This is a genomic window from Bradyrhizobium sp. AUGA SZCCT0431, assembly GCF_018131065.1.
Lineage (GTDB): Bacteria > Pseudomonadota > Alphaproteobacteria > Rhizobiales > Xanthobacteraceae > Bradyrhizobium.
Genome location: NZ_JAFCLR010000005.1, coordinates 227,996 through 270,000, shown reverse-complemented (window position 1 = coordinate 270,000; position 42,005 = coordinate 227,996). Strand labels below are relative to the sequence as shown.

General features: G+C 63.1%; 35 protein-coding genes (1 of these 35 cut by a window edge). 21 read left to right on the top strand and 14 right to left on the bottom strand.

The window, feature by feature from the left end; genetic code table 11:
• Window positions 1-508 precede the first annotated feature (508 nt).
• Window positions 509-1,522 (bottom strand): formamidase, encoded by a 1,014-nt coding sequence (locus JQ567_RS06990; RefSeq protein WP_212438124.1) that lies wholly within the window; start codon window positions 1,520-1,522, stop codon window positions 509-511.
• A gap of 173 nt (window positions 1,523-1,695) precedes the next feature.
• Between JQ567_RS06990 and JQ567_RS06985 the strand changes: the two genes are divergently transcribed.
• Entirely contained in the window at window positions 1,696-2,406 is a 711-nt protein-coding gene (locus JQ567_RS06985; protein WP_212438123.1) for a cysteine hydrolase family protein, read from the top strand.
• On the opposite strand, the gene JQ567_RS06980 is transcribed toward JQ567_RS06985, so the two are convergent.
• The 3 genes from JQ567_RS06980 to JQ567_RS06970 are packed head-to-tail and all read right to left on the bottom strand — an operon-like array spanning window position 2,393 to window position 5,471.
• Window positions 2,393-3,217, bottom strand: a complete 825-nt coding sequence (locus JQ567_RS06980; RefSeq protein ID WP_212438122.1) for a carbohydrate ABC transporter permease — start codon at window positions 3,215-3,217, stop codon at window positions 2,393-2,395. The genes JQ567_RS06985 and JQ567_RS06980 overlap by 14 nt on opposite strands.
• Window positions 3,214-4,137, bottom strand: a complete 924-nt coding sequence (locus JQ567_RS06975) for a carbohydrate ABC transporter permease (RefSeq protein WP_409363303.1) — start codon at window positions 4,135-4,137, stop codon at window positions 3,214-3,216. Before JQ567_RS06975 ends, JQ567_RS06980 begins: the two co-directional genes overlap by 4 nt.
• Before the next feature lie 5 nt (window positions 4,138-4,142).
• A complete protein-coding gene (locus JQ567_RS06970) occupies window positions 4,143-5,471 on the bottom strand; it encodes a sugar ABC transporter substrate-binding protein (protein ID WP_212438121.1) in 1,329 nt (442 codons plus the stop codon).
• Between the two features lie 297 nt (window positions 5,472-5,768).
• Here JQ567_RS06970 and JQ567_RS06965 point away from each other — a divergent pair, with 297 nt between their 5' ends.
• Window positions 5,769-6,788 (top strand): alpha/beta fold hydrolase, encoded by a 1,020-nt coding sequence (locus JQ567_RS06965; RefSeq protein ID WP_212438120.1) that lies wholly within the window; start codon window positions 5,769-5,771, stop codon window positions 6,786-6,788.
• Window positions 6,789-6,822: 34 nt separating this feature from the next.
• Window positions 6,823-7,791, top strand: a complete 969-nt coding sequence (locus JQ567_RS06960) for a fatty acid desaturase (protein ID WP_212438119.1) — start codon at window positions 6,823-6,825, stop codon at window positions 7,789-7,791.
• Here the strand turns inward: JQ567_RS06960 and JQ567_RS06955 are convergent.
• On the bottom strand, window positions 7,778-8,389 hold the full coding sequence (locus tag JQ567_RS06955) for a TetR/AcrR family transcriptional regulator C-terminal ligand-binding domain-containing protein (protein WP_212438118.1): 612 nt from the start codon (window positions 8,387-8,389) through the stop codon (window positions 7,778-7,780). The genes JQ567_RS06960 and JQ567_RS06955 overlap by 14 nt on opposite strands.
• 39 nt (window positions 8,390-8,428) lie before the next feature.
• A complete protein-coding gene (locus tag JQ567_RS06950; protein WP_212438117.1) occupies window positions 8,429-9,283 on the bottom strand; it encodes a VOC family protein in 855 nt (284 codons plus the stop codon).
• Window positions 9,284-9,356: 73 nt separating this feature from the next.
• Between JQ567_RS06950 and JQ567_RS06945 the strand changes: the two genes are divergently transcribed.
• Window positions 9,357-10,724 (top strand): FAD-binding oxidoreductase, encoded by a 1,368-nt coding sequence (locus JQ567_RS06945; RefSeq protein WP_212438134.1) that lies wholly within the window; start codon window positions 9,357-9,359, stop codon window positions 10,722-10,724.
• A gap of 19 nt (window positions 10,725-10,743) precedes the next feature.
• Here the strand turns inward: JQ567_RS06945 and JQ567_RS06940 are convergent, their stop codons facing one another.
• Genes JQ567_RS06940 through JQ567_RS06925 form a run of 4 tightly spaced genes read right to left on the bottom strand, consistent with a single transcriptional unit; the run spans window position 10,744 to window position 15,831 of the window.
• Window positions 10,744-12,381 carry an ABC transporter ATP-binding protein gene (locus tag JQ567_RS06940; RefSeq protein WP_212438116.1) on the bottom strand — a complete coding sequence of 546 codons (1,638 nt, stop codon included), beginning with the start codon at window positions 12,379-12,381 and terminating at the stop codon, window positions 10,744-10,746.
• Window positions 12,378-13,208: an ABC transporter permease gene (locus JQ567_RS06935; RefSeq protein WP_212413000.1), complete on the bottom strand. Its 831-nt coding sequence runs from the start codon at window positions 13,206-13,208 to the stop codon at window positions 12,378-12,380. Before JQ567_RS06935 ends, JQ567_RS06940 begins: the two co-directional genes overlap by 4 nt.
• Window positions 13,209-13,212: 4 nt before the next feature.
• Window positions 13,213-14,190, bottom strand: coding sequence for an ABC transporter permease (locus JQ567_RS06930; RefSeq protein ID WP_212438115.1), 978 nt, complete (start codon window positions 14,188-14,190; stop codon window positions 13,213-13,215).
• Between the two features lie 24 nt (window positions 14,191-14,214).
• Window positions 14,215-15,831 (bottom strand): ABC transporter substrate-binding protein, encoded by a 1,617-nt coding sequence (locus tag JQ567_RS06925; protein ID WP_212438114.1) that lies wholly within the window; start codon window positions 15,829-15,831, stop codon window positions 14,215-14,217.
• 429 nt (window positions 15,832-16,260) lie between these two features.
• On the opposite strand from JQ567_RS06925, the gene JQ567_RS06920 reads away from it, so the two are divergent.
• Entirely contained in the window at window positions 16,261-16,560 is a 300-nt protein-coding gene (locus tag JQ567_RS06920; RefSeq protein ID WP_192734913.1) for an HU family DNA-binding protein, read from the top strand.
• A 138-nt stretch (window positions 16,561-16,698) separates the two neighbouring features.
• On the opposite strand, the gene JQ567_RS06915 is transcribed toward JQ567_RS06920, so the two are convergent.
• The gene (locus JQ567_RS06915) at window positions 16,699-17,478 is read right to left on the bottom strand and encodes an SDR family oxidoreductase (protein WP_212438113.1); all 780 of its coding nucleotides are present in this window, start codon (window positions 17,476-17,478) and stop codon (window positions 16,699-16,701) included.
• A gap of 283 nt (window positions 17,479-17,761) precedes the next feature.
• Between JQ567_RS06915 and JQ567_RS06910 the strand changes: the two genes are divergently transcribed.
• The 6 genes from JQ567_RS06910 to JQ567_RS06885 all read left to right on the top strand — a co-directional run bounded on the left by JQ567_RS06910 (window position 17,762) and on the right by JQ567_RS06885 (window position 26,427).
• A complete protein-coding gene (locus tag JQ567_RS06910) occupies window positions 17,762-18,607 on the top strand; it encodes a CmcJ/NvfI family oxidoreductase (protein ID WP_212438112.1) in 846 nt (281 codons plus the stop codon).
• Between the two features lie 126 nt (window positions 18,608-18,733).
• Window positions 18,734-19,969, top strand: a complete 1,236-nt coding sequence (locus tag JQ567_RS06905) for an MFS transporter (RefSeq protein ID WP_212438111.1) — start codon at window positions 18,734-18,736, stop codon at window positions 19,967-19,969.
• A 72-nt stretch (window positions 19,970-20,041) separates the two neighbouring features.
• Entirely contained in the window at window positions 20,042-21,358 is a 1,317-nt protein-coding gene (locus JQ567_RS06900; RefSeq protein ID WP_212438110.1) for an aspartate aminotransferase family protein, read from the top strand.
• A gap of 28 nt (window positions 21,359-21,386) precedes the next feature.
• The gene (locus JQ567_RS06895) at window positions 21,387-23,051 is read left to right on the top strand and encodes a hydantoinase B/oxoprolinase family protein (protein WP_212438109.1); all 1,665 of its coding nucleotides are present in this window, start codon (window positions 21,387-21,389) and stop codon (window positions 23,049-23,051) included.
• Window positions 23,052-23,053: 2 nt separating this feature from the next.
• Window positions 23,054-25,096: a hydantoinase/oxoprolinase family protein gene (locus tag JQ567_RS06890; protein ID WP_212438108.1), complete on the top strand. Its 2,043-nt coding sequence runs from the start codon at window positions 23,054-23,056 to the stop codon at window positions 25,094-25,096.
• Window positions 25,097-25,191: 95 nt separating this feature from the next.
• Window positions 25,192-26,427 carry an ABC transporter substrate-binding protein gene (locus JQ567_RS06885; protein ID WP_212438107.1) on the top strand — a complete coding sequence of 412 codons (1,236 nt, stop codon included), beginning with the start codon at window positions 25,192-25,194 and terminating at the stop codon, window positions 26,425-26,427.
• 167 nt (window positions 26,428-26,594) lie between these two features.
• On the opposite strand, the gene JQ567_RS06880 is transcribed toward JQ567_RS06885, so the two are convergent.
• Both JQ567_RS06880 and JQ567_RS06875 read right to left on the bottom strand, forming a co-directional pair.
• On the bottom strand, window positions 26,595-27,809 hold the full coding sequence (locus tag JQ567_RS06880; RefSeq protein WP_212438106.1) for a mandelate racemase/muconate lactonizing enzyme family protein: 1,215 nt from the start codon (window positions 27,807-27,809) through the stop codon (window positions 26,595-26,597).
• A 95-nt stretch (window positions 27,810-27,904) separates the two neighbouring features.
• A complete protein-coding gene (locus JQ567_RS06875; RefSeq protein ID WP_212438105.1) occupies window positions 27,905-29,146 on the bottom strand; it encodes an amidohydrolase family protein in 1,242 nt (413 codons plus the stop codon).
• 167 nt (window positions 29,147-29,313) lie between these two features.
• Here JQ567_RS06875 and JQ567_RS06870 point away from each other — a divergent pair, with 167 nt between their 5' ends.
• Complete coding sequence (locus tag JQ567_RS06870) at window positions 29,314-29,748, top strand: nuclear transport factor 2 family protein (protein ID WP_212438104.1); 435 nt, start codon at window positions 29,314-29,316, stop codon at window positions 29,746-29,748.
• Window positions 29,749-29,848: 100 nt separating this feature from the next.
• Here the strand turns inward: JQ567_RS06870 and JQ567_RS06865 are convergent, their stop codons facing one another.
• Window positions 29,849-30,607 (bottom strand): GntR family transcriptional regulator, encoded by a 759-nt coding sequence (locus JQ567_RS06865; RefSeq protein ID WP_212438103.1) that lies wholly within the window; start codon window positions 30,605-30,607, stop codon window positions 29,849-29,851.
• Window positions 30,608-30,800: 193 nt separating this feature from the next.
• On the opposite strand from JQ567_RS06865, the gene JQ567_RS06860 reads away from it, so the two are divergent.
• The 9 genes from JQ567_RS06860 to JQ567_RS06820 form a co-directional block, all read left to right on the top strand.
• Complete coding sequence (locus JQ567_RS06860) at window positions 30,801-31,667, top strand: ABC transporter ATP-binding protein (protein WP_409363579.1); 867 nt, start codon at window positions 30,801-30,803, stop codon at window positions 31,665-31,667.
• On the top strand, window positions 31,664-32,440 hold the full coding sequence (locus tag JQ567_RS06855) for an ABC transporter permease (protein WP_212438101.1): 777 nt from the start codon (window positions 31,664-31,666) through the stop codon (window positions 32,438-32,440). The genes JQ567_RS06860 and JQ567_RS06855 overlap by 4 nt, the downstream gene beginning before the upstream one ends.
• 43 nt (window positions 32,441-32,483) lie before the next feature.
• Entirely contained in the window at window positions 32,484-33,509 is a 1,026-nt protein-coding gene (locus JQ567_RS06850; protein ID WP_212438100.1) for an ABC transporter substrate-binding protein, read from the top strand.
• A 100-nt stretch (window positions 33,510-33,609) separates the two neighbouring features.
• Complete coding sequence (locus JQ567_RS06845; protein WP_212438099.1) at window positions 33,610-35,052, top strand: amidohydrolase family protein; 1,443 nt, start codon at window positions 33,610-33,612, stop codon at window positions 35,050-35,052.
• A gap of 140 nt (window positions 35,053-35,192) precedes the next feature.
• Entirely contained in the window at window positions 35,193-37,637 is a 2,445-nt protein-coding gene (locus JQ567_RS06840) for a CaiB/BaiF CoA-transferase family protein (protein ID WP_212438098.1), read from the top strand.
• A complete protein-coding gene (locus tag JQ567_RS06835) occupies window positions 37,637-38,716 on the top strand; it encodes an ABC transporter ATP-binding protein (protein WP_212438097.1) in 1,080 nt (359 codons plus the stop codon). The genes JQ567_RS06840 and JQ567_RS06835 overlap by 1 nt, the downstream gene beginning before the upstream one ends.
• Window positions 38,713-39,708 carry an ABC transporter ATP-binding protein gene (locus JQ567_RS06830; protein WP_212438096.1) on the top strand — a complete coding sequence of 332 codons (996 nt, stop codon included), beginning with the start codon at window positions 38,713-38,715 and terminating at the stop codon, window positions 39,706-39,708. Before JQ567_RS06835 ends, JQ567_RS06830 begins: the two co-directional genes overlap by 4 nt.
• A 24-nt stretch (window positions 39,709-39,732) precedes the next feature.
• Window positions 39,733-41,280, top strand: a complete 1,548-nt coding sequence (locus JQ567_RS06825; RefSeq protein WP_212438095.1) for an ABC transporter substrate-binding protein — start codon at window positions 39,733-39,735, stop codon at window positions 41,278-41,280.
• Between the two features lie 4 nt (window positions 41,281-41,284).
• Window positions 41,285-42,005, top strand: partial view of an ABC transporter permease gene (locus tag JQ567_RS06820; RefSeq protein ID WP_212438094.1) — the 5' portion only. It continues 236 nt past the right edge of the window; the window shows 721 of its 957 coding nt (coding positions 1-721); it begins with the start codon at window positions 41,285-41,287; its stop codon lies beyond the right edge, outside the window.

Below are 42,005 nucleotides of genomic sequence, written 5' to 3'. Positions count from 1 at the left end.
CAGAGGCGTACGGCGAAGGCGCGTGGTCCTGACACCCCGTTGCTGGTGTCAAGTTCCTGAGAAGCCAAAAGCTGATCGGGAGCGACGGTGGCAAGAAAGCCCGTTCACCGGGGAGATCGCGTTATAAGCCGTAAAGCCATTGCGCAGGGAAGGCCGGGTGTTCTCCGCTGCCCTGTATGCTCGTGTGCACTTTGTTTTGTGCAAACCGCACGCGAGACCGCGGGTGCAGCGCGCACCCGGTCTTCCCTGCGCCCTCTCATTGGAGGGCGGGAAGTTTCTGGCAAAGCTCGGACGCAATGCGTCGCGAGATCGCGAAAGTGCGTTTAGTGCACGGTGCAACAACAAACACGCTGTCGTCCCGGCCTTGAGCCGGGACCCATACTCCGCGTCCCCTATTGTTGAAAAAGAAAGATAACGACTGCAGTGCAAAGCAATTGCCGCCGGTGGCTATGGGTCCCGGCTCAAGGCCGGGACGACGATAGTAACGCCGGGACGACGTGGTGGGCAATCACTCGGCCGCCTTCGCCGTCTTGCCGAACATCCGTGTCGGCGCCGGAAAGCCGCACGACGTGCCGTCCGTCACCTTGACCTGATCTTCCCATGGCAGCCGGAACGTGCCCGCCACCATGTCCTGCATGAACGTATACGGGCAATCCATCGCGCCGCCCTTCACCGCGACATAGCCGCGGTGCCAGAGCTGGTAGATGTTGTTCTCGACGCCCCAGTGGATCCGCGCCTCGCGCACCAGGTCAGGGCGCACTTCGGCGGTGATGATCTCATCAGTGCGGCCGGTGGTGCCGTGGGCGATGATGCTGCCGTCGAAATTCACGATCATGCCTTCGCCCATGGAATCGAACGAGCCGTCGGAGCCGCACATGCAGACGTTGGCGGTCACCATCAAATTCTGGAACGAATTGGCCTGATTGGTAAAACGCCAGCTTTCGCGGATCGGCGCGGTGTAGCCGGCGGTGCGGATCATGATCTCCGCGCCCTTGTAGGCGCATTCGCGCGCCATCTCCGGGAACATGCCGTCGTGGCAGATGATCAATGCGATCCTGGCGCCCTTCGGTCCCTCGACCACGGGAATGCCGATATCGCCGGGCTCCCACGGCTCGACCGGAATCCAGGGATGGAATTTCCGGTAGTACAGCTTGATCTCGCCATGGTCGTCGATAACAAGACCCGAATTATAGGGATTGCCGTTCGGGTTGAACTCCATGATGGAGAAGCAGCCCCAGATCTTGTTGTCGATACAGGCATGCTTGAAGGCGGCGACTTCCGGGCCGTCGAGCCGGCACATGATCTCGGGATTGGTATCCATCGACAGGCCGTGCAGCGAATATTCGGGAAATACGACGAGATCCATGGTGCCGAGATTGCGCCGCGCCTTGCCGACCATGTAGACGATGCGCTCGGTCTGCCGCGCGAGGTCGGTCCTGGTCACGACAACAGGCAATTGCAGTTGAACCAGCCCGATCACGACGCCTTCGGGCGATTTGTTGAGGCCTCCAAGTCCGTTCATGTGTTCCTCCCGAATTTGTGGCGCTGCGGCAGGCCGCCCGCGTTTCGACGTTGCGATACCGCGATATTTTGCAACAAGCGTGCCAACTCGTTCCCGGCTTGCGCAAGAATTGTACAATGGCATGCGCCTTGCTTAATCTCACCGGAAATTACTCTCGGTCGGGCGCTTGCATCATGACGAACTCAAAGGGGCCATCCATCGGCAAGGTCGCCGCGGAGCCGGAGCCGATCGCGCTCGAGTGGGCGGCGACCGCGCTTCTGATCATCGACATGCAGCGCGACTTCATGGAACCCGGCGGCTTCGGCGAGACGCTGGGCAATGACGTGTCGCAGCTGGCGCGCGCGGTGAAGCCGATCGCTTCGGTGCTGGCAGCGGCGCGCGAAACCGGCATGCTGGTCATCCACACCCGCGAGGGACATCTGCCCGATCTGTCCGACGCGCCGCCGGCCAAGGTCGAACGCGGCGCGCCGTCATTGCGGATCGGCGATCCCGGACCGATGGGGCGGATCCTGATCCGCGGCGAGGCCGGCCACGACATCATTCCCGAACTCTATCCGCTTGACTCAGAGATCGTGATCGACAAGCCGGGCAAAGGCGCGTTCTACGCCACCGAGCTTGGCGACATCCTGGAGAAATACGGCATCGAGAATCTGCTGGTGTGCGGCGTCACCACCGAAGTCTGCGTCAACACGACCGTGCGCGAGGCCAACGACCGCGGCTATCGCTGCGTGGTGCTGGCCGACGGCTGCGCATCCTATTTTCCCGAATTTCACGAGATGGGCCTGAAGATGATCAAGGCCCAGGGCGGGATCTTCGGCTGGGTCACCAACTCAGCCGCGGTACTGGAAGCGCTTGCACCGGAGATTTCGGCTAGCCGCCTTTGACGGCGCCTGCGGTCAGCCCGGCCACGATCTGCCGCTGCGCCAGTACCGTGAGCAACAGAACGGGGAAGGTCACGATGAGCGCGGCGGCCGCAAGCGGCCCCCAGCTCAACTGGTCGAACGAAATCATGCTGTAGACGGCGACGGGCAAAGTGCGCGTCTCCCGACCCGCCAGCACGATGCCGAACACGAAATTATTCCAGGAGAAGATGACCGCGAGGATGAAGGCAACCGCAAGTCCCGGACGCGCGATCGGCAGCGCCACATGAAGGAACACCTGCCAGCGCGTGGCGCCGTCGATCAGAGCGGCTTCCTCGAGCTCCAGCGGCGTGGTCTCGAAATAGCCGATCATGATCCAGATCACGATCGGCACCGTAACCACGAGGTGGATGATGATCTGCGGCACCAGCGTGCCGAGCAATCCGAGCCACTGGAACAGAAGAAACAGCGGGATGAGATAAGACAATCCCGGCGTGATGCGCGCGATCAGGATCACGATTGCGGATTTATGCGCCGCCATCCGCGCGATGCCATAGCCGGCGGGGACGCCGACCAGCATGGCGAGGCCGGTCGCGGTGCCGGTTACCACGAGGCTGTTGATGAAATAGGTCAGGAAGCGGTTGGAGGCGAGCACGTCGGCATAATTCTTCCAGGCAAAGCGCTCGGGGAAAAACACCGGCGGGTAGGCGGCGTTGTCGACCTCGAACTTGACTGACAGCGAGGCCATCCAGAGAAAGAACAGGATCGCGGGTGATACGACCACGAAGATCGCAAACCACAGCCCGATCTTGCCGAGGATCTGACGGAGATTCATGCGCCGCTCCCGATCTCGGTCCACATCGTGCGCTGGCGCAGATGCAGCATCAGCGCCGCCATGGCGACGATCAGCAGGAAGAAGATCACCGCGATCGCCGACCCATAGCCGAGATCGTAATAGATGAAGGCGACGCTGTAGAGATAGAGGTTGATGGTCTCCGACGCCGAGCCGGGCCCGCCTTGGGTGATCGCGAAGATGATGTCGAAGCTCTTGACCGCGTCGATCATGCGGATCATGCCGGCGATGAACAGGAACGGCGTGATCAGCGGCAGCGTGATGTAGCGGAACACCTGCCAGACGCTGGCGCCGTCGATCTGCGCGCTTTCATAGGGCTCGGTCGGGATCGCGGCGAGGCCGCCGAGCACGATCAGCATCACCAGGGGAGTCCATTGCCAGGTCTCGACCAGCACCAGCGAGGGGATCACGGTGCCGGGATGGAACACCCACAATTGCGGCGGCAGGCCGACCAGCGACAGCAGGTAATTCAGCACGCCGAGCTGCGGGTGGAACATCATGGTCCAGACCAGCGCGATCGCCACCGGCGTCGCCATCATCGGCATGATGAAGACCCCGCGCAGAAAACCGCGGCCGGGAAATTTGGCGTGAAACACCACGGCCGCAAAGGTGCCGAGGATCAGCGGCAGCAGCACCGACAAGGCGGTGTAAAGCAGGGTGTGTCCGACCGCTTCGACGAAGCGCGGATCGTTCGGCATCCGCACATAATTGGCGAAGCCGACAAAGGTGGTCGGCGAGCCGACCTTCCACTCGTTGAGGCTCATCCAGATCGTGAACACCCATGGGAACACGATCACGGCGAGCACGACGACCAGCGCCGGCACCACGAACGGCCAGTAGGTCGGCGGCCGCCATTCCTGCCCCGGCGCGGGATCAGCCGCGGCCGGAGTGACTTCTGCTATTGCCTTCACGCTTTTTCGCTGCGCTCCAGGATCGGGCGGAACTGCTCATGAGCCTTCTTCAACTCCGTCGCGGGATCAGCACCCGAAAGGGTCGAGGTGAGGGCCGCGCCGACGAGATCGCGGAATTCGGCGACCGGGATGATAACGGGCAGGCCGAGCTTGCTGATCTTGGCGGAATCGATCACCGACTGCAGCCATTCCTTCGGCATCTTGACGCCGGCCTGGATCTCCGGGTCGTTGAGGATGGAGTTGCGGAACGGCACGCCGCCGCCGGCCTGCAGCAGCCGCGCGCCTTGCTTCTTCGAGACCGCCCATTGGCACAAGAGATAGGCCGCTTCCTTGTTCTTGCTGGCGGCCGCGATGCCGATGCCGTCGCCATAGGTTGCCGAATATTGTCCCTTGGATCCCTTGGGCACCACGGTGTAGCCGACCTTGCCGACGATGCGCGAGGCGGCGGGGTCTTCCAGCGGCGGCGCCCAGCCGACGCCGTCGATCCACATCGCCGAGCGGCCCTGCGTGAACGAGGCCATCGACTCCATCCAGTTGAAACCGGCGACGCCGGGAGGCGCGACCTTGGTCAGCAGCGTCTGGTACAGCTTGGTGGCTTCGATCGCCTCCGGGCCGTCGGTCAGGATGCCGCCCTTGGCATCGAGGAATTCGCCGCCGGCGTTGAGGAAGAAGTTGGTCCACAGCGTCATGTTGGCGTTGCGCAGGCCGCGCCCGACGAAGCCGAAGGTGCCTTCCTTGGCGTCCGTGAGCTTTTCGGCGGCTGCGACCATCTCGTCGAAGGTCTTCGGCACCGCGACGCCCTTCTTCTGGAACAGCTCCTTGTTGTAATAGAGGATGAAATAGTCGACCGACCACGGCAGGGAGTGCATCTGCCCCTTGTCGTTCTTGGCGTATTGCAGGCCGCCGGCCGAGAAGTCGCTTTCGACGAGGTCGGGCGCCGTGAGATTCGGGTCCTTCATGTAGCCCGAGATGTCGGCGAGCCAGCCGGCCTTTTCGAACTGGCGCTTCTGCACGTGGTAGCTCAGATGAACCACGTCGAAGCTCGGCTTGCCCGAAGCGAGTTCGATCACGGCCTTCTGGCGCTGTTGCTGTTCGGGGATCTGCTCCGACTCGACCTGGATGCCGGTCAGTTCGGTAAATTCCTTGATGTTCTTTTGAAAATTGTCGCCGCGCGGACCCTTGGCGAGGATCACCTCAAGCTTGGTGCCGGCGTATTTTTTCCACTGTGGTTCGGCCGCGCGGGCCGGGAAGCCGGTCAGGCTCAGCGCGCCTGCGGCGGCGGTGCCGGCCAGAACGGAACGGCGCGAGATCAGATGATTGTTCATTGTTTTTCTCTCCCTGGGTCGGCTTGTTTTGCGGCGATAGTAACGTCCGTGCGTGGCCTGCCTAGCCCCCTTCGTGCGGTATTATGGTGGAAGGAGCGAGGGGGCGAGGCGGCGGATCAGCCGCGGGCGTGCCATCGAAGCAATTCGTTGCTTGCGGCCGCACCGTCAAACCGTGTTCCTGCAATGGCAAGACGCGCGTTACCGGCGATGGCAAACGCCTTCGCACCGCGCGCTTGCAATCGTATCTATATAATGTACTACTAGTACAGTTAATGTCGAGGCACCGGAGCCGGGCAAATGACGACCAGCGGCGACTATCAGGTCTTCGAGGCGGGCGACGTCCAGCTTCAGTCTGACGTCGTGTTCCCTTCCACGCGTCTCGCCTACAAGACCTATGGGAGCCTGAATGGGCGGAAGGACAATGTGATTGTCTATCCGACATCGTTCAGCGCGCAACACTTCGACACCGAATGGCTGATCCAGCCCGGCGGCATCCTGGATCCCGACCGCTACTTCATCGTCATCCCCAACCTGTTCGGCAACGGCCTGTCTTCCTCGCCGTCGAATTCCGACATCACCCCGTTTCCGGCGATCAGCTATCACGACGCGGTCGCGGTTCAGCGCCGGTTGCTGGTGGAGCAATTCGGCATCTCGAAAATCGCGCTGGTCTATGGCTGGTCGATGGGGGGCATGCAGGCCTACCATTGGGCGGCCTGCCATCCCGACATGGTGGAACGCGCCGCCATCGTCTGCGGCAGCGCGCGGTGTTCGCCCTACAATCATGTATTCCTAGAGGGCGTGAAGGCGGCGCTGACCACGGACCCCAATTTCAGGGACGGTCGCTTCATCGCCAAACCTTCCGCCGGCCTTCGCGCCATGGGGCGCATCTATGCGGGCTGGGCGATGTCGCACGCCTTCTACCGGGATGAAGTCTGGCGCGAGGCAGGATTCACCTCGCTGGAAGACTATCTGGCGCGCTCCTGGGATGAAGCCTTCGCACGGCGCGACGCCAACGATCTGCTCGCGCAGATCGGCATCTGGCAGCGTGGCGACATCAGCCAGTGCCCGGAATTTGGCGGCGACATCACCCGCGCGCTCGCAGCGATCAGGGCGCGGGTGCTGTTGATGCCGGGGCAGACCGACCGTTACTTCGACGTGCGCGACAACGAGGCCGAGATCGGCAAGCTCGTCAATGCGAAGTCGGCCGAGCTCCATCCGATTCCGTCGATCCACGGTCACCGCGCCGGAAATCCGATCAACTACCCTGCGGATCGCGCATTCATCAACGCCGAGATATCGGCGTTCCTAAAACGTTGAAAAACAGAACCCATCCAATGAGGCGATTGCAACCATGAACATCGTGACGTCAGTTGAACCAAAACTCCGGGAGAAGCCGCTCAGTCCCGCGATGCTCCGCGAACTCTCGGAACGATCGGATCTTCGAGGCGCCGTGCGCACCGTCAGCCATTACGGCGCAATTGCCATTGTTGGGACCGTGGTATGGCTGGTCTCGTCGATTTACGGATTGGCTTGGGCCTTGCCGCTGATCGTCGTGCAAGCCTATCTGGTGGCCTTCCTGTTCATGCCGATGCACGAGACCGCCCACAAAACGGCGTTCCGGAGTCGCGCGCTGAATCTCGTCGTGGGCCATCTGTCGGCCTTCATGATCGCGCATCGCTACGAGTATTACTGCCTGTTTCACTGGGACCATCATCGCTACACGCAGGATCCCGACAAGGATCCGGAATTGATCGTCGGCCCGAAACCGTCCTCGGATACGCAACTCGCGATCGCCTATAGCGGCCTTGTTCAGATCGCCGGCCGTGAGGCGCTGATGCTGCGTCACGCGCTGACCGGCAAGGTCGCGCTGCCCTGGATTCCCGAGAACAAGCGCCACATCATCGTGCGGGAAGCGCGCCTCTATCTCGCGGGCTATGCGCTGCTTCTGCTCATCTCGCTCGCGCTTCACACCGCTATTCTGCTCTGGGTCTGGATCATTCCGCTGCTGATCGGCCAGTTGATCCTGCGGCCCTACCTCTATGCGGAACACACCGGGTGCGAGCGAACGCGCAGTGCCTTCGACAACACCCGCACCACCTATACGGGCGCCGTGATGAAGTGGTTCGCATGGAACATGCCCTATCACGTCGAGCATCACGCCTACCCGTCGATACCCTTTCATGCGCTGCCGAAATTGAACCGGATTGTCGACGATCGGATTGCGTTCCGGGGGCAGGGCTATCTGGCCGTGACGCGCGAGACGTGGGCCTGGTTCCGCCGCGAGCGGCGTAAGCACGCCCCGAGCGTCAGCGGCTCTTGATGATCAGCAGCGTGTCAACGAGATTGCGCGCTTGCGCCGGCGAGATCGGCTTGATGCCGAAGATGTAGCGATAGAAGAGGCTGCCATAGATCGCGTCATACAGGTCCTCCGGCGCGCCCGCCGCTCCGATGCTGCCATCCTGCTGGCCAGCAGCGATCAGTTCGACCAGGGCTGTCCTTCGGTATTGCAGATAGCGCTCGTAGAAAATCTCCGCAGACCCGGTGTTCGAGATGCATTCCGAGATCACCGCGAGCTGTACCTTGCCAAACTCACCCTGCAGTGCTTTCGCGTAAGCCGCGGCGTGGCTTCTCAGGCGGTCTGCCGGCGTGCCGGTACTCGGCAGCGGCAGCATCAACGAAGCGTGGTGCAAGAACGCGTCGATCAGCAGCGCCTCGCGCGACGGCCACCATTTGTAGATGGTCATCTTCGAGACATTCGAATCCCGCGCCACCGCATCGATGCTGGTGGCGGCAAGGCCCGTGGTTGCCATCAGGGTGTAGGCGCTTTGCAGAATGGCGTTGGTCGTCTCGGCGGAACGGGGACGACCACGGCGGGTTGTTGCCGTGTCGCCGTCCGGTTCGCCCTTGCCCTTCGCCATGATCCGGCTTTCCCGATGCCGCGAGATCGGCGCTGCCGGTTACGCCTTGACGAAGGCGAGCAGGGTGCCGTTGCCGGCGGCGGGTGGCACGATCATGCCGCCACCGCTCCGGACGCCCGTCGCGCCAAGCGCCTTCTCGGCTGCGGCGACGTCGGCCTCGATCACCAGTCCCGCGCCGCCACGCTCGGGCAGACCGGTCAGCGATACCTCGGGGTAACGCTTGCTCAGTTGATCCCTGGTCAGGAACACGAAGTCGGCGCGATCGGAGCCCGAGGGTACGGCGATGGCGCCGTCCTGTTCGGTTCTCACGTCGCGATCGATCATGCGCGACATATGCGCGGCGTCGTTGGCGGGCTCCGGCGACACGATCAGCACCTGCCGCAGGCGCTTGGCGCCATTGGCGTGCTTCATCAGTTCGGGAATCCACACCGTCTCGCGGGTCTTGTGCTGGCAGGCGAAGATGCGCACGCCGCCCGGCGCTTCCGCGGTCGGCCACTGGAACGTCCGGAATTTGGCTGCCGAAATGGTGCCATCGGGCATCGTCACCGGCCGTTCGAAATCGGTCGGTCCAACCGGCGGATAGCCGCGCGCGCGAATCTCTTCGGCGCCGTCGGCGGAATCTACCGCGGTGAAGGCGATGCGCTCGATGCCTTCGCCGCGTTTCTCCAGAAACGCGCGCGCCGGAGCATTATGTTCTGTCGGCGTCAGTACACCGAGCAATTCCATATAGTCTGGGTCGAACATGATGGTGTAATTGCCCGATCCCATATGTGGACTGTGGGTGCCGCGCGGCGACACCGTGAAGCCGAGCCGCCTGTAATTTTCAGCTGATTTGTCGAGGTCCTTCACCATGACCACGGCGTGATCTATTCCGACGACGTTTTTGAGTGCCACTCTGCTATTTCCCCGGGCTGATTAGGCGTACTAAGCTAACCATTCGATCTGCCGCCCGCAAGAAAGGATCATGATGAATAGCGCTGAAGTCCGCTGGCCGAATTCGCTGTGGGCAGTAGTGACGCCATCAGGGCCTGATCTTCCGGAATTGATCGGGACGCAGCAGGCCGATGTGATCGTGATCGGTGCGGGCTTCACGGGACTATCGACGGCGCTGCATCTGCGCGAGGCCGGCGTCGATGTCGCAATCGTGGAAGCGGCGGAGCCGGGATGGGGCGCGTCAGGGCGCAACAACGGCCAGGTGATTCCGACGCTGTCGCGGCCCGACCCGGAAGACATCATTGCCAAACACGATGCGGTCGGCGAGCGCTTCGTCGGCATGCTGCGCGACAGCGCGTCGACGCTGTTCGAGGTGGCGCGGCGTTACAAGATCGAGGCCGAGCAGGAGCAGGCCGGATGGGTGCAGCCGGTACATTCGCCAGGCCGTATCAAGATTGCCGAACGCCGGGTGAACCAATGGTCGAAGTTCGGTGCGCCCGTCGAATTGCTGTCGCGCGATCAGGCGCGCGACATGACGGGGTCGGATGCATGGTACGGCGGCTTCTGGAACAAGACCGGCGGCCATATCAATCCGCTGGCACTGGCGCGCGGATTGGCGCGAACCGTGCTTGAGCTCGGCGCACGCATCTACGCCCGTTCGCCGGCCATCAGTTTCGAGCGTCGCGGCGATCTCTGGGTGGTGAAGACCGGAAAGGGCGAGATCAGCGGCCGTGCGCTGGTGGTTGCGAGCAACGCCTACAGCGGCGAATTCTCGAAATCGCTGGTGCCCGATATCGCACACGAAGTGATGCCGGTGCTGTCCTGGCAGATGTCGACGCAGCCGCTGTCAGACAACGTGCGCAAGACCATCATCCCCGGCCGCCAGGCGCTGTCCGATACCCATGGCGAACTGTATTTTGCGCGTTACGACGCGCGCAATCGGCTGGTCACCGGAGGCGCCGTGCTCGGCCCCGGCAACAAGGTCGAACGGATAAAGGCTGTTGTGACGGAGCGCTTGCAGCGGCTGTGGCCACAGATCGGCGAGGTCTCGTTCGATTATGTCTGGAACGGCTATGTCGGGATGACGGCGGCCTTCTTGCCGCGCATCCACCGGCTGGGACCGAATGCCTATGGCTGGACCGGCTGCAACGGCCGCGCGGTCGCGCTGACGATCCCGCTTGGCAATGAATTGGCAAAGGCGGTCCGAGGCGTGCCGGAAAGCGAACTGGCATTGCCGTTTACCGAACCTGTGCCGTTCGTGGCGCACGGATTGCTGCGCAAGATCGCACCCTGGATGCTGCTGCTCTATCGGCGCCGCGACGCGCAGGAGCTGCTCAAGGGCGACCATTTCGAGTTGCTTCGATGGGCCGAGTATTTTCTCGCCTCGCGCCATCAGCAGTGACCGTTGAACAGCAAACGTTCTAGCTGACGATCAGGGCATCGCGCTTGCGCGTGAAGTCGCCGCCGGGGATCGAAGCCAGCAACGCTTGCGTATAGGGATGCTGCGGGTTGCCGAACACTTCGCCTGCGAGGCCTTGTTCCACCACGGCGCCATCCTTCATCACGGCGACGAGATCGCAGATTTGCGCGGCGACCCGCAGATCATGCGTGATGAAGACGATGGAGAGGCCGAGCCGCTGCCGCAGTTCGGCGAGCAACTTTAGCACCTGCGCCTGCACCGAAACATCGAGCGCGGAGACCGGTTCGTCCGCGACCAGCACGGCCGGCTTGAGCGCGAGCGCACGCGCAAGACCAATGCGTTGCCGCTGGCCGCCCGAGAATTCATGCGGAAACCGGTCGCCGGCGGAAGGATCGAGTCCGACCAGCGCAAACAATTCCCGCGCATCCGCGATTGCCTTGGCGCGCGGCGTGCCGTGCACGATCGGTCCCTGCGCCACCAGTTCGGCCGCCTTGCGGCGCGGATTGAGCGAGGCGAACGGGTCCTGGAACACCATCTGTATGTGACGGGTCTCGCGGCGGACGTTCTCACGCGACATCTTCGCCCAGTCATTGCCTTCGAGCAGGATCGATCCGTGGTCGGGATCGATCAGCCGCACGATGCAACGCGCCAGCGTCGATTTGCCGGAGCCGGACTCGCCGACGATGCCGAGCGTCGCGCCTCTAGGCAGGGAGAGCGACACGTCCTTGACCGCGGGTGTCACGCGCGCGCCGCGGCCGAGGAAGCTGCCGGTGCGGTAGGTCTTGGAAACATCCGATATCGTCAAAATGTTCTCGGTCGAGAGCGCGCGCGGCGGCGGCGCCTTCAGCGGCGGCACGGCGGCGATGAGTTGCCTGGTGTAGGCATGCCTGGGATCGTTCAGCACCGTATTTGCCGGGCCCTGTTCAACGATCGCGCCGTGCTGCATCACCACGACGCGGTCGGCGATCTCGGCGACGACGCCGAAATCATGGGTGATGAACAAGACTGCAGCCTTCCGTCGTTGCTGCAGGTCACGGATCAGCTTCAGGATCTGGGCCTGCGTCGTGACATCGAGTGCGGTGGTCGGTTCATCCGCGATCAGGAGCTTTGGGTCGAGCGCAAGCGCCATCGCGATCATCGCGCGCTGCCGTTGGCCGCCCGACAGTTCGTGCGGATAGGCCTTCGCCGCGACCTTGGGATCAGGGATCCGCACGTCGGCGAGCAGGGCCAAAACCCTGGTGGCGATTTCGGCCTTGGACAGTTCGGTGTGGATCGAAAACATCTCGGCGATCTGATCGCCGATGGTGCGCAGCGGATTGAGCGCGGTCATCGGCTCCTGGAAGATCATCGCAATGCCGGCGCCGCGCACCTGGCGCATCTCAGCGACGGTGGCGGAGGCGAGGTCGCGGCCCTCGAACATCACCCGGCCGGCGTCGATCGTTACGTCGTTGGGCAGCAGGCGCATGATGGCGTTGGCCATCATCGATTTGCCGGAGCCGGATTCGCCGACCACGCAGAGGATTTCATCCGATGCGATCGACAGCGACACGTCCGACAATGCGTGCCGCCGGTCCGCGCCCGCCGGCAGGCGGACGCCGAGGTGCTCGATCGAGAGGACGGTGTTCGGCGGCTCGCTCATCGGCTCTTCAGCCTCGGATTGAGCGCGTCGTTGAGGCCCTGGCCGACCAGCGACACAGCCAGCACCGTGACCAGGATGGCGATGCCGGGGATCGCCGAAACATACCACTGCACCCGCAGCACATCGCGGCCGAGGCCGATGAGGTTGCCCCAGGACGCCACGTTGGGATCGGACAGGCGCAGGAACGCCAGCGCGCTTTCGAGCAGGATCGCGACCGCCATCACCACGCTGGCGTAGACAATGACCGGCGGCAGCGCGTTGGGCAGGATTTCGCCAAGGATCAGCTGAATGTCCTTCATGCCAAGGGTGCGGCCGGCCTGGACGAATTCGCGGTTGCGCAGCGACAGGAACTCGGCGCGGGTGAGCCGCGCCGGCGCCGGCCACGACACCACGCCGACCGCGATGGTGACGGTGGTCAGCGTCGACCCGAACACGGCGACCAGAACCAGCAGCAGCACGAAGTTCGGCAAGGTCTGGAAGGCCTCGGTGATCCGCATCAGCACGGTATCGACCCAGCCGCCATAATAGCCGGCGAAAGCGCCGACGAAGATGCCGATCAAAATCGCAATCGCCGTGGCGACGCCGCCGATCAGCAGTGAAATCCGCGCGCCGTAGAGAATCTGTGCGGCGATATCGCGCCCGGAATTGTCGGTGCCGAGCAGGAAGCGCGGATTGGAGAACGGCCAGATCAGGGGCCGGCCGGCGAGTGCGAGCGGATCGCGCGGATAGAACCAGCCGGCGCTGACCGCCATTGTGATCACGATCAGCAGCAGCACCAGGCCTGCGACCGCGGCGGGACTGCGGAAATAGCGTTTGACCGCATCCATCGTTCTACCCTTCCGCCGAGATGCGCGGGTCGAGCCGCGCATAGAGGAGATCGACGGCGAAGTTGACGACGATGACGAGGAGGGCGGAGACGAACACGATTCCAAGCAGGGTATTGAGGTCGCGCTGCACGACCGACTCGTAGGCCAGCCGTCCGAGCCCGGGCAGGGAGAAGACGCTTTCGACCACCACCGACCCGCCCAGCATGGTGCCGGCCTGCAGGCCGATCAGCGTCACCATCGGGAGGAGGGCGTTGCGCAACACGTGCCGCGTGACCACGTGGGTCTCGTCGAGGCCCTTGGCGCGGGCGGTGCGGACATAATCGAGGTTGAGCACCTCCAGCATCGAGGCGCGCATGATGCGCAGATAGATCGCAAGGAAAATCAGCCCGAGCGTCAGCGTCGGCAGCACGAGATGCTGGGCGATGTCGATGGTGCGCCAGATGCCTACTTGAACTGTGCCGATATTCTCAAAACCTCCGGGCGGCAGCCACTGCAGATAGACCGAGAACACCACGATCGCCATCAGCCCGAACCAGAATGAGGGCGTGGCGTAGAATACGAGACCAAGCGTTGAGATCAGCGTATCCGGCCAGCGGTTGACACCACGCGCCGCGATCACGCCGAACAACAGACCGAAGAAGAACGCAAACGACAGAGACGCCGTCATCAACAGAATGGTCGGCGGCAGCCGCTCCAGGATGACTGAGGCCACCGGCTTGCCATAGATCGAGGAAAAGCCGAGATCGAGCCGCACCAGGCGCCACAGATAATTGCCGAGCTGCGCCGGCACCGAGAGGTCGAGGCCGTAAAATTTGCGCAGCTCGCGCGCGGTCGCGGCGTCGCCGCCGCCCATCTGCGCCATCATCGCATCGACGGTGTCGCCCGGCGCGAACTGCAGCAGCAGAAACACGCCGATCAGGATCAAAAACAGGGTCGGGATCGAGGCGGCGAGCCGCCGCCCCGCAAGGCTCAGGATGCGCATAAACCTATCTTGGCCGATATGGCATCAGGCGGAAAGCCAAAGATCGTGCCAGCTTGATGAACCCCAGCGCGGGGTGTTGGAGTGGTTGCGCGCCTTGGCCGAGATCACGGTGACGAAAATCTGCTCGATCGGCATCCAGACCGGCAGCTCGGCATTCACTTCCTTGACGAACTGGCCGTAGAGCGCCTTGCGCTTGGCGGGATCGACTTCCGTTGCCGCATCGTCGATGGTCTTGTCGACGGCTGCGTCCGTCCAGTTCCACTGGTTGGTCCAGGGCGCGCCCTTGGGCTGGCCGGAGCGATACCAGACCGTGGTCGAGACCGCGGGGTCGTTGCGGTACTGATGCCAGCCGGTCGCGAGATCGAAGGCGTGCTCGTCATAGACCTGCTTGAGGAAGCCGCCGCCGTCGTTGCGCACGATCTCCACGGGTATGCCGATCTCACCCAAGGATTGCTGGATGAACGTCGACCACAGCGAGATGTCCTCGCCCCACGGCGCCGGAAGCAGTTTTAGTGAAAACCGCGTGCCGCCGGCGCCCGCCTTGAAGCCGGCCTCGTCGAGCAGTGCCGCGGCCTTGGCCTTGTCGTAGGGATATTGCGGCGTGTTCGGTCCGGGATAGAAATCCGTCGAGGTCGAGGGGATCGGGCCGGTGCCGAGCTTGGCGAAATCGCCAAGGAAATTGTCGATGAAGAACGGCACGTTGATCGCGTGCGCGATGGCGCGGCGGACCTTGATGTCGGACAGTTCCTTGCGGCGGAAGTTGAATTCGAGCGTGTTGGTGCGCGCGTTGCCTTCATTGCCCTTGGTCGAAACGACGAAGCGCTTGTCCTTGGCGAGCCGCGCCATGTCCGAGATCGTCAGGCCCGAGAACGGGCTGTAATGCAGTTCGCCGGCTTCCATCTGCGCCGCCGCCGCGGCGCGGTCGGTGATCACGCGCCAGACGATGCGATCGAGATAGGGCGCGTTGGGGCGCCAGTAGTCCGGGTTGCGGTCGACGATGACATATTGCCCGCGCTCGTATTTGACGAACTTGAACGGGCCGGTGCCGACAGGCGCGAGATTGGTCGGGTTCGGGCGGATGTCGCCGCTCTCGTAGAGATGCTTGGCCGAGATGTAGCCGAGGTCGGGCAGCGCGCGCAGCAGCAAATTGAGCGGCATCGGCCGCTCGTATTTGAAGATCGCGGTCTGCGGATCCGGCGTCTCGACGGCCGTTAGGAACAGCTGCAGCGTCGAGCCGTAGTTGAGGATCTTCTTCCACATATTCATGGCGGTGAATTCGACGTCGGCCGAAGTGAACGGCTTGCCGTCGTGCCAGGTGACGCCCTTGCGCAGCTTGAAGGTGACGGTCTTGCCGTCGGGCGAAGCTTCCCAACTTTCGGCAAGAACGCCGACCGGTTTGCCGCTGGCGTCGAGATCGACGAGGTTCTCCTGGATCTTGCCACTGATGATGTAGACGCCGGTGGATGCCTGAATGCTCGGATTGAGCTGGCGCTGCTCGGCGCCGTAATGAACGTTGAACACGCCGCCCTTCTTCGGCGTTTCCTGCGCGAAGGCCCGCATCGGATTGATGACGTTGGCAGCAATCGCGGCCGACGTCAGCAGCGCGGTGCGGCGATTGATCTCGAGGCGGGTCAAATCCATGCGAAACTTCTCCAAGGTACATCGGATTGCAGGCCGTTTTTCGATGGCTGCATTTGGCCCTGATGTTACGATGAAGGGGAACCTTGAGTCATTTTCTAATCGGCGCGCGATCCGGAAAATCGTTCTGCAAATACATGCGTGCGCACGGTCGATGCACCGACACCGGTTTTGCTCACACCGGGATTTCCACCCGTTGTGATTGAAACGAAGCGAAGTGAAAGGTTGGAAATTGTCGAAAAACCCTGTCCGGCAAGGTGTTTTGTCGCACTATGCCCTGATTATGGCGGACGCCGAGGCTTAAAAACTGGCCTATTTGCCGCGAATCAGTACAAGTCAACTAGCGATATAGTTGTGCAGAATGTCGAAAAGCCTGTTTTTTTAGGCAATTTCCGCCATATCGTGCCTCTGCCAGAATCAAATGGAGCAACCATGGCTACCCAAATGTCTAAGTCGCAGCTGATCGAGAAGATCGCGACCTCCACCGAAGTTTCTAAGAAGGAAGTCAAGGGCGTGATGGATGCGCTCGTTGACGTCGGCCACAAGGAGCTCAAGAAGAACGGGGTGTTCCTCGTCCCCGGCTTCGCCAAGTTCGTCGTGGTCAAGAAGCCCGCGACCAAGGCTCGCAAGGGCACCAACCCCTTCACGGGCGAAGAAATGATGTTCAAGGCCAAGCCGGCGCGCAAGATCGTCCGCGCCCGCCCGGTCAAGGCCGCCAAGGACGCAGTCTGATAGCGAAAAGGCCTCCGGTGACGGAGGCCTCTTTTGCCCGGCCATAGCGTTTTCGAGCGAAGTGGTCACCGGTTCGCGTCAAGAAAACGCGTCAAGACCGGTATTCCGGTTCTGAATCCATCAGAACCGGGGTGCCGCTTAGACCACCGGCGACCGGCCGCCATCGACATTGATGGCCGTACCGGTGATGTAAGAGCCCTGCTCCGAGGCGAGGAAGCAGGCGAGGTTGGCGAATTCCTCCGCCGTGCCCATCCGCCCGAGCGGAACGCCCTTGGCGAGGTCGCGGGTGAAAGCGTCAAAATCGGTATCCGGCGCCTTCTGGGCATGCCGCTTGACCCATTGATCGCTGACAATCAGCCCGACCAGCATCGCATTGACCAGGACGTTGTGCGGGCCGCCTTCGTTCGCCATCGCCTTGGTCAGCGCCATGCCGGCCGCCCGCGAGACCGAGGTCGGGGTTGACGCGGCAGCCGGCGCCTTGGCTCCGATGTTCAGCACGTTGATGATGCGGCCCCACTTGCGCGCCTTCATTCCCGGCCAGACCAGCCGGCTGAAACGGATCGCGGCGAACAGTTTCAGGTCGAGGTCGTCCTGCCACATTTCGTCGGTCACGGTCTCGAACGCCATCGCGCGCGAGGTGCCGGCATTGTTGACGAGGACGTCGACCGGGCCGAGATCGGCGGCGATCGCCTCATGGGCCCTGACGATATCCGCCGCCTTCGAGACGTCGCAGACATAGTCGCGGACCTCGACGCTCTCCTTGGCGAGTGCTTCGCGCGCGGCCTTCAAGTCCTGTGCGCCGCGCGCCAGCAGCGCGACCTTGGCGCCCGACTCGGCAAAGCGGCGTGCGACGGCAAGCCCGATGCCCTTGCTGCCGCCGGTGACGGCGGCAACGCGGCCCTTCATGGTGACGTTCATTTTTTCCTCCCTGGATACGGCGTCTTTGCGACCGCTCCGTGCTGTAACGCCAGACGGACGGGGAGAGTAGATCGATCCGAGCATGGCGAGGCGTGTGTTTTGCGGGCTAACGAACCCGTGAAGTGCAGAAATATCCATCCGGGACAGCCGGTCCGCGCGACAAGGATGTTTCCCGCATCGCACCTGCGAGAACGGCAATTTTGCTATTTCCAATGCGGTCTTGCGGGGGAGGGCCGGCCAGCCAAAATCAAATCGAACCAACAATAGAGTCCAGGAGAATGCCATGGGCCTGCAACAAGCAAAACTCGAGTCGCTTCCGTTCGTCACCGGCGAACTCAACTACCTCGCGCCAACCCCCGGAAAGCCGCGCACCTACGCCTTCGATCCGCCGCCGGGCGAGCCCCGATCGACGGCGCTGCCCGAACCCCATCAAGTTCCGATCTTCGACGCCCGCCTGATCGCGGGCAGTCTTTCGCTGGACCGCGAGGGTTTTGCCCTGGTCCGTCACCCGACCGCCGTCCGGGACTTCTACGACGATAAGGAGGTGCGGAATGTCTACTATCCCGCCGCCGAAGCTTTTCTCCGCGCAACGCTGAAAGCCGATCGCGTCGTGATATTCGACCATACCGTTCGCAAGCGCGTGGAGGGGGCGGCCGATGTGCGGGGCGCGGGCCCGCGCCAGCCGGCCACACGGGTCCATGTCGACCAGACCGATTTGTCAGGTGCAAACCGTGTCCGCGAACATCTGCCCGACGAGGCGGACGAACTCCTGAAGGGCCGGGTCCAGGTGATCAATCTGTGGCGGCCGATCCGCGGACCGCTGCGCGATACACCGCTCGCGATGCTGGACGGCCAGACGGTCGCGCCCGGCGATCTCGTCGCCTCCGACCTGATCTATCCGAACCGGCAGGGCGAAACCTATTCGGTAAAGTACAACCCCGACCATCGCTGGTACTACATTCCGGAGATGACCGCGGACGAGGCGCTGCTGCTGAAATGCTACGATTCCGCCACCGACGGCCGCACGCGATTCGGGCCACACACCGCCTTCATCGATCCAACGACGCCGAAAGACGCCGCGCCGCGCGAAAGCATCGAGTTGCGGACGCTGGTGTTCCACAAGCACTGATCGCCCCGCCGGGAATGCCGATTGGCATTCCCGGGAATACCGATTGGCATTCCCGGGGATACCGATTGGTATTCCCGGCGTATCGGTGTTAGGCCCGGCTGTAACAAGGCCGGGAAGAAACGGAACATGCACGGCGGCAAGGCCGACGACGCGGATGTCAACATCCGCGCATTGATTTTTGCGCTTCTGGCGCTGGCCTGCGGTTACATGCTGTCGACCCTGCTGCGCACGATCCCGGCCGTCAGCCTCGACGTGATGGCCGCGGATTTCAAAACGTCGCCGCAGGTGCTGGCGAGTCTGACCTCGATCTATCATTTTGCCTTCGCGGCGTCGCAGATTCCGGTCGGCGCCGCGATGGACCGCTTTGGCGTCCGGCCGGTTTCCCTCAGTCTCTTGATTGGTACCATCGTTGGCGCGCTGGCATCGGGCCTGGCAACGGGGCCGGAGAGTTTTCTGTTCGGACAATTCCTGCTCGGGGTTGCGAACTCGGGCATGCTGATGTGTCCGATGACGCTGGCCGCAAAGCAATTATCCCCGGGGCGGTTCGGCCTGTGGTCCGGACTGATCCCGTCGATCGGCAATATCGGCATGCTCCTGTCGTCGAGCCCGCTCGCCTTTGTCGTCGAACTCTGGGGATGGCGGGCAGGATTCTGGATTTCCGCCGCCTTCGGCGTGGCGGTAGCGCTGGCCGTCTACGCTCTGGTGCCGAACCAGCGGGCTGAGCACTCCGATCGCTCGTCGCCGCTCTCGCAGATGGTCAGTGTCTTGCGCATCGGCCTGTCGTATCGGCTGCGCGGCCTGATTGCCATTGCGCTGGTCTCGCTGGCGGCCGTGCTGGTGCTGCGGGGATTGTGGGGCGGGCCATGGCTGATGGAGATCAAGGGGCTCAGCCGGATCGGCGCCGGCAACGCACTTGGCCTGTTCACGATGGCGCTGATCATCGGGCCGGCTCTGATCGGTGTTTTCGACCGAAGATTTGGCCGTCGCCGCGAAGTGCTGGCGGCCTCGCATTTCCTGGCGGCGCTGCTGCTCGCCTTGATGGCGGCGGGCGCGTCTCATTTTCCGATCTCGGTCCTGTTCGGCGTAGCGGCGATGCCGGCTCAGTATGACACCGTCCTGCTCGTGCTGATCGGTTTTGCCATGTCGGCGCAGCCGCTGGTGTTCGGCATGACGCGGCAACTCGTGGACCAGCAGAACACCGGCAAGGCGCTGTCAGCGATCAATCTGGCGTTCTTCCTGGGGGCGGCGCTGATGCAATCGGCAACCGGCGTGGTCGCGGCGCTCCTTGGACTACCTGCCGTGCTGCTGTTCATGGCCGCGGCGCTGATCATCGGGACAATGCTGTTTTTGCTGTATACCTAGCGGACCGTTTCCGGTTTTCGTCATAAGCGGCTACAAGATCAGGCTGAAGTTCTAGCGCTGGTGGAATATCGCATGTATCCGGATTCAAATTCTTCATCGCAAAAAATGTACAACCGCGCACTGGCGAGCCTGCCCGGTGGCAATACGCGCACCACCGTCTTCATGAAGCCTTATCCGATCTACGCCGCGCGCGGCGAGGGATGTCGGGTGTGGGACCTCGACGGCAACGAGTTCATCGATTGCATCAACAATTTCACCTCGCAGATTCACGGCCATGCACACCCAGTGTTGATCAAGGCCGCGACCGTGCAACTTGCGCTGGGATCGGCGTTCGGAATGCCGACCGAATCCGAGGTCGACCTTGCCGAACTGCTCGCCGCGCGATTGCCGTCGGTCGACCAGGTGCGGTTCTGCAATTCGGGTACCGAAGCTGTCATGATGGCGTTGAAGGCCGCCCGCGCCCACACCGGACGTCCCAAAATTGCGAAGTGCGAGGGCGCGTATCATGGCTCCTATGACTATGCCGAGGTCAGCCTTGATCCGACGCCGGAAGCCTGGGGCCGCAACGCACCGGTTTCCGTCGCCTACGCCAAGGGCACGCCCGACAATGTGCTGGCCGATGTCCTGACCATTCCGTTCAACGACACCGAGGCCGCGGTCAGCCTGATCCGCGAGCATGGGCCTGAACTTGCCTGCGTCCTTGTCGATCCCATGCCCAATCGCGCCGGTCTGGCGCCGGCCGATCAGTCCTATCTGGAGGCGCTGCGCAAGGTGACGCGCGAGGTCGGCGCGCTGCTCGTGTTCGACGAAGTGATCACGTTCCGTCTCGGCATTCACGGCGCGCAGGGTCTGTTCAATATCGACCCCGACCTGACCACGCTCGCCAAAATCATCGGCGGCGGGTTTCCGGTTGGCGCGGTGTGCGGTCACAAGGAATTCATGGCCGTGTTCGACCCCCGGCCGGGCAAGCCTGCGCTGCCGCATGGCGGCACATTCTCCGCCAATCCGGTGACGATGCGCGCCGGTATCGCGGCGATGGAACTGCTGGACGAGGCGGCGTTCGCGCGGCTCGATGCAATGGGGGAGGCGGTTCGATCAGGGATCGACGCAGCGTTCCGCCGCCACAATGTTCCCGGCCGCACCGTCGGGCTCGGGTCGCTGCTGAAGGTACATCTCGTCGATCGTCCGGTGCGCGACTATCGCTCGGCCTATCCGACCGAAGCGGAAGCCAGGCGTCAGGTGGTTTTCAACCAAGCGCTGCTCAATCGTGGCGTGCTGGCGGCGGGCAATGGATTGATGGCATTGTCGACCCCGATGACGGATGCCGATATACATGCGATCATCGATGCCGTATCCGGCGCGATATCGGAAGTGTCGGCCTCGCTCTGAGTTCAAGAACAACAACAACAAGGCAAGAATGTCCGCCAAGATCGATCCCATCACACGGTCCGTCGTCCAGCATCGGCTCAGTTCGATCGTAAAAGAGATGGGCGAAGCCATGCTTCGCACCTCCTATTCACAGATCCTCAATTCCAGCCGCGATTTTTCGCTGGGCATTTGCGATACGCGCGCCCGCCTGATCGCGCAGGCCGATCATCTGCCGGTGCATGTCGGCGCCTTGCCATGGGCGACGATCGCGGTGGAGGAGCGGTTCAGGGACGTCAAGCCGGGCGACGTCTTCCTGCTCAACGATCCCTATTGTGGCGGCAGCCATCTGCCTGATCTCACGGTCTTCGTGCCGGTGTTCGACGGCGACAAGCGGTTGCTCTGGACCATCGTCCGCGCCCACCAAAGCGATATCGGCGGCGCGACGCATGGCGCCTACAATCCCGGGGCAACGGAAATCTGGCAGGAGGGCCTGCGCATTCCGCCGATCAAGCTTTCCGAGGCGGGGCGCCCGCGCGAGGATCTGCTCGAGATGCTGGCGCTGAATGTGCGAAACCCGCGTGAGTTTCGCGGTGACCTTGCCGCGATGCTGGGCGCGGCGCATCTCGGCGAACGTCGCGTCGCAAAACTGTTCAGCGAATTCGGCGCGCCGGTCGTCGAAGCCGCGATCGAGGCAATTCTGGACGCGACCGAAGCGCAGACCCGCGCCGTGGTCTCGACCTGGAAGGACGGCGTCTTCCACGGCGAGGCGTTTCTCGACGATGACGGCCATGGCCGCACGGATATAAGGATCGCGGCCAAGGTCACCAAGAAGGGCAGCGATGTCGAGGTCGATCTGACGCAGTCCGATCCGCAGTCGACCAGTTTTGTCAATTCCTCGCATGCCAACATGCAGGCCGCGGTCGCGATGGCCTTTGCCTATCTGATCGACGCTGACATCCCCAAGAACACCGGCGCGCTGCGGCCGCTGAAGGTGATCGCCAAGCAGGGGACGATCGTCTGGGCCGATCCGGGCCGGCCGGTGACGTTGTGCACCAGCCATCCTTCCAACGAGATCGTCGAAGCGATTGTGAAGGCATTGTCGGCCTCCTGTCCGGAGCGCGCGATGGCCGGATGGAGCCGCAGATTCCGGATTGCGATCCAGGGTGAAGACCCGCGCACCGGCAAGAGCTTCATCTGGCATCTGTTTCAGGCGCGCCCGGGCGGCGGTGCATCCTCGGGCGGCGACGGCTGGTCGTCGATCGGCGAATGGCACAGCGTCGGCGGACTCAAATTCGGCAGTCTCGAAGTCGCCGAGGCGCGCTTTCCGTTGCACTTCCGCCGCCACGAATTCCGCGAAGGCTCGGGCGGCGACGGACAGTTCCGCGGCGGTCTCGGTGTTGCCCTCGATCTGGTGCTGGAGACCGAAAAGCCGTCGCGCGGCAACACCGCGGGCGACGGCGCACGCCATGGTCCCTGCGGCATGCTCGGCGGCGAGGACGGCGAGCCGCATCATTATCGCCTGCTGTCCGAGGGCCGCGAGCCGCGCGTATTGCACACCAAGGAAGTCGGCATCGAACTCCATCCCGGCGATTGTCTCGAGATACGCTCGTCCGGCGGCGGTGGCTGGGGGCCACCGTCCAGGCGATCGGCGGAGGCACGGCGGCGCGACGCCGAGCAGGGATTGACCAGTGTTTCCGCGGAGCGACGTGGCTGACGATGTACACAATCGGAGTTGACGTCGGCGGAACCTACACCGACCTGGTGGCCACGGATGCGTCCGGGCGAACCATATTTGCAAAATCGCCGTCGACGCCGGCCGACCAGTCGATCGGCGTCATGACCGGGCTGGAAGAGCTGGCGCGGCGGCTGAACACGACACGCGCGGAAATGCTCGCCGCCACAGATCGGCTGGTGCACGGGACGACAGTTGCGACCAACGCGTTGCTGGAGCGCAAGGGCGCCAAGGTCGCGCTCTTGACCACCGAGGGCCATCGCGACGTCATCGAAATGCGCGAAGGCCTCAAGCCCGACCGCTACGATCTGCGCTCGCCGCCGCCGGAGCCGCTGGTGCCGCGCGAACTGCGTTTTGGCGTTCGCGAGCGGCTCAAGGCGAATGGCGAGGTCTTGATTCCGGTGGACGAGAGTTCCCTGGATGAGGCCATTGCGGGCATCAGGAAACTGGGCGCGACCTCGGTCGCGGTGTGCTTCCTGCATTCCTATCTCAACCCCGTCCACGAACTCACCGCGGTCGAGCGCCTGGCAAAAGAACTGCCTGACGTCATCGTGTCGCGTTCCAGCGACGTGCTGCCGCAGATCAAGGAGTATGAGCGCGTCTCGACCACGATCGTGAACGCCTATGTCGAACCGATCGTGCGACGCTATCTCACCAGTCTCGAACAGCGCCTGAAGGAGGCCGGCCTCAAGGGCAGCCTGTTCGTCATCCTGTCGCATGGCGGCATGGCGCCGGTCGAGGAAGCCTCACGCCTTGCCGCGGGTACGGTGCTGTCAGGGCCAGCGGGCGGGATGTCAGGCGGCCGACGCTGTGCCGAGCTGCTCGGCATTCCCGATCTCGTGCCGTTCGACATGGGCGGAACCAGCACGGACATCTCTCTCATTTCGGACGGACAGGCCTCGCTCTCCGCCGATGGCCTGCTCGCGGGCCAGCGCATTGCGTTGCGCAGCCTCGATATTGCGAGTATTGCGGCCGGCGGCGGTTCTATCGCCAGCGTCGATGGCAGCCGCACGCTGCGGGTCGGTCCGGAAAGCGCCGGCTCGATTCCAGGCCCGGCCTGTTACGGCAATGGCGGGCAGGCCGCGACCGTCACCGACGCCAATGTCGTGCTCGGCTATCTCGATGCGGCGGCCTTCATGGGCGGGCAGCGCCCGCTCGACCGCGCGGCGTCGGAAGCCGCGGTCGACCGCATCGCCGCATCCATGGAGCTCTCGCGCGTCGAGGCCGCCGCCGGCATTTACCGCATGATCAATTTGAACATGGCCGACGGCATCCGCCTGATGACCTTGCGCCGCGGCGTCGATCCCAGGAAATTCGCGCTGCTGAGTTTTGGCGGCGCGGCGGGTCTGCACGCGGCCGAAGTCGCGCGCGAACTGGAGATCAAGCGCATCATCGTGCCGACGGTGGCCTCCGTGCTGTCGGCATGGGGAATGCTGACCAGCGATCTGCGCTATGAGATGAGCCGCACGCATTATGGCAAGGCAGCGCGCATTTCAGCCGGCGAAGTGCGTGAGCTGTTCGCCGAACTGGAGCAGGCGGCCGCCGGCCGGCTGCGCTCATGGTTCAATGGCCCACTGTCGATCGAACGCTCGGCCGAAATGCGTTACGGCGAGCAGATTTTCGAGATCGACGTATCGCTGGATGGTCTCGACTGGAACGCGGCCGACCTCGTCGACCAGATCGAGCAGCGCTTCCATCGCAAGCACGAGGAACTCTATACCTATGCCTCGCCCGGCCAGGAGGTCGTGTTCGTCAACGCGCGGGTCGCGGCGGTCGGCGCCGTTGCGCCGAACGATCAGAACACGCGCCCGGCGGCATCCGCAGGCGTCTGTGAGCCACGCGGCAAGCGACAGGCGTTCTTTGGCGGCTGGCGCGAGGTGCCGGTCTATGCGCTCGATACGCTGCAGCCTGGGCATTCCCTGACCGGCCCTGCCATCATTGAGGCAGAAACCACCACGGTGCTGGTCGATACCGGCGACCGCGTCAGCGTCAATCCGCTCGGCTGGCTGGATATTACCCTGCGCTGAACACAAGAATTGATTTCAACAGCGCCGGATTGGGCAGTATGGTCGCAAGCGCTGGGTTAGGCGTCACAAGCTTGAGTTAGCGTGAGGCCATGTTCATGAAAACAATAAAAGAAACTGGAACTATCCTGGCCCTGTTAGCCGCCGCGCTGTTCGCCGGCATGCCGATATCAGCGCGACAGGCCCATGGCGGCGGCGTCACCGATACCGAAATCCGCATCGGCAACATCATGCCCTATAGCGGGCCCTTGGCCGCATTCGCGGCGATCGGCAGGGCTGAAGCCGCCTATTTCGACATGATCAATGATCGCGGCGGCATCAACGGTCGCAAGATCAAATTCATCTCCCGTGACGACAGTTCCAATCCGAAGATGGCAGCCGAGCACACAAGTCAATTGGTGGAGCAGGAGAACGTGCTGCTGATGTTCGGCTCGTTCGGGACGCCGAGCAATCTGGCAACGCGGACCTACCTCAATGAAAAGAAGGTGCCGCAACTCTTTGTCGCGTCCGGCGACGAGGAGTGGGCGCATCCCAAGCGATTTCCGTGGTCCATGGGCTGGCAGCCGACGTTTCGGGCCGAGGGACGGATCTACGCCAACTACATCCAGGCCTCCTATCCGAGCCACAAGATTGCGGTACTCTGGCAGAACGATCAGTTCGGACGCGATCTGTTCAGGGGATTGCAGGAAGGGCTCGGCGTCACCGCCCGCATGATCGTGGCTGACATCGCCATCGAGGCCGATATGTCGATCGATGCACAGGTCGACATCCTCAAAAATTCCGGGGCCGAGGTGCTCGTGCTCAATTGCGCGCCGCCAATCTCGGCGCGTGCCATCCGCAGAGCGGCCGAACTGGGTTGGTATCCGGTGGTGGTGCTAGTCAATGCGGCGGCATCGATCGCGAATGCGCTGAGACCTGCCGGGCTTGCGAACGCCGCCGGCGTGATCTCGACCTCGTTCCTCAAGGACGCCGGCGACACCACCTGGAAGGAAGACCCTTCCATCAAGACCTGGCTGTCATTCATGGACAAGTATTATCCCGACGGCGACAGGGAGGATAGTTACGCCATCTTCGGCTATGCCGTGGCCGAAACCCTGGTCCAGGTATTGACCCAGTGCGGCGACGACCTGTCACGCGAGAACATCATGCGGCAGGCTGCGTCGCTGAAGAATTATCAGAGCCCGATCATTCTGCCGGGCATTGCCATCAACACGGGACCTGCGGATTTTCATCCCATCAAGCAGATGCGGCTGGTGCAATTCGACGGCAACGCCTGGCAGCCGATCGGCGACGTGATCGAGAGCGCGTTTGCGAGCAAGCCGGGCGATAATTGACACTATCTCTCCGTCGTCCCGGCGAACGCCGGGACCCATACGCCGTGAAGTCAATTGTTGCGGGACGTCTCAGTTGCCTCGTTCCAATAATGAGGGCCGCAGAGTATGGGTCCCGGCTCAAGGCCGGGACGACATAAGCTAAGCCTGTCGCTACCCTACACCAGCGCCTACTTCTTCTGCCCGTAATTCAACAAGCCGCCCTTGCTCTTTGCCGGATGGGCGCGCAGGCCTTCCTCGTTGGGTTCGGTGCCCCAGCCCGGCCGATCGGAAATGACAAGGTGGCCGTCGACGATCTCGGGCAGATGGGTGAACAGTTCGTGGTCCCACGCCAGCCGGTCGATATCGGTTTCCATGATCCGCAAATTCGGCACCGCGGCGCAGAAATGCGCGTTCATCATGGTGCAGAGATGGCCGTAGAAATTATGCGGCGCGACGTTGACCTCGAAATGCTCGGCGGCGGCCGCGATCTTCATCGATTGCCACACCCCGTTCCACGGCGTGTCGATGATCGCGACATCCATGGCCTGCTCGTTGAAGTAGGGCAGGAATTCGCGCAGGCCCAGCAGCGTCTCGCAGGATGAGATCGGATGCGGGCTCTGGCGACGGATATAGCCGAGCGCCTGCGGATTGAAGGTGTCGATCTCGACCCAGAACATATCCATATCCTTGATCGCGCGCAGGATCTTCAGATAGCCCTCGGTCTTGGCGTTGAAGTTGAGGTCGAGCAGCAGGTCGACATCGGGCCCGGCGCCGTCGCGGATGGCTTCGAGATGCATACAGAGATTGCGGATCACCGTGCGATCGACGTTGATCTCCGGCTCGAATGGCGAACCGAAGCCGGGCCGCCAGCCCTGCGGCTTGCCGTCGGTGTAGACGAAGATGTTGGTCTTTAGCGCAGTGAAGCGTTTCTCCCGCACTTCGCGGCCGATTGACTTGACACCATCAAGATCGATGATCGCGGGCTTGAACCAATCCGGATGGTTGATGCGCCAGGTTGCGCAATGCGACCAGTAGACCCGGACGCGGTCGCGGATTTTCCCACCCAGCAGTTCATAGCAGGGCACGCCGAGCGCCTTGGCCTTGACGTCGAGCAGCGCGTTCTCGATGGCGCCGAGCGCCAGCGCCACCACGCCGCCGGCAGCGGGGCGCGTTGCGGCAAACAGTTCCGCGTAAATCCGCTCGTGCTGGAAGGCGTTCTTGCTGACCACCCGCGCCGACAGCCGCTCGATCGCCGCGGTGACGCCGGGCGCGCCAAAACCTTCGTCGTACTCGCTCCAGCCGACGATGCCGTCTTCGGTCATGATCTTGACGAAGTGATAGTTGCGCCAGCCGGCGTCGCAGGAGAGCGTTTCAACGCTTCTGATCTTGGATGATTTGGTCATGATTTCCTGCCCGGCTGTTGTTTTCGTTGACCGATAACAACAACGGATTGGCAGGGGCGTCAATCGCGCGTAGTGCGATGCCCGTATGCGAGAGGTCAGGTTTGCGGCGGAAACAGTGTCGGCTGGCGTCGCTCGAATACTTGGCGCCCGTTCTTGAAGCTCATCAGCACGTCGGGCAGTTCCGCGATCGCGTTCGCGCCGGTGTCGGTGTCGAGGATAATCAGATCGGCAGGGTTGCCCGGCGCGATGCCGTAATCCCGCAGGTTCATCAGGCGCGCCGGCAAGTCCGTCACCAGGTCGAGGCAGGTGTCGAACTCGCTGATCCCGGCATGCGCGACATTGGCGTAGAAATTGGCCATGCGCAGCAGCGACGCATCGCCGAACGGCGTGAACGGATTGAGCACGTTGTTGGTCGCGACCGAACACAGCACGCCGTTTTCGACCAGCCGGTGCGCCACGGTGAGGCCGCGCGGCGCATTGTGGGTGGCGTCGCGGCCCATCAGATAGAGGTCGGTCGCCGGCAGCACGGTGACGGCGACGCCGGCCTTCGCCAGCCGTTCGGTCGCGGCTTTCAGACGATCCGGCGGCAACGCCGAGAGTTTGGTGGCGTGCCCGATCGCGACGCGGCCCTGATAGTTGCGCCGCTCGGTTTGCCGGCAGACTTCCTCCAGATGCCACCAGGACGGATCGAGATCGAAGTCGAGATGCAGGTCGACATCGACGTCGAATTCCTGCGCGAGATCGAACAGCCTTTCGAGATGCGCGTTCGGGTCGGTGTCCATATAGGGACAGCCGCCGATCGCTTCGCCGCCGTCGCGCAGTGCGGCAATCAGGAGTTCTTCCGCGCCGGGATCGTTGGTCAGGCCTTCCTGCGGGAACACGCAGATCGACAGATCGATCGCCCAGGCATAGTCGCGCTTCAATTCCTTGACCGCCTCGAAGCCGCGCAGCGCGATGCGCGGATCAATTTCCACATGCGTGCGCATCCGTGTGGTGCCGTGCACGATGGCGCGTTCGAGCACCCGCACGCCGCGGGCATAGACGTCCTCGACGGTGAAATCGCGCTTCATGGCGGCGACCGCAGCGATCGCCTCGCCCACGGTGGCATGGTCGTGCCCGCAACGGCCGAGCAGGCAGGCCTTGTCGAGATGAATGTGGGTATCGACGAAGCCGGGGAGGGCGAGCTTGCCGCCGATCTCGATTTCGGGTGCGTCGCAGGCCAGATGTGCCTCGATGGCGGCGATCCGCCCCTCCGATACGCCGATATCGACCGGGGTGGCCGAAGCCCGGGTCCGGGCGTTGCGGAAGATCAGGTCGAAGGCGGTTCGCGCGCTCATCAGGACTTTAGCTGTTTCTTGGCTGGTTTGAGGTGAGGGGAGCCTAGCGGAAGAGCGCTTTAGAGGCAGCTCCAGATTGTGTGCAGTTCATAGGCCAAACTGTTCAAAATATATGCATGCAATTTGGAGCCCCGATTGTAGTATTCCTGATATCAGGAGCAGCCGCCATGTCCATTGCCGCCAAAGCCCAAGACCTCCCCTTACAAGACCACCCGCTTTCGGATGCCGAAGTGGTCGAAGCCTATCTCACGGCATCGATGATCCCGGATCCGGATGCGGCAGCGGCCTACATGAAGCCGGGCACCATCATCACCTTCACCGGCGGGCGCGAGTTCGATCATCCGCGCGGGCCGACCGGCTTCAACGCAGCGCGCTACCGCTGGGTCAAGAAGAAGATGGACCGCTTCGACGTCTGCCCGGGGGCAGACGAGACCGTGGTCTACAGCATCGGCACGCTGTACGGCGAATGGATCGACGGCACGCCGTTCGAGGGCAACCGTTATGTCGATCGCTTTGTCGTCAAAGGCGGTCAGATCGTGAAGATGGACGTCTGGAATGATAGTGCGGAGCGTATTCTGGTTCAGAGAGGGATTGAGGCGTAGGTCGTGATTTCGTCATTGCGAGGAGCGAAGCGACGAAGCAATCCATCCATCCGTTATGCTGCGATATGGATTGCTTCGCTGCGCTCGCAATGACGGCTACCTACCGCACCCGCGCGACCTTCGGCATTTTCACGACGCGCTCGCTCTCGCCCTCATCGGCATAGGGTGCCAGAATATCCAGCAAATCGCGGCCGCGCTGCGGCGCCGGCGCCACCAGGGCTCGGTTCGCCACGGAATCCAGATGGCTGTGCATCAGGCTCATCACCTTGGCCTCGTCGCCCTTGACCAGGGCTGCGATAATTCCGCGATGTTCATTGATCGCGCATTCCGACGAATGCGGGCGGCTGTACAGGGATAGTGTGAGACAGCAGCGATAGGCGACTTCGCTGACATAACGCACGAGGATCGGGCTGTTCGTCATCTGCGCGAGCAGGATGTGGAATTCGGTCGCAAGGCGAATGGACACCGCATCGGTGCCGTCGCGGGCGCCATCCTCGGCGTCGACATGGGCGTTCAGCGTCGCGATCTGGGCTTTGGTCAGCTTGCCGGCGAGCTGGCGCACCACGAGGCGTTCGAGCTCGATCCGGATATCAAAGGCGTCGCGGGCTTCCTGCCAGCTTGGCGTCGCCACGACCGCGATCCGGTTGCGGCGAAGTTCGACGAGGCCTTCCGCGGCCAGTTGCCCCAGCGCATGGCGTGCAATGGTGCGGCTGACGCCGAAGCGTTCGCCCAAGGAATCCTCGGGCAGTTTCGCGCCGGGCTCCAGCGCCTGCTCGATGATGGCGCGGCGCAGCGCGCGGCAGATCACGCCGACCTTGTCGGATGATTCCGCATTCTTGCCGGCCGAACGAGGCGCCATCGGCGAATCCCTGAGAAGTGCTTCGAATGCGCCCTCATAGCACAAATGGGCGACAATTGAGCGCCTGAATTGCATGCAGTTTGGCGGCCGGATTGCCTAAAAGGAATCCGCTGGTTTGCGCGTCCTTTTGTGATCCCATTGATTTCAAACGCGAGTCTTGCTGGCATCCGGCTTGCATGCACTTCCAGCCATGATGCGCATGCAACCAGATTCGGAATTCTCCGGGGCGCCCGTTCCGGCCCCCGCTGCACCCATCGCAATTGAGCTGTCGGACGCGTCCGTCACTTTTGGACGGGGCGAACGCGCGGTGCCGGCGCTGTCGAAAACCACGCTTCGGATTGCCGACGGCGAGTTCGTCGCGCTGGTCGGCCCGTCCGGCTGCGGCAAGTCGACCATCCTGCGGCTGGCCAGCGGGCTGGTTCAGCCGACCACCGGCGTCGTCATCGTCGGTGGCCGGGAAGTCGCGGCGCGGGCGCTACGCGTCGGCATGGCGTTTCAGAATCCGACCATGCTGCCCTGGATGACGATCGAGCGGAACATCATGCTGCCGCTCAAGATCGTCGAGCCGTTTCGGTCGCAGTTTCGAAAGCTTCGCAAGACCGAATTCCGCGACAAGGCCAATGCGCTGCTGGAGCAGGTCGGCCTCAAGGGGTTTGGCAGCCGTTATCCCTGGCAGCTCTCCGGCGGCATGCTCCAGCGCGCCAATTTGTGCCGTGCGCTGATCCATGAGCCGCGCATGCTGCTGCTCGACGAACCCTTTGGCGCGCTCGACCAGTTCACGCGCGAGGAATTGTGGTCGATCCTGCAAGAGCTCTGGATGACGCACAAGGCGACCGTGCTGCTGGTGACGCACGATCTGCGTGAGGCCGGCTTCCTGGCCAGCCGCATCTGCGTGATGAGCGCGCGGCCCGGCCGCATCGTCGACGACAGCCCGGTCACCTTCAGCCGCCCGCGCACGGTGGCGATGACGTTCGAGCCTGACTTCGTGGCGCTGAACCAGAAGCTGCGCACTTTCATTGTCGATGCGCGCAGCGCGCCAGCCGAGGGAGCGGCCTCATGACGGCAAGCGATGTCAGACAAAAAGCCTGGTCGGCGGCACTGATCGTGCTTTTCTTTGTCGCCTGGGAATTGTTCTGCGTGATGACCGGGATGTCCGATCTGGTGCTGCCGCGGCCGTCGGAAGTCTTCGTCACGCTCTACCAGAAATTTCCGCTGCTGTGGCCGCATATCCTGCAGACGCTGGCGACGACGATGATCGGCTTCGTTCTCGGTGTCGGACTTGGCGTGGTGCTCGGCGCCGTCATCGGCGTTTCCAAGACGGCTTACGACACGGCCTATCCGCTGCTGGTCGGATTCTCGTCGATCCCGAAAGTCGCTGTCGTTCCGATCTTCGTGCTCTGGTTCGGCTCGGGTTCGGTGCCGGCGGTGCTGACCGCGCTGTCGATCTGCTTCTTCCCGATCGTCGTCAATATCGCAACGGGGCTCGCGACCACCGAACCCGAACTCGAAGACGTGCTGAAAGCGCTCGGCGCCAGCAAGCTCGACATCCTCTGGAATGTCGGTCTACCCCGCACGATGCCGTTCTTCTTTGCGTCATTGAAGGTTGCGATCAGCTACGCCTTTGTCGGCGCTGTGCTGTCGGAGACCGTGGCGTCGAACCGCGGCATCGGCAACGTGATGATGACCGCGTCCTCGAATTTCAACGTGCCGCTGGTGTTCGCCGGCCTGTTCGTGCTCGCCGGCCTCGGCGTCGCGCTCTACGTGATCTTTTCGCTGATCGAGGGCCGCGTCACCGGCTGGGCCACCCGCAAGAACGACCTGATCGCGACATGACGATTTCACCAAACGCCATCCAACCCAATCGAGGAGGTTCACGATGTTAACGAAAGTAAGCGCCGCGCTGTTGGGAGTAGCTTTGTTCGCGGGCGCCGCGAACGCCCAGGAAACCACCATCAAGTTCACGCTGGGCTGGAAAACCCAAGGCAGCGACGCTGCGTTTTTCTATGCCAAGGACAATGGTTACTTCAAGGAAGAGGGCCTCAACGTCGTGATCGACCAGGGCGAAGGCTCGGGTGCGACGGTGACGCGCATCATGTCGGGCGCCTATGACGCCGGCTTTGGCGACGTCAACGCCATCATCCAGAACGCTTCGACCAAGCCGCAGGACGCGCCGGTGATGGTCTACATGATCTGGAACCAGCCGCCGTTTGCGATCGTGACCAAGAACTCCAGCGCCATCAAAACCATCAAGGATTTCGAGGGCCATACGCTCGGCGGCGCGCAGGGCACGCCGACCACGCGGCTCCTGCCGGTGTTCGCCCAGAAGAACAAGCTGGAAGGCGAGAAGATCAAGATCTCCAACATGGCGCCGAACCTGCAGGAACCGATGCTGATCAAGGGCGATATCGACGCCGCGCTGGTGTTCAACATCACCAGTTACTTCAACCTGGTGCTGAACCGCCAGGATCCGGACAAGGATTACAGATGGTTTTCGTTCGGTGATTACGGTCTGGACCTCTATTCCAACGGCGTGATGGTATCGCGCAAGCTGCTGGCGTCGAATCCGAAGGCGGTCGCCGGGCTCGTCCGCGCCGTCAACAAGGGCATGATCGCGGTCGCAAAGGACCAGAACGCCGGCATGAAGGCGGCGCTGAACTACGACAATCTGATCAATGTCGACGTCGAAAAGCGCCGGCTGCAATTTTCCTTCGACAAGCTGATCGTCTCGGCCGAGATGAAGGAAATCGGCGTCGGCGACGTCAAGGACGACCGCATGACGCGCGCCATCGGCATCATCGTCGAAGGCTATCAGCTTGCCCGGGCGCCGGCGGCGTCGGAAATATTCTCGCGCGAATTCCTGCCGCCGCGCGCTGAAAGGGAGTTAAAATACACCGCGAACTAACCACGTCATTGCGAGGAGCGAAGCGACGAAGCAATCCATCTTTCCCCGCGTGGAAGCATGGATTGCTTCGCTACGCTCGCAATGACGACGGAGTGCTATCATGCCTATAGCAGTTACCGCCCACAACCTGTTCTCCGGTCCTGACCGCGGTCTGCTCGAAAACGCCGTGCTGCGGCACAACGGTGGTTTGATCACCTCCATTGATGAGGGAATGCCGCCCGCGACTGGCCCGCGCTCCCTCATCCTTCCCGCCTTCGTCAACGCCCACGACCACGCGCGGCCGACCGCGTCATCCTTTGGCGCGATCGGGATGCCGCTGGAAAGCTGGATCCTACGATCCGCGCTCGGCACACCCGTCGATCCCTATCTCACCGCGGCCTCCGCGCTGGCGCGTTCGGCGCGGGCAGGGTGCGCTTCGATGATGGTGCATTACACGCGGCCGAGCGGGACCATGCCGCTGATCGACGAAGCCAACGTGATCGCGCGGGCGGCCTCCGATGTCGGCATCCGCATCGCGTTCGCCCTTGCGGTGCGCGACCAGAATCCAATCGTCTATGGCGATGGCGAGCCGGTGCTGTCCGAATTGTCGAGCGACGATCGCAAGACGATCGAGGAACTGTTCGTCCGTGCGCCGATGTCGCCCAAGGCTTATATCGACCTCACCGATGCGATCGCGTCGGCGATCGCTGGCCCCAAGGTCGACGTGCAGTTGGGGCCGGCGGGTGTGCAGTGGTGTTCAAGGCCGCTGCTCGAGGCGGTCGCCGAAAATTCGGCGCTGACCGGCCGCCGGATCCACATGCACCTGCTGGAAACGATCTATCAACGCGCCTGGGCGGATGCACATTTCCCTGACGGTATCGTTCGCTACCTCCGCGACATCGGTTTTCTGTCTGACAGACTGACTCTCGCGCATTGCATTCATGCGCGGCCGGACGAGATCGAGGTGATCGCTGCGTCCGGAGCGCGTATCGTCACCAATTTCAGTTCCAACATGCATTTGCGTTCGGGCCTCGCGCCGATCGCCGCCGCGCACCAATGCGGCTGTGCCATTGCGGTCGGCGTCGATGGTCTGGCGCTGGATGAGGATGACGACGTGCTGCGCGAGATGCGGCTGGTGCAGATGTTCCACGGTGGCCTCGGCTTCAAGCGAACCTGGACGCCAGCTGAGTTTTTTGGTCTTGCCGTCGCCAATGGCCGCAAGGCGACCGGCGCGCCAGGAACGGGCGCGTTGACGCCCGGCGCTCCGGCAGATTTTGTTACCATCGATCTCGATCGCCTCGATCGCGACCAGATCATGCCGGTTGATCCGGTTGAATTGCTGTTCGCGAGAGGCAACGCGTCGCTGTTACGCGAGGTGGTTGTCGACGGACGCGGGATCGTCAGCGAAGGCCGTTGCACCGGCGTCGACCTTCCCGCGATCGAAACGGAGTTGCGTGGCATTTACCGTGCCAATGCCGGCAAGCTTTCTGGCTTTCAACGCGCGTGGCCGCCGCTTTCGGCTTCGCTTCAAAACTGGTTCGAAGCGCAACTGCATTGCAACTGAGCGCTTCGTCGCTCAAACGTATTCCGTATCACGGAAGAAAATTCCGCTTGCATCGACAAGCGGGCAAGGTTTCATGGTCAGCAATAAAAAACTGAACCGGCGCGCGCATGACGCCGGTCGTTTGGCCATGAGGAAGCGTGATGGGCGCGTTGTCGCATCTGCGGATCGTCGAGATTGGGAGCGCGGCGGCGACAAGCTATTGCGCCCGGTTATTCGCCGATTTCGGCGCGACCGTTCAGAAGATCGAACCGCCCGCGGGTGACCCGATTCGCCGCACCGCGCCGTTGACGCCGAAAGGACACAGCGCCTGGTTTGCGTTTCTTAATTTCAACAAGTCGAGCGTGGCGCTCGATTGCAGTGACGCCGACGCTTCATCGCGCCTGACCGAACTGATCGCGGCGTGCGACATTTTGCTCGACGGCCGCGACATCGATGCGGCGAACTGTCCGGCCGTCGATCTCGCAGCGATCAAGCAGCGCAACCCCGGCCTTATTCATCTCGACATAAGCTGGTTCGGTCGTGAGGGGCCGTATGCAAAATTTGAAGCGACGGACTCGACGATTCGTGCGCTGACCGGACTGGTAAAGCTGGTCGGGTCGGTTGAGGGGCCGCCGATGCACGCGCCGGATTTCCAGACCGGCATCTTCGCCGGCCTCTGGGGTTTAATCGCGGCGGCTTCCTCGGTGCTGGGCCGAATGCAGGACGGGCGGGGACGGGCGAACTCCCTGAGCATCTTCGAATCCAGCATCGCGGTGACCGAATACATCATGTTCGAGTCGTTCGTACATGGCGACATCATGCGGCGCATCGGGGTTAACAGGTTCTGGCCGACGTTCCCGGCCGGCATCTACGAAACCAGGCAAGGCTGGCTCGGCGTCACCACGGTAACTCCGGCGCAATGGCGGTCGTTTTGCGAGATGGTGGGGTTGCCGGAATTGCGCGACAATCCGGCGCTGTCCATGGGCGTCGATCGCCTGCAGCATATTGCTGACATCGAGGCCAAGATCATTCCGCGGCTGAAACAGCGCACCGCGCAGGAATGGTTCGCCGAGAGCCTGCGCCGCAAGATTCCGATCGTGCCGGTACCCGATGTCGGCGACCTCATCGCCGACGAAGAGAAGAAGGTGCGTGGCGCGATCGTGCCGATCATGATAGGCGACGAAACCGGCTTTACGGCGGGCTCGACGCAACGCTTGACCGGAACACCGCCACGTCGCGGCGGCGCGGTTCCCGATATCGGCGAGCAAATGCTCGGCTGCGCGCATGTCAGCGAGGCCGCAAAACGCGTGCCGGTGCCAGCAGAGCAGGGATCAGACCGCCTGCCGCTGGAAGGCATCCGCGTGATCGATTTCTCGATGGGCTGGGCTGGCCCGATCTGCACGCGCACGCTGGCCGATCTCGGCGCCGACGTCATCAAGATCGAGGCCACGCAATATCCGGATTGGTGGCGTGGGGTAGACCGGCGTCCGGCCTATGTTCTCGAGCAGATGTACGAGAAATCGGTGCGCTACTGCATCATGAACCGCAACAAGCGCGGCATCACGCTCGACCTGACGCGGCCGCAGGGCCTTAATCTCGCAAAACGGCTGTTGGCCGATGCCGACGTTGTCGTCGACAATTATTCCGCCGAGGTGCTGCCAAAGCTCGGGCTCGGCTATGAGGTGCTGAGCAAGCTCAATCCGAAGCTCGTCATGATGTCGATGTCGGCGTTCGGCGCCGGCAGCGTGCACCGCGATTGCCGCGCCTATGGCTCGACACTTGAACAAGGCTCGGGCCTGCCGAGCGTGGTCGGCGATCCCGATGGCCCACCGGTCATGAGCCACACGGCGTTCGGCGATGCCGTCGGCGGACTGAACGGCTGCGCCGCGGTGCTCACCGCGCTGATCCACGCCAGGCTCACCGGCAAGGGCCAGTTCATTGATCTGGCGCAGATCGAATGCATGATGCCGTTTGCGGCGCCCTGGATCGTGGCGCATTCGATCGACGGCAAGGAGCCGGTCAGGTACGGCAACCGCCATCCGGATTTCGTACCGCATGGCTGCTTCCCCTGCGCCGGCGCCGACAACTGGATCGTGGTCGCGGTTTCCAGCGATGCGGTGTGGCCAAGGCTTGCGAAGCTGCTCGGCCGCGCCGATTGGGCCACCGATGCCTGGCTGAAGACGGCGGTGGGACGGCGTGCCATCGAGCGCGAGATCGAGGCCGCTATCAATGCATGGACGTCGGCACGCGACCCGGAAGCGGCGATGACGGCGTTGCAGGCGGCGGGCATCGCATCAGGCGTCGCGCGGCTGCCTATGGAGCTGCTGCAGGATCCGCAGCTGCATGCGCGCGGCTTTATCCAGGAAATCGACCGTGCGTTCATCGGAAAACATCCGCAGCCCTCGATGCCGTTCCGCGAAGGCGAAAGACCGTTTCCGATCCGAACGCCGCCGCCGACGCTCGGCGAACACAATCAGGAAATACTCGGCGGGTTGCTCGGGCTTTCCGATGCCGAGATCGATCAGCTGGCCCGCGAGGGCATCATCGGAACCGAGATGCTGATGGAGGAACAGCTCGTGAAAGAGAAGAAGCGGGCGGCGGGTTGATGGCAGCGGCCCAGCCGGCACAGCGCGGATCGGAAGCGGTTGCGGGCGGCCCGCAGGCGCTGATGTCGGTGCGCGGCCTCGGCATCCGCTTCAAGACTTCGCATGGCGTCTGGCAGGCGACCCGCAAGATCGATTTCGACATCGCCCCCGGCGAGCGCGTCGGCATTGTCGGCGAAAGCGGCTGCGGTAAGACCATCACCGGCCTGTCGATCCTGCGGTTGTTGCCGAACAACCTTGCCGGGCTCGACGGATCGATCCACTTCGATGGCACCGATCTGGCGTCCTGCAGCACCCGGGAGATGCGGGCGATCCGCGGCCGGCGCATTGCGATGATCTTTCAGGAGCCGATGAGCGCGCTCGATCCGGTGTTTACGGTCGGCCATCAGATCGCCGAGACGCTGCGCGTTCATACCGGCGTCACCAAGGAAGAGGCGAGGGAGCGGACGCTTCATATGCTGCGCCGGGTCGGCATTGCTTCGCCCGAGCGCCGTATCGATGATTATCCGCACCAGCTTTCCGGCGGTATGCGCCAGCGCGTGATGATCGCGGCGGCCCTGATCTGCGGGCCGCAACTGTTGATCGCGGACGAGCCGACCACGGCGCTCGACGTCACCGTGCAGGCGCAGATCCTGGAACTGTTGCGCGACCTCAGCGAAACCTCCAATACGGCGCTGATGCTGATCACGCACGACCTCGGTGTCGTCGCCGAGACCTGCACGCGAATGATTACGATGTATGCGGGCGAGGTGATCGAGGACGCCGCGGTGGATGACGCGCTGGTCCGGCCGCTGCATCCCTACACGTCCGGGCTGTTGCGTTCATTGCCGCATCTGAGCCCGCGGCACGGCAAGCTGCCGTCGATCCCGGGCCGGGTGCCCTCGATCATGGACATGCCCAACGGCTGCCGCTTCAAGGCGCGCTGCGCGCATGCGATCGCAGGCTGCGAGAAAGAGCAGGCGCTGCTCGATGCCGGCAACGGCCGCAAGGTTCGATGCTGGCGGTTTCGCGAACTCGATCTGCCCGGTGCCTTGCAGCACGCGGCGACGGCACCGATCGCTGCGATGGTGGCCAACCCATGACGCCGCACGCCGCCGATAGCGCCATCGTTTCGGTGCGCGACCTGCAGGTCGGCTTTCAAACCACCGATCGCCGCGCCATCGTGAAGGCGGTCGACGGCGTCAGCTTTGACGTTCGCCGCGGCGAGACCTTTGGCATCATCGGCGAATCCGGATCGGGCAAGACCACGATCGGCCGTGCGCTGGTGTTCCTGCTGAAACCCAGCGGCGGCGCGATCCTGCATAATGGCGTCGATCCGCTGGCGATGCCGCGGCAGCAGTTCCAAAGCCATCGCCGCGACTACCAGATCATCTTCCAGGACCCGAATGCCGCGCTGAACCCGCGCATGACGATACTATCGTCGGTGCTGGAGCCGCTCGAACTGGCGCGCGCAGGATCGAAGGCCGAGCGGCTGCAGCGGGCGCATGAGGCGATGGACCGGGTCGGTCTGCCGCAGGACCTCGGCGAGCGCTATCCGCACCAGCTGTCCGGCGGCCAGAAGCAGCGCGTGGTGATTGCCCGCGCGCTCACGCTGCGCCCCAAACTGATCGTTTGCGACGAGGTGGTCGCCGCGCTCGACATGTCGATCCGCGGCGACGTGCTCAATCTGTTCGCCGAACTGCAGCGCGATCTCGGGCTTACCTACGTTTTCATCACCCACGATCTCGCGGTGGTGTCCCACATCAGCGAGCGCATCGCCGTGATGTATCTTGGTCGCTTTGTCGAATTGGGGCCGACGGAAAAAGTCTCCGAACGGCCGCTGCACCCCTATACCCAGGCGCTGCTGTCCGCGGAGCCACGGCCGCTGCCGTCGACCATGCGCGGCAACAATCGGATCGTCCTGCAGGGCGAAATCCCAAGCCCGATCGATCCGCCGTCCGGATGCCGCTTTCGTACCCGCTGCCAGTATGCGCAAGCCGTCTGCGCCGAAAAGACGCCGGACTGGCGCGAGCTGATGCCCGATCACTGGGTCGCCTGCCATTTCGCCCACCGCCCGAATTTTTCACCGAACTAACAAAAAACCGCCGGAGGAATTGCCATGACACAGACGACGCGACGCGAGGTAATGGCGCTGATATCGGGCGCGCTGGCTGGTGCAACCCTCGGCGGCCACGCATTCGCGCAAGGCGCGCCGAAGCGCGGCGGGATCCTGCGCATCTCGGCGCCTGCTAATCCGTCGAGCCTTGACCCCGCAACCGGCGGCGCCGGTTCGGACCATGCCTTCCTGTTCACGATGTACGACACGCTGACGGAATGGGATTTCGAGACGCTAAAGCCGAAGCCCGGCCTCGCCGAGAGCTGGAGCTTTTCGGACCCGACCACACTCGTGCTCAACATCCGCTCCGGTGTGACGTTCCACGATGGTACGCCGCTCGATGCCGAGGCCGTCAAGTTCAACCTGGAGCGCAACAAGAGCGATCCGAAATCCAACATCAAGGCTGATCTTGCCGCGATGGAATCGGCTGCGGTGACCGGTCCGTTGCAGCTCACGTTGAAGCTGAGCACACCCGACGCAGCGTTGCCCGGCATTCTCTCCGACCGCGCCGGCATGATGGTATCGCCGGCCGCGGTCAAGGCCAGTGCAGCGGGCAACGTCGCGCGCACGCCGGTCGGCGCCGGCGCCTACGCCTTCGTCAGCTGGGCGGACGGCGAGAAGATCGTCATCAAGCGCAACGAGAAATACTGGAAGCCGAACCGTCCTTACCCTGACGGTATCGAGTTCTCGATCATTCCGGAATTGACGACCGGCTCACGTTCGGTGACCGTCGGCCAGAACGATCTGATGTACCAGCTGCCGCCACGGCAGAAGGCGATCGTGGAGCGCGCCAGCAACATCAAGATCTTCAACGGTCCGACGCTCTACGTGTTCCAGATCTTCCTGAACTGGGCAAAACCGCCGTTCGACAACATCAAGGTGCGGCAGGCCTTCAATTTCGCGATCGACCGCGAAACCTTCGTCAAGGCGGCGCTCGCAGGCCTGGCCGAGCCCGCTTACATGAACTTGCCGAAAGCGCATTGGGCCTACGACAAGTCGGTCGCCGGGCTTTATCCTCACGATCCCGACAAGGCGAAGAAGCTGCTCGCCGAAGCCGGTTTCAAGGACGGCTTGCCGATCGAGCTGGTCGGCTATCCCGATCAGGATTCGGTGCAGCGCCAGGAGATCCTGATCGAGCAGTTCCGCAAGGCCGGAATGAATGTGCGCTTCTTGAATGCGCCGATCGCGGAAGCCTCCGCCGCGTTCTTCGGCGCCGAGAAGCGCGGCTCCGGCATTCTCGCGGCCTGGACCGGGCGGCCCGATCCGAGCCTCACCTATTCGCTGATGTTCACCAAGGACGCCTATTACAATGGCGGCCGGGGCGCGGTGCCGCCGGAGCTCGAAGCCGCGATCAAGGAGTCGCGGGCGTCGGAAGACATCGAGCTGCGCCGCAAGGCGTTCGCGACCGTGCAGCGTTTGGTGATGGAAAACGCCTTCGTGGCGCCGCTCGCGTTCCAGTTCGAATTGGTCGCCATGAACAAGAAGGTGCAGGGCTACAGGCCGAACCTGCTGGGTAAGCCGAAATACGACGACGTCTGGCTGGAGAGCTAACGGTATGGCGCGACGGAGTCCGGCAAGGGTCATCGGCGGGCGCCTGCTGCAGGCGCTGCCCGTGATCCTGCTCGCGACGTTCATGGTGTTCGCGCTGCTCAAACTGGTGCCCGGCGACATCGCGGTGACGCTGGCCGGCGACAACGCGACCGACGCCCGCATTACCGAAATCCGGAAGATCTACGGTCTCGACCGGCCGTTCCTGGTGCAGTATGGCGCGTGGCTGGCGAATGTCGTGCAAGGCGACCTCTCGCAATCACTGCTGACGGGCGAGAAGGTCGCGACCTCGATCTCGCGGGCCTTTCCCAACACGCTTCTGATTGTGGCGATCGCACTGGTGCTGGCGCTGGTCACGGGAATTCCAATGGGCGTGATCGCCGCGATCAAGCCCGATGGCTGGGTCGACAAGACGGTCAGCATGATCGCCTCGCTCGGGGTCGCGATTCCCGGCTTTTGGCTGGCGATGATTCTTGTCGCCGAGATTTCGCTGAAGCTGAACTGGCTGCCGGCGACCGGCGCGAAATCCTTCAGCGTTTCGCCCATCGAGGCGATCCGGCATGCGCTGCTGCCGGGCATTGCGATTGCCGCCTACGGCATGGCCGAGGTGGCGCGGCAGTTGCGGGGCTCGCTGCTGGAAGTGCTGTCGTCGCAATATGTGCGGACGCTGCATGCCAAGGGCCTCTCGATGACGCGCATCCTGTGGCAGCACGGGCTGAAGAATGTCA

Bases quoted from the DNA above. Each gene is read 5' to 3' on its own strand.
- JQ567_RS06885 (WP_212438107.1), top strand. From the start codon at position 25,192: ATGAAAACAATAAAAGAAACTGGAACTATCCTGGCCCTGTTAGCCGCC.
- JQ567_RS06895 (WP_212438109.1), top strand. From the start codon at position 21,387: ATGTCCGCCAAGATCGATCCCATCACACGGTCCGTCGTCCAGCATCGG.
- JQ567_RS06835 (WP_212438097.1), top strand. From the start codon at position 37,637: ATGGCAGCGGCCCAGCCGGCACAGCGCGGATCGGAAGCGGTTGCGGGC.
- JQ567_RS06840 (WP_212438098.1), top strand. From the start codon at position 35,193: ATGGGCGCGTTGTCGCATCTGCGGATCGTCGAGATTGGGAGCGCGGCG.
- JQ567_RS06830 (WP_212438096.1), top strand. From the start codon at position 38,713: ATGACGCCGCACGCCGCCGATAGCGCCATCGTTTCGGTGCGCGACCTG.
- JQ567_RS06875 (WP_212438105.1), bottom strand. From the start codon at position 29,146: ATGAGCGCGCGAACCGCCTTCGACCTGATCTTCCGCAACGCCCGGACC.
- JQ567_RS06935 (WP_212413000.1), bottom strand. From the start codon at position 13,208: ATGGATGCGGTCAAACGCTATTTCCGCAGTCCCGCCGCGGTCGCAGGC.
- JQ567_RS06880 (WP_212438106.1), bottom strand. From the start codon at position 27,809: ATGACCAAATCATCCAAGATCAGAAGCGTTGAAACGCTCTCCTGCGAC.
- JQ567_RS06915 (WP_212438113.1), bottom strand. From the start codon at position 17,478: ATGAACGTCACCATGAAGGGCCGCGTTGCCGCCGTCACCGGCGGCAGC.
- JQ567_RS06920 (WP_192734913.1), top strand. From the start codon at position 16,261: ATGGCTACCCAAATGTCTAAGTCGCAGCTGATCGAGAAGATCGCGACC.
- JQ567_RS06955 (WP_212438118.1), bottom strand. From the start codon at position 8,389: ATGGCGAAGGGCAAGGGCGAACCGGACGGCGACACGGCAACAACCCGC.
- JQ567_RS06855 (WP_212438101.1), top strand. From the start codon at position 31,664: ATGACGGCAAGCGATGTCAGACAAAAAGCCTGGTCGGCGGCACTGATC.
- JQ567_RS06890 (WP_212438108.1), top strand. From the start codon at position 23,054: ATGTACACAATCGGAGTTGACGTCGGCGGAACCTACACCGACCTGGTG.
- JQ567_RS06825 (WP_212438095.1), top strand. From the start codon at position 39,733: ATGACACAGACGACGCGACGCGAGGTAATGGCGCTGATATCGGGCGCG.
- JQ567_RS06945 (WP_212438134.1), top strand. From the start codon at position 9,357: ATGAATAGCGCTGAAGTCCGCTGGCCGAATTCGCTGTGGGCAGTAGTG.
- JQ567_RS06960 (WP_212438119.1), top strand. From the start codon at position 6,823: ATGAACATCGTGACGTCAGTTGAACCAAAACTCCGGGAGAAGCCGCTC.
- JQ567_RS06925 (WP_212438114.1), bottom strand. From the start codon at position 15,831: ATGGATTTGACCCGCCTCGAGATCAATCGCCGCACCGCGCTGCTGACG.
- JQ567_RS06900 (WP_212438110.1), top strand. From the start codon at position 20,042: ATGTATCCGGATTCAAATTCTTCATCGCAAAAAATGTACAACCGCGCA.
- JQ567_RS06865 (WP_212438103.1), bottom strand. From the start codon at position 30,607: ATGGCGCCTCGTTCGGCCGGCAAGAATGCGGAATCATCCGACAAGGTC.
- JQ567_RS06940 (WP_212438116.1), bottom strand. From the start codon at position 12,381: ATGAGCGAGCCGCCGAACACCGTCCTCTCGATCGAGCACCTCGGCGTC.
- JQ567_RS06905 (WP_212438111.1), top strand. From the start codon at position 18,734: ATGCACGGCGGCAAGGCCGACGACGCGGATGTCAACATCCGCGCATTG.
- JQ567_RS06910 (WP_212438112.1), top strand. From the start codon at position 17,762: ATGGGCCTGCAACAAGCAAAACTCGAGTCGCTTCCGTTCGTCACCGGC.
- JQ567_RS06965 (WP_212438120.1), top strand. From the start codon at position 5,769: ATGACGACCAGCGGCGACTATCAGGTCTTCGAGGCGGGCGACGTCCAG.
- JQ567_RS06970 (WP_212438121.1), bottom strand. From the start codon at position 5,471: ATGAACAATCATCTGATCTCGCGCCGTTCCGTTCTGGCCGGCACCGCC.
- JQ567_RS06985 (WP_212438123.1), top strand. From the start codon at position 1,696: ATGACGAACTCAAAGGGGCCATCCATCGGCAAGGTCGCCGCGGAGCCG.
- JQ567_RS06870 (WP_212438104.1), top strand. From the start codon at position 29,314: ATGTCCATTGCCGCCAAAGCCCAAGACCTCCCCTTACAAGACCACCCG.
- JQ567_RS06990 (WP_212438124.1), bottom strand. From the start codon at position 1,522: ATGAACGGACTTGGAGGCCTCAACAAATCGCCCGAAGGCGTCGTGATC.
- JQ567_RS06980 (WP_212438122.1), bottom strand. From the start codon at position 3,217: ATGAATCTCCGTCAGATCCTCGGCAAGATCGGGCTGTGGTTTGCGATC.
- JQ567_RS06930 (WP_212438115.1), bottom strand. From the start codon at position 14,190: ATGCGCATCCTGAGCCTTGCGGGGCGGCGGCTCGCCGCCTCGATCCCG.
- JQ567_RS06845 (WP_212438099.1), top strand. From the start codon at position 33,610: ATGCCTATAGCAGTTACCGCCCACAACCTGTTCTCCGGTCCTGACCGC.
- JQ567_RS06860 (WP_409363579.1), top strand. From the start codon at position 30,801: ATGCGCATGCAACCAGATTCGGAATTCTCCGGGGCGCCCGTTCCGGCC.
- JQ567_RS06850 (WP_212438100.1), top strand. From the start codon at position 32,484: ATGTTAACGAAAGTAAGCGCCGCGCTGTTGGGAGTAGCTTTGTTCGCG.